This window comes from Burkholderia lata (genome assembly GCF_000012945.1).
In the GTDB taxonomy this organism is placed as follows: Bacteria; Pseudomonadota; Gammaproteobacteria; order Burkholderiales; family Burkholderiaceae; genus Burkholderia; species Burkholderia lata.
Window position 1 is genome coordinate 2722665 of sequence record NC_007510.1, and the last position, 55624, is coordinate 2778288.

52 protein-coding genes (2 of these 52 only partly in view) are annotated in these 55624 nt (G+C 67.0%); 25 read left to right on the forward strand and 27 right to left on the reverse strand.

Features of this window, described 5'->3' with window-relative positions:
• The 8 genes from purD to BCEP18194_RS38735 form a co-directional block, all read left to right on the forward strand.
• On the forward strand, positions 1–215 hold the end of the coding sequence (purD, locus tag BCEP18194_RS18265; RefSeq protein ID WP_011352742.1) for a phosphoribosylamine--glycine ligase. 1063 nt of this gene lie to the left of the window's left edge; only the last 215 of its 1278 coding nucleotides appear in the window; the start codon falls outside the window, past its left edge; it ends in the stop codon at positions 213–215.
• Between the two features lie 118 nt (positions 216–333).
• On the forward strand, positions 334–1257 hold the full coding sequence (gene hemF / locus BCEP18194_RS18270) for an oxygen-dependent coproporphyrinogen oxidase (RefSeq protein ID WP_011352743.1): 924 nt from the start codon (positions 334–336) through the stop codon (positions 1255–1257).
• Between the two features lie 3 nt (positions 1258–1260).
• A complete protein-coding gene (locus BCEP18194_RS18275; RefSeq protein ID WP_085964616.1) occupies positions 1261–1986 on the forward strand; it encodes a nicotinate-nucleotide adenylyltransferase in 726 nt (241 codons plus the stop codon).
• A gap of 4 nt (positions 1987–1990) precedes the next feature.
• Entirely contained in the window at positions 1991–2437 is a 447-nt protein-coding gene (gene rsfS / locus BCEP18194_RS18280; protein WP_011352745.1) for a ribosome silencing factor, read from the forward strand.
• Positions 2438–2462: 25 nt separating this feature from the next.
• Positions 2463–2933 (forward strand): 23S rRNA (pseudouridine(1915)-N(3))-methyltransferase RlmH, encoded by a 471-nt coding sequence (rlmH, locus tag BCEP18194_RS18285; protein ID WP_011352746.1) that lies wholly within the window; start codon positions 2463–2465, stop codon positions 2931–2933.
• Positions 2934–2984: 51 nt separating this feature from the next.
• The gene (locus tag BCEP18194_RS18290) at positions 2985–3617 is read left to right on the forward strand and encodes a Maf family protein (RefSeq protein ID WP_011352747.1); all 633 of its coding nucleotides are present in this window, start codon (positions 2985–2987) and stop codon (positions 3615–3617) included.
• An 8-nt stretch (positions 3618–3625) separates the two neighbouring features.
• A complete protein-coding gene (gene rng, locus BCEP18194_RS18295; protein WP_011352748.1) occupies positions 3626–5095 on the forward strand; it encodes a ribonuclease G in 1470 nt (489 codons plus the stop codon).
• Positions 5096–5203: 108 nt separating this feature from the next.
• Positions 5204–5701, forward strand: coding sequence for a hypothetical protein (locus BCEP18194_RS38735; RefSeq protein WP_011352749.1), 498 nt, complete (start codon positions 5204–5206; stop codon positions 5699–5701).
• Between the two features lie 15 nt (positions 5702–5716).
• Here the strand turns inward: BCEP18194_RS38735 and BCEP18194_RS18305 are convergent, their stop codons facing one another.
• From BCEP18194_RS18305 to BCEP18194_RS18315, 3 genes are all read right to left on the reverse strand, one after another.
• Positions 5717–5935 (reverse strand): hypothetical protein, encoded by a 219-nt coding sequence (locus BCEP18194_RS18305; RefSeq protein ID WP_041492907.1) that lies wholly within the window; start codon positions 5933–5935, stop codon positions 5717–5719.
• A gap of 49 nt (positions 5936–5984) precedes the next feature.
• A complete protein-coding gene (locus BCEP18194_RS18310; RefSeq protein ID WP_041493109.1) occupies positions 5985–6185 on the reverse strand; it encodes a helix-turn-helix transcriptional regulator in 201 nt (66 codons plus the stop codon).
• A gap of 125 nt (positions 6186–6310) precedes the next feature.
• Positions 6311–6565, reverse strand: coding sequence for a hypothetical protein (locus BCEP18194_RS18315; RefSeq protein ID WP_011352751.1), 255 nt, complete (start codon positions 6563–6565; stop codon positions 6311–6313).
• A 387-nt stretch (positions 6566–6952) separates the two neighbouring features.
• Here BCEP18194_RS18315 and BCEP18194_RS18320 point away from each other — a divergent pair, with 387 nt between their 5' ends.
• The gene (locus BCEP18194_RS18320) at positions 6953–7393 is read left to right on the forward strand and encodes a hypothetical protein (protein WP_157687191.1); all 441 of its coding nucleotides are present in this window, start codon (positions 6953–6955) and stop codon (positions 7391–7393) included.
• Between the two features lie 49 nt (positions 7394–7442).
• On the opposite strand, the gene BCEP18194_RS18325 is transcribed toward BCEP18194_RS18320, so the two are convergent.
• The 12 genes from BCEP18194_RS18325 to BCEP18194_RS18385 all read right to left on the reverse strand — a co-directional run bounded on the left by BCEP18194_RS18325 (position 7443) and on the right by BCEP18194_RS18385 (position 17612).
• Positions 7443–10043 carry a glycosyl hydrolase family 28-related protein gene (locus BCEP18194_RS18325; RefSeq protein WP_011352753.1) on the reverse strand — a complete coding sequence of 867 codons (2601 nt, stop codon included), beginning with the start codon at positions 10041–10043 and terminating at the stop codon, positions 7443–7445.
• A gap of 9 nt (positions 10044–10052) precedes the next feature.
• Positions 10053–10280, reverse strand: a complete 228-nt coding sequence (locus BCEP18194_RS18330) for a hypothetical protein (protein WP_011352754.1) — start codon at positions 10278–10280, stop codon at positions 10053–10055.
• Positions 10277–10936 carry a hypothetical protein gene (locus tag BCEP18194_RS18335; protein ID WP_011352755.1) on the reverse strand — a complete coding sequence of 220 codons (660 nt, stop codon included), beginning with the start codon at positions 10934–10936 and terminating at the stop codon, positions 10277–10279. Before BCEP18194_RS18335 ends, BCEP18194_RS18330 begins: the two co-directional genes overlap by 4 nt.
• Position 10937: 1 nt before the next feature.
• Positions 10938–11240: a hypothetical protein gene (locus BCEP18194_RS18340; RefSeq protein ID WP_011352756.1), complete on the reverse strand. Its 303-nt coding sequence runs from the start codon at positions 11238–11240 to the stop codon at positions 10938–10940.
• Positions 11237–11437, reverse strand: coding sequence for a hypothetical protein (locus tag BCEP18194_RS18345; RefSeq protein WP_041492909.1), 201 nt, complete (start codon positions 11435–11437; stop codon positions 11237–11239). The genes BCEP18194_RS18340 and BCEP18194_RS18345 overlap by 4 nt, the downstream gene beginning before the upstream one ends.
• The gene (locus tag BCEP18194_RS38740) at positions 11424–11717 is read right to left on the reverse strand and encodes a hypothetical protein (RefSeq protein WP_011352757.1); all 294 of its coding nucleotides are present in this window, start codon (positions 11715–11717) and stop codon (positions 11424–11426) included. The genes BCEP18194_RS18345 and BCEP18194_RS38740 overlap by 14 nt, the downstream gene beginning before the upstream one ends.
• Positions 11714–12379 carry a hypothetical protein gene (locus BCEP18194_RS18355; RefSeq protein WP_011352758.1) on the reverse strand — a complete coding sequence of 222 codons (666 nt, stop codon included), beginning with the start codon at positions 12377–12379 and terminating at the stop codon, positions 11714–11716. Before BCEP18194_RS18355 ends, BCEP18194_RS38740 begins: the two co-directional genes overlap by 4 nt.
• A 3-nt stretch (positions 12380–12382) precedes the next feature.
• Positions 12383–12637, reverse strand: a complete 255-nt coding sequence (locus BCEP18194_RS18360) for a hypothetical protein (protein WP_011352759.1) — start codon at positions 12635–12637, stop codon at positions 12383–12385.
• Positions 12638–13185: 548 nt separating this feature from the next.
• Positions 13186–15471: a VapE domain-containing protein gene (locus BCEP18194_RS38745; protein WP_011352760.1), complete on the reverse strand. Its 2286-nt coding sequence runs from the start codon at positions 15469–15471 to the stop codon at positions 13186–13188.
• The gene (locus tag BCEP18194_RS18375; protein WP_011352761.1) at positions 15472–16083 is read right to left on the reverse strand and encodes a hypothetical protein; all 612 of its coding nucleotides are present in this window, start codon (positions 16081–16083) and stop codon (positions 15472–15474) included.
• Positions 16080–16292, reverse strand: a complete 213-nt coding sequence (locus BCEP18194_RS18380) for a helix-turn-helix transcriptional regulator (RefSeq protein WP_041493114.1) — start codon at positions 16290–16292, stop codon at positions 16080–16082. The genes BCEP18194_RS18375 and BCEP18194_RS18380 overlap by 4 nt, the downstream gene beginning before the upstream one ends.
• 108 nt (positions 16293–16400) lie before the next feature.
• Positions 16401–17612 (reverse strand): tyrosine-type recombinase/integrase, encoded by a 1212-nt coding sequence (locus BCEP18194_RS18385; RefSeq protein ID WP_011352762.1) that lies wholly within the window; start codon positions 17610–17612, stop codon positions 16401–16403.
• Between the two features lie 302 nt (positions 17613–17914).
• Between BCEP18194_RS18385 and BCEP18194_RS18390 the strand changes: the two genes are divergently transcribed.
• From BCEP18194_RS18390 to BCEP18194_RS18415, 5 genes are all read left to right on the forward strand, one after another.
• The gene (locus tag BCEP18194_RS18390) at positions 17915–18250 is read left to right on the forward strand and encodes a YggL family protein (RefSeq protein ID WP_041492911.1); all 336 of its coding nucleotides are present in this window, start codon (positions 17915–17917) and stop codon (positions 18248–18250) included.
• A 484-nt stretch (positions 18251–18734) separates the two neighbouring features.
• On the forward strand, positions 18735–19961 hold the full coding sequence (locus BCEP18194_RS18395; RefSeq protein ID WP_011352764.1) for a collagen-like triple helix repeat-containing protein: 1227 nt from the start codon (positions 18735–18737) through the stop codon (positions 19959–19961).
• Between the two features lie 297 nt (positions 19962–20258).
• Complete coding sequence (locus BCEP18194_RS18405; protein WP_041492913.1) at positions 20259–21227, forward strand: PRC-barrel domain-containing protein; 969 nt, start codon at positions 20259–20261, stop codon at positions 21225–21227.
• A complete protein-coding gene (locus BCEP18194_RS18410) occupies positions 21224–22483 on the forward strand; it encodes an MFS transporter (RefSeq protein ID WP_011352766.1) in 1260 nt (419 codons plus the stop codon). The genes BCEP18194_RS18405 and BCEP18194_RS18410 overlap by 4 nt, the downstream gene beginning before the upstream one ends.
• A gap of 41 nt (positions 22484–22524) precedes the next feature.
• Complete coding sequence (locus tag BCEP18194_RS18415; protein WP_041493115.1) at positions 22525–23091, forward strand: FUSC family protein; 567 nt, start codon at positions 22525–22527, stop codon at positions 23089–23091.
• A 64-nt stretch (positions 23092–23155) separates the two neighbouring features.
• Here BCEP18194_RS18415 and BCEP18194_RS18420 read toward each other — a convergent pair whose 3' ends face one another.
• Both BCEP18194_RS18420 and msbA read right to left on the reverse strand, forming a co-directional pair.
• Positions 23156–23536, reverse strand: a complete 381-nt coding sequence (locus BCEP18194_RS18420) for an RcnB family protein (protein WP_011352768.1) — start codon at positions 23534–23536, stop codon at positions 23156–23158.
• Positions 23537–23642: 106 nt separating this feature from the next.
• Positions 23643–25394: a lipid A export permease/ATP-binding protein MsbA gene (msbA, locus tag BCEP18194_RS18425; protein ID WP_011352769.1), complete on the reverse strand. Its 1752-nt coding sequence runs from the start codon at positions 25392–25394 to the stop codon at positions 23643–23645.
• Between the two features lie 223 nt (positions 25395–25617).
• Between msbA and BCEP18194_RS18430 the strand changes: the two genes are divergently transcribed.
• From BCEP18194_RS18430 to BCEP18194_RS18440, 3 genes are all read left to right on the forward strand, one after another.
• On the forward strand, positions 25618–26370 hold the full coding sequence (locus BCEP18194_RS18430) for a glycosyltransferase family 2 protein (protein ID WP_011352770.1): 753 nt from the start codon (positions 25618–25620) through the stop codon (positions 26368–26370).
• Between the two features lie 118 nt (positions 26371–26488).
• A complete protein-coding gene (locus tag BCEP18194_RS18435; RefSeq protein ID WP_041492914.1) occupies positions 26489–27331 on the forward strand; it encodes a glycosyltransferase family 2 protein in 843 nt (280 codons plus the stop codon).
• A 135-nt stretch (positions 27332–27466) separates the two neighbouring features.
• A complete protein-coding gene (locus tag BCEP18194_RS18440; RefSeq protein WP_011352772.1) occupies positions 27467–28747 on the forward strand; it encodes an O-antigen ligase family protein in 1281 nt (426 codons plus the stop codon).
• 139 nt (positions 28748–28886) lie between these two features.
• On the opposite strand, the gene BCEP18194_RS18445 is transcribed toward BCEP18194_RS18440, so the two are convergent.
• The 3 genes from BCEP18194_RS18445 to dnaE form a co-directional block, all read right to left on the reverse strand.
• Positions 28887–30065, reverse strand: coding sequence for a glycosyltransferase family 9 protein (locus BCEP18194_RS18445; protein ID WP_041492915.1), 1179 nt, complete (start codon positions 30063–30065; stop codon positions 28887–28889).
• Between the two features lie 181 nt (positions 30066–30246).
• Positions 30247–31338: a glycosyltransferase family 9 protein gene (locus tag BCEP18194_RS18450; RefSeq protein ID WP_041493116.1), complete on the reverse strand. Its 1092-nt coding sequence runs from the start codon at positions 31336–31338 to the stop codon at positions 30247–30249.
• Positions 31339–31646: 308 nt separating this feature from the next.
• Positions 31647–35177: a DNA polymerase III subunit alpha gene (gene dnaE / locus BCEP18194_RS18455; protein WP_011352775.1), complete on the reverse strand. Its 3531-nt coding sequence runs from the start codon at positions 35175–35177 to the stop codon at positions 31647–31649.
• A gap of 216 nt (positions 35178–35393) precedes the next feature.
• On the opposite strand from dnaE, the gene BCEP18194_RS18460 reads away from it, so the two are divergent.
• Together BCEP18194_RS18460 and gluQRS are read left to right on the forward strand one after the other, a co-directional pair.
• On the forward strand, positions 35394–36248 hold the full coding sequence (locus BCEP18194_RS18460) for a sulfurtransferase (protein WP_011352776.1): 855 nt from the start codon (positions 35394–35396) through the stop codon (positions 36246–36248).
• Between the two features lie 22 nt (positions 36249–36270).
• Complete coding sequence (gluQRS, locus tag BCEP18194_RS18465; RefSeq protein WP_011352777.1) at positions 36271–37164, forward strand: tRNA glutamyl-Q(34) synthetase GluQRS; 894 nt, start codon at positions 36271–36273, stop codon at positions 37162–37164.
• Between the two features lie 207 nt (positions 37165–37371).
• Here gluQRS and BCEP18194_RS18470 read toward each other — a convergent pair whose 3' ends face one another.
• The 4 genes from BCEP18194_RS18470 to purT form a co-directional block, all read right to left on the reverse strand.
• Positions 37372–38955: a DEAD/DEAH box helicase gene (locus BCEP18194_RS18470; RefSeq protein WP_011352778.1), complete on the reverse strand. Its 1584-nt coding sequence runs from the start codon at positions 38953–38955 to the stop codon at positions 37372–37374.
• Between the two features lie 394 nt (positions 38956–39349).
• Entirely contained in the window at positions 39350–39730 is a 381-nt protein-coding gene (locus tag BCEP18194_RS18475) for an MliC family protein (protein WP_011352779.1), read from the reverse strand.
• Between the two features lie 81 nt (positions 39731–39811).
• Positions 39812–39997 carry a DUF6726 family protein gene (locus BCEP18194_RS18480; RefSeq protein ID WP_011352780.1) on the reverse strand — a complete coding sequence of 62 codons (186 nt, stop codon included), beginning with the start codon at positions 39995–39997 and terminating at the stop codon, positions 39812–39814.
• A gap of 18 nt (positions 39998–40015) precedes the next feature.
• Complete coding sequence (gene purT, locus BCEP18194_RS18485; protein WP_011352781.1) at positions 40016–41230, reverse strand: formate-dependent phosphoribosylglycinamide formyltransferase; 1215 nt, start codon at positions 41228–41230, stop codon at positions 40016–40018.
• A 213-nt stretch (positions 41231–41443) separates the two neighbouring features.
• Between purT and BCEP18194_RS18490 the strand changes: the two genes are divergently transcribed.
• Together BCEP18194_RS18490 and BCEP18194_RS42105 are read left to right on the forward strand one after the other, a co-directional pair.
• Positions 41444–41989 (forward strand): META domain-containing protein, encoded by a 546-nt coding sequence (locus BCEP18194_RS18490; RefSeq protein WP_011352782.1) that lies wholly within the window; start codon positions 41444–41446, stop codon positions 41987–41989.
• A 177-nt stretch (positions 41990–42166) separates the two neighbouring features.
• Positions 42167–47188, forward strand: a complete 5022-nt coding sequence (locus BCEP18194_RS42105) for a DNA translocase FtsK (protein ID WP_011352783.1) — start codon at positions 42167–42169, stop codon at positions 47186–47188.
• Between the two features lie 100 nt (positions 47189–47288).
• On the opposite strand, the gene BCEP18194_RS18500 is transcribed toward BCEP18194_RS42105, so the two are convergent.
• Positions 47289–48533, reverse strand: a complete 1245-nt coding sequence (locus BCEP18194_RS18500) for a lactonase family protein (RefSeq protein ID WP_011352784.1) — start codon at positions 48531–48533, stop codon at positions 47289–47291.
• Positions 48534–48699: 166 nt separating this feature from the next.
• Here BCEP18194_RS18500 and BCEP18194_RS18505 point away from each other — a divergent pair, with 166 nt between their 5' ends.
• Positions 48700–50529: a glycoside hydrolase family 15 protein gene (locus BCEP18194_RS18505; RefSeq protein WP_011352785.1), complete on the forward strand. Its 1830-nt coding sequence runs from the start codon at positions 48700–48702 to the stop codon at positions 50527–50529.
• 212 nt (positions 50530–50741) lie between these two features.
• Positions 50742–52217, forward strand: coding sequence for a polyhydroxyalkanoate depolymerase (locus BCEP18194_RS18510; protein ID WP_011352786.1), 1476 nt, complete (start codon positions 50742–50744; stop codon positions 52215–52217).
• A gap of 96 nt (positions 52218–52313) precedes the next feature.
• On the opposite strand, the gene BCEP18194_RS18515 is transcribed toward BCEP18194_RS18510, so the two are convergent.
• A complete protein-coding gene (locus BCEP18194_RS18515) occupies positions 52314–52946 on the reverse strand; it encodes a TetR family transcriptional regulator (RefSeq protein ID WP_011352787.1) in 633 nt (210 codons plus the stop codon).
• A 156-nt stretch (positions 52947–53102) separates the two neighbouring features.
• On the opposite strand from BCEP18194_RS18515, the gene rsxB reads away from it, so the two are divergent.
• Together rsxB and nth are read left to right on the forward strand one after the other, a co-directional pair.
• On the forward strand, positions 53103–54107 hold the full coding sequence (rsxB, locus tag BCEP18194_RS18520) for an electron transport complex subunit RsxB (RefSeq protein ID WP_011352788.1): 1005 nt from the start codon (positions 53103–53105) through the stop codon (positions 54105–54107).
• Positions 54104–54748, forward strand: a complete 645-nt coding sequence (gene nth / locus BCEP18194_RS18525) for an endonuclease III (RefSeq protein ID WP_011352789.1) — start codon at positions 54104–54106, stop codon at positions 54746–54748. The genes rsxB and nth overlap by 4 nt, the downstream gene beginning before the upstream one ends.
• A gap of 150 nt (positions 54749–54898) precedes the next feature.
• On the opposite strand, the gene BCEP18194_RS18530 is transcribed toward nth, so the two are convergent.
• A protein-coding gene (locus BCEP18194_RS18530) for a DMT family transporter (protein WP_011352790.1) crosses the window boundary here: on the reverse strand, positions 54899–55624 show its 3' portion. It continues 204 nt past the right edge of the window; the window shows 726 of its 930 coding nt (coding positions 205–930); its start codon lies beyond the right edge, outside the window; it ends in the stop codon at positions 54899–54901.

A 55624-nucleotide genomic window follows, 5' to 3' on the forward strand; every position in this document is an offset into this window, starting at 1 on the left:
AGACCGAGCAGACGGTCACGTTCCATGCGGGCACGACGCTCGACGGCGACAAGCTGACGACGTCCGGCGGCCGCGTGCTGTGTGTGGTCGGCCTCGCCGATTCGGTCCGCGAAGCGCAGCAGCATGCGTACGAGACGATCAACCAGATCAATTTCGAAGGCATGCAGTACCGCCGCGACATCGGCTTCCGCGCGCTCAACCGCAAGAGCGCGTGACGTTGGAATTGCCGCCCCGCCTTCGTGCGGCGGCGGCCCCTCTGCCGGGGTTCGTTAGAATGCCCGGCAGAAGCCTTTTTTACGGCCCCCGCTTCGGGCGAGGGCACCCAGTCCAGACATGACCGATTCGACCTACGACGTAGCGCGCGTGCGCACGTACCTCCAGGACCTGCAGACACGCATCGCCGACGCGCTCGGCGCGCTCGACGGCACGCCGCTCGCGACCGACGCATGGCAGCGCGGGCCGGCCGAACGCCTGCGCGGCGGCGGCTGCACGCGGATTCTCGAAGGCGGCCGCGTGTTCGAACGCGCGGGGATCGGCTTTTCCGACGTCGCGGGCGATGCGCTGCCGCCGTCGGCGAGCGCGGCGCGCCCGCAGCTTGCCGGCCGCGGCTTCGAGGCGCTCGGCGTGTCGCTGGTGCTGCACCCGCGCAATCCGTACTGCCCGACCGTGCACATGAACGTGCGGATGCTGATCGCGACGAAACCGGGCGAGGAGCCCGTGTTCTGGTTCGGCGGCGGCATGGATCTGACACCGGTTTACGGTTTCGAGGACGATGCCCGGCATTTCCACCAGACCTGCAAGGATGCGCTCGACCCGTTCGGCGTCGAGCTCTACCCGCGCTTCAAGAAATGGTGCGACGAGTATTTCTTCCTGAAGCACCGCAACGAGATGCGCGGCATCGGCGGGATCTTCTTCGACGATTTTTCGGAGCCCGGTTTCGAACGCTCGTTTGACATGATGCAAAGTGTCGGCGACGCGTTCCTGCAGGCCTACCTGCCGATCGTCGAACGCCGCGCCGAGCTGCCGTACGGCGAGCGCGAGCGCGACTTCCAGGCGTACCGCCGCGGCCGCTACGTCGAATTCAACCTCGTGTTCGACCGCGGCACGCTGTTCGGCCTGCAAAGCGGTGGCCGGACCGAGTCGATCCTGATGTCGATGCCGCCGGTCGCGAACTGGCGCTATAACTGGCAACCCGAACCGGGTTCGCCGGAAGCGCGCCTGTACAGCGACTTCATCGTGCCGCGCGACTGGATCTGACCCCTGCTTCAAGAAAAGGACGCGTTTCTGGACACCACCGCCTGCCCCACCCCGCTGCCGCGTCGTATCGGCTTGCTGGGCGGCACTTTCGACCCGATCCACGACGGCCATCTCGCGCTCGCGCGCCGGTTCGCCGAGCTGCTCGGCCTGACCGAACTCGTGCTGCTGCCCGCCGGGCAGCCGTACCAGAAGCGCGACGTGTCGGCTGCCGAGCATCGGCTCGCGATGACGCGCGCGGCCGCGGGCTCGCTGTCCATGCCGGGCGTGACCGTGACCGTCGCCACCGACGAGATCGAGCACGTCGGGCCGACCTACACGGTCGAGACGCTCGCGCGCTGGCGCGAGCGGATCGGCCCGGACGCGTCGCTGTCGCTGCTGATCGGCGCCGACCAGCTCGTGCGCCTCGACACGTGGCGCGACTGGCGCAAGCTGTTCGACTACGCGCACATCTGCGTGTCGACGCGCCCGGGGTTCGACCTCGGCGCGGCGCCGCCGGACGTCGCGCAGGAAATCACCGCGCGGCAGGCCGGCGCCGACGTGCTGAAGGCCACGTCGGCAGGCCACCTGCTGATCGATACGACCCTTTCGTTCGACATTGCCGCGACCGACATCCGCGCCCACCTGCGCGAATGCATCGCGCGCCATGCGCAAATGCCCGACGCATCGGCCGAGCATGTGCCGGCCGCCGTATGGGCCTATATTCTTCAACATCGCCTCTACCATTCCTGAATCCATGGATATTCGCAAACTGCAGCGCGTGATCGTCGACGCCCTCGAAGACGTCAAGGCGCAAGACATCAAGGTGTTCAACACCAGCCACCTGACCGAACTGTTCGACCGCGTGGTCGTCGCTTCGGGCACCTCCAACCGCCAGACCAAGGCACTCGCGTCGAGCGTGCGTGACAAGGTCAAGGAAGCCGGCGGCGACATCGTCAGCTCCGAAGGCGAAGACACCGGCGAATGGGTGCTGGTCGACTGCGGCGACGCGGTCGTGCACATCCTGCAACCGGCCCTGCGCCAGTACTACAACCTCGAGGAAATCTGGGGCGACAAGCCCGTGCGGATGAAGCTCGGCGGCGGCAAGGGCAACGGCTTCGCCCAGGCCAGCGAAGGCGACGACGAAGAAGAGGAAGCCGCGCCCGCACGCCCGGCACGCAAGACGGCCGCCCGCCGCCGTTGAGCTTCGAGTCGTTACGCATCTCCCGATGAAGCTTTTCATCCTTGCGGTCGGTCACAAGATGCCGGGCTGGATCGCATCCGGCTTCGACGAATACACGAAGCGGATGCCGCCCGAGCTGCGCATCGAGTTGCGCGAGATCAAGCCCGAACTGCGTTCGGGCGGCCGTAGCGCGGAAAGCGTGATGGCGGCCGAGCGGCAGAAGATCGAGGCCGCGTTGCCGAAGGGCGCGCGCCTCGTCGCGCTCGACGAGCGCGGCCGCGACTGGACCACGATGCAGCTCGCCCAGGCGCTGCCCGGCTGGCAGCAGGACGGTCGCGACGTCGCGTTCGTGATCGGCGGTGCCGACGGGCTCGATCCGGAACTGAAAGCGCGTGCCGACACGCTGCTGCGCATCTCGAGCATGACGTTGCCGCACGGGATGGTGCGCGTGCTGCTCGCCGAACAGCTTTACCGGGCGTGGAGCATCACGCAGAATCACCCCTACCACCGCGCATGACGTGTCGTCCTCGAGACGCGCGCCACGCGCGCACACCGAGATAACGACACCATGCCGTCCAGCACGCCCCCCGCGCTTTTCCCGACTCTTTACCTCGCTTCGCAAAGCCCGCGCCGCCAGGAGCTGCTGCAGCAGATCGGCGTACGCTTCGAGCTGCTGCTGCCGCGCCCCGACGAGGATGCCGAGGCGCTCGAGGCCGAGCTGCCCGGCGAAGCCGCCGATGCGTACGTGCGGCGCGTGACCATCGCCAAGGCGGAGGCTGCCCGGGCGCGTCTCGTCGCGAGCGGCAAGCCGGCCTCGCCGGTGCTCGTTGCCGATACGACCGTCACGATCGACGGCGCGATCCTCGGCAAGCCGGCCAACGCCGACGACGCGCTCTCGATGCTGACGCGCCTCGCGGGCCGCGAGCACGCGGTACTAACCGCCGTCGCCGTGATCGATGCCGACGGCGAACTGCTGCCGCCCGCGCTGTCGCGTTCGTCGGTGCGCTTCGCGCCCGCGTCGCGCGACGCGTACGCGCGCTATGTCGAATCGGGCGAGCCGTTCGGCAAGGCCGGCGCGTACGCGATCCAGGGGCGCGCGGCCGAATTCATCGAGCGAATCGACGGTTCCCATTCAGGTATCATGGGTCTGCCCCTTTTTGAGACTGCCGCGCTGCTACGTGCCGCGCGCGTCGCCTTCTGAACCGCACCATGAACGAAGAAATCCTGATTAACCTCACGCCGCAGGAAACGCGGGTTGCACTCGTCCAGCAAGGCGCGGTGCAGGAGCTTCACGTCGAGCGCACGCTGTCGCGCGGGCGCGTCGGCAACATCTATCTCGGCAAGGTCGTGCGCGTGCTGCCCGGCATGCAGTCGGCGTTCATCGACATCGGTCTCGAACGCGCGGCATTCCTGCACGTCGCCGACATCTGGCATCCGCGCCTCGCAGGCGAGCCGCAGTCGGGCACGCCGCACCAGCCGATCGAGAAGATCGTGTTCGAAGGCCAGACGCTGATGGTCCAGGTGATCAAGGACCCGATCGGCACGAAGGGCGCGCGCCTGTCGACGCAGGTCAGCATCGCGGGCCGCACGCTCGTCTACCTGCCGCAGGAGCCGCATATCGGCATCTCGCAGAAGATCGAGAGCGAGGCCGAACGCGAGGCCGTGCGCGCGCGCCTGACGGCCGTGATCCCGGCGGACGAGAAAGGCGGCTACATCGTGCGCACGATCGCCGAAGATGCGACCTCCGACGAACTCGCCGGCGACGTCACGTACCTGCGCAAGACGTGGGCGACGATCGTCGCCCAGGCACAGCGGCTGCCGGCGACGAGCCTGCTGTACCAGGATCTCGATCTCGCGCAGCGCGTGCTGCGCGATTTCGCGAACGACGACACGACGCGCATCCAGGTCGATTCGCGCGAGACGTACCAGCGCCTCTCGGAATTCGCGGGCGAGTTCACGCCCGCCGTGAGCCCGAAGCTGCACCACTACACGGGCGAGCGGCCGCTGTTCGACCTGTACAACATCGAGACGGAGATCCAGCGCGCGCTGTCGCGCCGCGTCGACCTGAAGTCGGGCGGTTACCTGATGATCGACCAGACCGAGGCGATGACGACGATCGACGTGAACACCGGCGGCTACGTCGGCGCACGCAACTTCGACGACACGATCTTCAAGACCAACCTCGAAGCCGCGCATACGATCGCGCGGCAGCTGCGGCTGCGCAACCTCGGCGGGATCATCATCATCGACTTCATCGACATGGAGAACGCCGAGCATCGCGACGCGGTGCTGTCCGAGCTGAAGAAGGCGCTGTCGCGCGACCGCACGCGCGTGACGGTCAACGGCTTCTCGCAGCTCGGGCTCGTCGAGATGACGCGCAAGCGCACGCGCGAATCGCTCGCGCATGTGCTGTGCGAGCCGTGCCCGACCTGCCAGGGCAAGGGCCAGGTGAAGACATCGCGCACCGTGTGCTACGACATCCTGCGCGAGATCCTGCGCGAGTCGCGGCAGTTCAACCCGCGCGAATTCCGCGTAATCGCCGCGCAACAGGTGATCGATCTGTTCCTCGACGAGGAATCGCAGCATCTCGCGATGTTGATCGACTTCATCGGCAAGCCGGTGTCGCTGCAGGTCGAGTCGAACCTGAGCCAGGAGCAGTACGATATCGTGCTGATGTAATTATTTTTTCTGTTATAAATCAGTACGTTACTCAAAAATAACCTCGTGATTCGGTAGCTGACCACCCATCTAGCTACCCAATCGGTTACCGCTAGTGAGACCGTCGAAATGGCATGCCTTGCCAACGCTTCACTGATCAGTACCGCCCCCGCGGCGTTGATCAGCGCATACGTGGCCTGGGTCGCGTACCAGCAATACCGGACGAATCGCGAGAAGCTGCGCCTCGACCTTTATGACCGCCGGTTTGGCGTCTATACAGCAGCGATCGATTTCTATCACGTCTTGCCGCGCTACGACGACAACAACCTCCCGCCGCATCAAGAGGCGCATCGGGCGTTCATCAAGGCTGTTCGTGAATCGCGATTTTTGTTTGGTCGCGACAACGAGATCGTAAGCATCTTGGAGGAAATGCACACCCGAGCTGCACGCATCATGGGCTTCCGGGAAGGCGGTCAAGCTCTACGTTTCAGTGACCCGGCCGAATTTCACAAGCTCTTCACGGTTCAACAGAATGACTACCTGTGGATTGGTGGCACAGAAGGGCTGCTACGGCTAGAGTCGGCCCTCGCGCCGTTTCTTGATTTCAAGAAGGCGAGCAGCCAGTGAAACGCGTATTGCACGTCAACCGCGCAGCCGGTTGACCGCGTCACGGGCATCCTGCCGGATCTCCCGCCGCATCTCGTCATCCTCCGCGTAGGCCGCTCGGTACTTCTCGTCGAGTTCGGCCGGTCGGGCCCTCACCTTTCGCGCGGCGACGGCTTCGAGCTGTTCCTGAGAAAGTGCGGTACAGCCCGCATCCTCGCTGCGCGCCGCGGCGGCAAACTGACGCCCTACCCGCACGGTTTGGTCCCCCGCCGCGCGTGCGTCAACAGGCCGCGATCTTCGCTGTTCAGGGCTTCCCCTCCGACGCACCGGATACGAGCGCCTCGACACTGGCGGCCGTGATGCCGCTCGAACGCTTGCCAATCTTGACGAGCGTGAGCTTGCCGTCGCGCACAAGATTGTAGACGGTCGCCCGGCAGACGCCGAGCATCTTCGACACTTCGGCGACGCGGTACAGCTTCACGGGCGCGGTTTGGGGTGCGTGCATGTCGGTGCTCCTGATCGCCACACGTGTTCCAGCGTTTGACGTCTTCGATACGTAGGGCATGCGCCCTCCTTCGATGTCGACCACCACAAACAGCGCCCCACCCTGTCCGGCGAGACGCGCCGCATTCAATCCCACCCGATAGCCTTGTTGATCGCGGCGTCGAGTTCGTCAGTCGCAGCCTCCGCTCGTTGCCAAAACCACTCGGCACCGGGGATCGTATCGAGCTGGATCTGCCGCTCGAGAGCACCACGAAGGGCAAAGATGCACGTACGGAGTTCGCCCTGCAGGGCATAGATGGTCGCGATATCGCGTGACGACACCGCCACTTGATCAGGAATACTACCGATAGGGAAAGCAAGAGATTGAACGTTGGCGTTCATGGTGGCTCCGTATGTGATCGCACCGCCCCGCTGTCAAACGGGGTGGGCGGCAACGAGCGAAGTTGACAGACCGGGGCATACGGAACCCGGCAGGCCGAAGCCTCTCCACTCGCGCCACCCATAGAAGATGCGCGTTCTCAAACGAAGAAAAACCGCCATCGCGGCGGTTGTCTGCCGCATGCATTCGGGCTGTCAAACCCGGTCAACGTTGTGTACGTCGACGGGCTCAGTATAGAGCAGACACAATCAAAAATGCAACAAAATCAATGCGTTAGGCAACCCTGTACGACGTGTACAGCGATGCTTGACACAACTGAAGCGCGCCTCGTCGACGGACCCGCCGCGCGCTAGAATGCGCCCACCCACAACAACGAAACGGGGGAACAGATGAAACGAATCGCGGGAGTGTGCGCGCTCATGTGCGCGTTGTCCGGTTGCGTGACGTTCGGCCAGATGGGCAAGGGCCTCGGCGCGCTGCGCAACCAGCCCGTGTCGACAGCCGTTCAGGTGCTCGGCTTCCCCGCTGGCGAGCGCGAAGCCGCCGGCATGAAGATCGTGCATTGGGGTCGACAGCAGACCGGCCTGATGCCGCTCACGTCGTACGGTCAGAACAGCGGGTTCGGAACGGTCGGCACAACACCGTTCAGCTACACCGGCACATCAACATCGATGCAATACGTGCCGATGAATTTCAACTGCGACATCGATCTAGCGATCGGACCGGGCGGCTTCGTTCAGGGGTATCAGTACTCGGGCAACCTCGGCGGCTGCGAGGGCTACATCAAAGCGCTCAATCGATATCGGAAGTCCATTGGGTTCGACAACTGAGCATCGCGCCGTACAGCAAGCCAGGCCGCGCAAGCGGCCGGTCGCCTCGCTACGACGCTCGCAACTTCTTCAGCTCCCGTCGCATCAACGCCGCTTCCATCGCCAGCGCTTCCTCGTAGCGGATACCCCATGCCTCCCCGGCGTCAATGGCCGGCTTGATGACATTCCCTTCGTCATCCAGAACCGCAGACTGTGCCGGCCACGAATCCCAGCACAGCAACCCGATTTTGGCTGCGTCGATCCCATGCTTCGCGAAGGCATCACGAACCCGCTGCGCGACGAACCCGACGTGCCAGCGCGCGTTATCGGCTCCTTTCTCAGCCGTAGCATCTTTGAACTTGAACGCGAAGTAGTCGACATCGGCCCACGCATCGAGCCACGCGTCCGGAATCCCTTCGATCTGTTCCTTTTGATTCTCGTCCGATGTGTTGATCACGCCTGTAGCCGCGTAAACGACCGACCAGCGAAACCCGGCAGCGCCGCACGGAAAAGCATTGTCCGTGTACGGTTGAACCGATACGGTCTGCAAAGCGCTCGGGGACGATCCGGTGCGAGTGACCTGGAACGCCAGCGACCCGGCGGCCAGATTTCCGGAATCATCGGCCGCATAAAGCGAGTAGACCGACCCCAAGGCCTGCGTGCGCCACCGGCGTGTGCCGCTTACCGAAGCCGGATCGTAGTAGTCGAAACGCACTCCGTTCCGACCCACTACCCCCACTGTCGAACCGCCCATGGTCGCGAGCGAACAGTTCTCGTTTCCGCCGATCGCGAGGTTCAGGTAGTCGTTCGCAACCGCGGTTCTATAGGGCACGTTCGGCGTGTCATTCTGCTCATACGTCGCATTGAATACCACGCGCGTTACGTTCGCCGTATTGATCAAATAGCGCGGCTGCTTGGCGGGGATATTCACGACGAAGGTTCCCCCTTCGATCGTGACCTGCGTCATATTCGAGAGATTGATCTGATCGTAAGTGTTGTCGGCCTCTTGCGAATTGTCGCGCCAGACGCAGTTACTGAAGGCGTGCGACACAACATCGCCGTAGGAGCCGATGCCGACGGTACCGTGCCGCTGATTCGTATCGAAGTAGCAGTTCGCGAATAGGCACGACGCATTGACACCGGTATCGAGAAATAGCCCCGACAGCTTGTTGACGAAGATGTTGCAATTGATCATTTCGGTTGCCCCGCCGGCGTGTTGCACGTAGCCGTTCGAGTTCTGCGAGTTTCCGAAATCGCAATCAACGATGCGCCAGTCGTAGGCGCTGTTGTACACGCAGTCGGATCCGGAGTACAGAACCCTGACATTGGCCATCCGGCCGTTGTTTCGATTCGATCCGATAAAGACACCGTATTCCATTGCGGCCCGGATGTTCAAATTCCGCAGTTCAGCGCCGCCGTGATAGTTCGTGCCGACCGGAATGGCGGAGTCAGTCAGGGAAACGCCGCGGAAGTAGCCGCCTGGCGTTTGGCCGCTGCTGTTGCAGTTCAACGACATATCCGAAATGATCGGCATGATGTTGTTGTTGTCCGCGCCGGCCAAGCTGCCGCCCATATCGGTAACAGCGACGACGCTGGCATTTGAGTCGCTCATCAGATTCAGCGTCGTTGCGTTCTGGCCGTCACCGTGCAGGTGGATGGGGTACGAGATCGTCAAGCCGCGTACGAGGTAGGTTCCAGCCGGGATGCGAACGCTCGGAACGTACGTCGACCAGTAGTCGGTCTTGAATCGCGATTGCGCAAAATCGATCGCCGCTTGGATCGCTGCAGTGTCATTCGCAACGCCGTCCCCTACGGCGCCAAAGTCCCTGACATCGATAGTCCCGGTGATACGGTTGTCGAGTTTGGAGCCCGGCGCGATCTTCGCGTCTGTCACCGATTCATCGGGCGGTGTGTAAATCGAGAGCGTCGTGCCGCCCTTCACGTAGATTTTCTGAATCCCGAATGGAATCGCGGCGGGGTTGCCGTTGTCATCGAGAAACGTGAGCGTCGCCCCGTTCAAACGGAACGTGTCTGCGCCCTGTAGAGCGGCGTCCATGCTGACGGTAAGATTGGCCTTTGTGCCATACGCGCGCGAGAGCGTGACAGACGAATCGACACCTGCAATGAAATCGACGCCGGCAACGAGAATATCGTCCCGTAGATCGCCAGCACCAACGGAAGCCGGCACGGGCAGCATTGTTACGTTGCCGGCGACGTCGAAGCCGAGGACGTTCATAGCGCGCTGCGGCGCGGATGGCAGGGTTCCGTCTCGACCGTATTCGCTGATCGGGAACCGGATGGAATTCTGCGTGGCTGCGGCGTTCTGCTGCGCAATCATCGTCAGCTTATCGAGCGCCTTTTCCGTAGTTTTCGCAGGAAACGGGTCGTTCTGTTGGTATTCGGTTTCCTGCGTGGCCGGGACGTCACGATAGATATGCAGGGTGAAGCCGCGCGCAAATACCGACAGCGCCGTCAGTGTGCCACCGTTCACAGCCCCCGCGCCGCCCACCGTAAAATCGGTGCCGTACGTGAGACGCGTCAACCCGCCGTTCGCATCGATTTTGTCGACGACGATATGCGCGTTATCAAGAAAATAAAACGGAATCTGGAAATCTGTCGTCGCCCCGTCTGTGGCGTATGAGATATCCTGAGCGGAAGACGTGACGGTCATATGTAATCCTTATCTATTAAACACCCGCGCCAGAGGGTTCGAGCGCAGCAACAGCGGCCGGCGCGGCGCGTCTTCGCGGCGCTTGCCCGTCTTTTCGCACCAGAGATCGAGGATCAGCTCGCCGCGCACGTGCGACGGCTCGCTGATCACGCCGCGCAGTTCGCGCGCCACGTCTTTCGGCATGAGGTCGAGGCGCCGCAGGTCAAACAGCACCTCGCGCCAATTGATCGCCGTCACTTCAACCGCCCCGCGACACGCTGCCGGAGCGCTTCCTGCGCGAACCTGATGACCGTCTTGCGATCGGCGCCGAGGCCCGTGTCGACGAGCACCTTCGCAACGCGGGGGTCACGCTTCGCGAGCGCGTTCGCGGCGTCCCAGGCTTTCTCCCAATCGCTGCCGAACGTCTCTTTCATACCCTGCACAGCATCCGCGAGGTGGGCCTGCTTGTCGGCCTCGGACAGCGCCGGCCAGCCCTGCGCAAACAGGCGGGCATCGGAGAGGAATTCGCGCACGTCGGTTTGATTGCCACCGTGGTCGGCGACGATCGCGGCGAACTCCTTGCGATCGATCGTGCCGCCCAGGCCGTCGTCGATCGACGCGACAGTTTCCTGCCCCCACTGACCGGAGCCGGTGAGTTCGTCGTACAGCACGCCGTGCGTCCCCTCGTCGCCGTAAAACTTGCGCTCGCGATCATTGCGAACGAGCGCCAATGCGTCCGGGTCTGCGGCCTGCTGCGGCGCGCTCTGTCCGTCGTTGAGGCGCAGATTCTCCGCGGCGTTCCATGCCTTCGGCTGCTCGACCGGCGCGCCCGGGAACTTGGTATTCGAGTAGAACGCCGCGGCGCGTTCCTCGAGCGTCTTCTCGACGGGTGCGGTTTGCTGTTCGGCATCCATATCAAACCTCCTTCTGAAATCCTTCGTACGGGAACCGCCAGCCGGTGAGGTCAACGATGTGGACGAGTGGTGGCTTCCCGTCCTTCACACCCCACACGTGCTTCACGAATCGGTCGACCTGGTCGAGCTCGACAACGAATGGCGGCAGATATCCGTGACGCTCGACGTAAGCCGAAACCTCCGCGTCGCGGTCCTCACCAGGCCTCAGCACGAGAATTTTTGCGCGTGCTGGCGGCGCAAGCAGTTCGAGCGCTTCTTCCTGCTCGCCGGCGGCCAATGCACGGACCGCGTCGAGGATTGTCACGTGAACCTCCGGATAACGACGGTCGTCTCTGGCATGCAGGCATGCTCAGCAACGTACGCGGCGACGCGTGCGCGTCGGTCCTCGCGCTCGCCGACGATCAGCATAGGCGCATCCAGTCGCGGTGCGAGAAGCTGCTCCAGTTGGCTCAGCTCGGCATCGGTCAACTGCGCGAGGCGATCTGCGTCAATCCTCACCATGTGCGCTCCCGACGCCGATCAGTTCCTTGAGCCGTTCGAGGCGCTCCTCGCGGGTCATGTCGGTGACTTCGGCCTTGATCTCCCGTGGCAGCAACTTGCTCCAGATCTTGTAAAAGGCGGCCGGATCCGCCTTGCCGAACTTCACCAGCGCGGCCACGCCCCCCAGTTTGTCGAACGCCTCGACAAGCGCATCGCGGCACGCCTGCGTCGTCTTGTTCGGCACGCCTGGCTTGCGGCCCTTCCCTGCATTCGGGGGCAACGATTGGCGGTTCGCAGTCATTGGCCGCCTTCATGCAACGCGGTATGGCTGGTCAGCTCCGCGCCCGTGGGGCTGCCGTACGGCGACCGCGACACGCTCGGCGCCGGACGATTGACGACGCTTTCGAGCACGCGCATGGTCCTCGCATGGTATCGCCGCGCCTCGTCGGCCAACGGCTGTTGTACGCGCTCCTCGTCAAACACATGCCGGATATGGCGTCGAAGCAAATCGGTAGCGATACAGCTGTTCGAAACGTTGAAGTAGTCGCTGTTGTGCGTGCCGACGTTGAGGAGCACCTTCCGCACCGATACGCTGCGCAACTCTTCCTCGACCTGCATGAACTCGCTGCGAGCGACGAGCAACGCAGCCAGCGCAACGTCGAGCGCAGCGGCGGCCTTCACAAACTGGCGTTCGAGCTTGGCCGCCTCGCGGACACCATCCCGTGCCGCTTCCGCGCGTGCGGCGAGGGCCGCCGCACTATTTGCTGCGTATGCCGCTTTCCGTACCTGGATAAGCGTCGTCTCACGCGAGCGGTGCGTTTCCACGATGGTCCGCAATTGCGCCGTTTCTTCGTCTTCGGCGCCGTTGTTCTCGAGCATGCGCTCCTCGAGCTCGCGCTGCGCCGTGGCAGCCTGCTGACGGGCTTCCACGAGCCGCGACTCGATCAGTTCGATGTCTGCCATTGATCAGTCTCCATCGATGAGTTCGACATTCCACTCAAGCACGCGTGCCGCCTCTGCCTGCTCGGCCGTCGCACGGCCCCACGCGTGATCCGCGTTCGGGCGGATCCGCCACTCGCCACCCTTCAGCAGCCCGTGGCGTTCGATGAACTCGGCCAGGGCATCCGCGACGACGCGCGCCATCGACGCGCCGCGCAGCAGCGCACAGGTCTGGAGCGCCATCCGCGTGCGCGGGGCCATGTAAATGTGGGTTGCTGCCATGTCCTTCCCCAAAGTGGTCACGCTGCCAGCATCCCATCGACGCCGCGCAGAATCGTGCGTTTATGGCCATAAACGCATGGCCATAACAAGGAAGTGGGTAGCTCAACGGGTAGCTACGCGCCGTGTTCGTATACTGCTCGGCGCGCAACGCCCGCCAGATAAGGCGTTATGCCTCCAATTGAAATCGCCGATTGGGATATCAACCGGCCGATGACGCTCCGTTGAGCGTTTTGCGGCTCGGCGGAGCCCAGTGAATGGCACGCGCTATGTGTAAGGCACACCCTATCGGGCCTCTCGTGGGTGTCTGTATTTTTCACCACTCTGCTGCCCGTACACGCTGCGTCGCGGCGGGGGACCGCTCGGCTTCGTCAGGGGCGTATCCACCTGTATCCACCGTATCCCCTGTTTCCTATAAATCCCTGTATCCCCCTTATTTATCGCGCACACGTAAATAGAAAAAGGTGGATACGGTGGATACGGTGGATACAAGCGTTACTGCATAAGGCTTCGCACGTATCCACCTGCCCCGCATCAGATGGATACGGTAGCTACGCTGGCTTCACCCAAACCTTGACCGGGCGCCCCCCGACGCGCTTTTGCTGTCTCGAATACCCCATTTCTCGCAAAATTTTCCCGATTCGCATTTCGTCGCTGCGTGTCAGGCGACCGTGGGCCATTCCAAGGGGGCCGCTTGCGATCTCATGAACCTGCAAAAAATCGCGCGTACATGGTGGCTCACCGAGATCGCACGCATAGTCGCCTCGCCCCATGAGCCAGTCGTAAACGATCGGTGACCAGGGGTCGGATAGCTTGTGCTGCGCGTGCACGTCGCGTGCCAGCGTCTCGGCCTCTCGCCAGTCGACATTCCCGGCGCGCTCGTAGGCCGCGCGGGCCTCGGCCCACAACTGCAGGCAGTCGGCCGCGATTCGGTCGACGTCGCACCGACCGACGCGTACGGGCAGCCACCGGCGCTCCCCCGTTTCGTCGGCGAGAAACTCGTCCTGGTTGGTCGTGCCGACGAACAGGAACCGGCGCGCGAACGTCACGCTGAACTCCTTGTACTTCGGCACGAAGTTCTCGTGCGTGCGGCTGATGAACGCTTTGATCGACTCGGCGTCGCGCGTGTGCAGGCCGCGGAGTTCACCGAGCTCGACCACCAGGCGGCCGCGCATCATGCGGGACGCGTTGTCGTCGCGCTCGTCGAGCTTCAGCTCGCAGTAGAACTCCTGCGCCGGCACGAGCGCCTTTACCGCCCGCGTCTTGCCGGCGCCCTGCTCGCCGATCAGCACCGGCACCATCGGTGCTTCGCACCCTGGCGACAGCACACGGCCGGCCAGCGCCGTCCAGAGATACCGCGACACCGCGCGCGCGTACGGCGTGTCCTCGACGGCCATGTAGTCGCGCAGGAACGTTTCGATGCGCGGCACGCCGTCGTGCTGCAGCCCGGCCAACCACTCGACGGCCGAATCGATACGGTTGTCGTCGGCCACGAGGCCCACACCGTCGCGCAGCGCTTCCTTGCTGAGCTTGAGGAAACCCCGGCGCTCGAGCTGGATCTGCAGGCGCGTGTAGTCCGGATCGGTGAACGCGCGCAGGCCGCGCGGGTCTGCCACGTCGGCGAGCATGACCTCGGCGCGGAAGTCGTCATATCGGATGTGCCACCCACACTCATGCGGTGCGCGTACCGCCGTCACGATGTTCTCGGCGAGCGCGAGAATCTCGCCCTTCCCGTTGCGGCGATAGCCCGGACGCGGCGGTTCCTGTTCATCGACCGGCACCACGTCGAAGTCGTCCTCGCTCGGCTCGCGCGCCGGATCCTGCCAGCCGTGGGCCGCGGCCATCGCCTTGATCGTGCCGATCGTGATCGGCGTGCCCTGATTCTTGCCGGCGTAGCCCCAATCGCGCTCCGTCTTCGCCGGATCGTACTTGCTCGATCGCGCCGAGAACTCGTGCACGAGCGCCAGCCCCTCGTCCGAACCCTGCGATGCGTGATGAACGCCGAACAGCACGTTGCGCCAGCTGTCGTAATCGAGCTCGTTCTCGCCGCCGTTCGGGATTGCATCGAGCGCAGACTTCAGCGCACCGAACTCGGCAGGCGCGACGACCGCCGGCGGCGGCACGACAATCTCACGCTCGGCGCGCGGCACCGGTGCGCTCGACGGCCAATCCATTTCGGTGACGTACGCTTTCGGCATGTCGTCGAGCTCGAACGAATCGAGCGGCACCGACTTGCCGGCCAGCGGCAGCAGGAACATGTTGCCGTACCCGTTGTGCGAAACGCTATCCTGCTTAGGGAAAATTTCTACCTGCCCGGCGGCGACACCCTTCGTCCCATCGTGCAGATCGACAGCCGCGAGGATGCTCCGCAGCGCCTGGCGGGCGCTGTACGCGTCCTGCGGCTCATCCCACAGGAAATAGATGTGGATGCCCGCCCCGCCCGATGAGCGGAAAGGGATGCCGTTGAGCCCGGCCGCTGACGCCACGGTGACGATGCGCACCGCGGTGTCCTGCATTTCGTGCCACGGAGTCTCGCCCTTGTGCGAGTCGAGATCGAGCAGCGCGATCAACGTCACGTCGCTGCCCGGTTGCATCGGGTACACGCCGTAGGCCGGCCCACCGTTCACGTGATGCGCGAGCCGCTCGTTCGTCAGCGGCCGATTGATGTTCGACGTCGCACCGTCACGCTTGATGCAGCACGTCGACGTGCGCACGCGCGAAACGATCGGCGCGAGCGCCGCGACGAGATCCGAATGTGTACAGCTTGGCTTGACAGTATCTTCTGTAGGTGTACTATTCATTGTGTTTACCGAGCTTTGAAATTTTTGGGCCCGCATTTACTGCGGGCTTTTTCTTTTCACGAACTGCATGTCGGCGAGCCGCGGCGCTACGTTCTTCAGCATCCGCCGCCCTTCGGCCGGCGTCAGTCGCTTCGATCGTCGGAAGTGCGCGCGCAGGACTTCGAACGTCGCGGCATTGGCCTGGATCTCCGAGGTCGCGAGGGCAAGCGCTCGGGCGAAATGACTCATCGGTGCATCACCCGTGAACACGTCGAGTGCGCTGCATCGGGCCGCTGCGTTTTTGACTTCGAAGAAGCTCGACAAAGGATGGGAGTGACCGGCTACGCGTTCGCCTACAAGACCCGCGAGATCCATAACCGCTTCCGCAAAGAAGATGTCCGCCGTGTTGTTGAGATCGTGCGGCCGGCCGGTCAGAGAGTGCGCGCAGATCGTTGAGCCGATCCACGCTGAATCCTGCGGTCGAATGTGGGCACCCAGAAACTTCCACCCGAACGCCATTGCGATGATCGTATGCCCGGCTTCGTGCGCGGCCGTCTGTTCGCGCGTACACGGGTCGTCACCATGAACCGCGCGGAGCCTGAGCAGGTACTCGGCGGCGGCCTGCTTCGCGGCGGGGCTGAGGTAGCGAGCGTTGTCGATGGAATTCATGCCTCCACCGCCCGTTGTTTATCGGCCTGGTTGTTGAGCCAAGTGCGCAGCTCATCCTCGAAGAAGACGGTCACATTCCGGGCAAGAGGAACGCCCTTTGGAAAGTCCTCCCGAGTCTTCGTATAGCGCCAGAAGGTCGATAGTCCAACGCCGATAAATTCGGCGGCTTTCCGCGGACGCAATCCGCACCGGCTAGCTGCAGTCACCATGATCACTCCCATCGTTTATGGCGTCTCGGCGAATCTCGCCGCGCCTCAATAATCGAGGGGAGCCCGCGCAGGATTGTGCGTATCTTCCGAGCGATCGAACCCTATTAATTAAACATCCGGGCAGCCGCGAGCGCATCGCTCAAGATGTGCCGCCCAAGTGCCGAGCGCGTGACGGCGTTCGTCCCAATACGTGTACTGATCGTAGATCCCTTCCACGCCCGGAATTTTGTGGTTCAAGCACATTTCCGAAATGTCGCGCGGCACCTTCAGCCGCCGCATATGACTCTTCATCGTGCTTCGAAGATCGTGCGGCGTGAAGCGGCGAATCGCAGGTTCGTGGTGCTCGATCCAGTAGTCGATCGCTTCCCGAATCGCATCCTTCGATACGTGCGTGTCCCCGTGGTGACGATCCAGGCGATTGCTCAGGCGGGCCGGCAGGACGTATTCGGACGTCCCGGCCAGCGCGAGCAACCGCTCGAACCACTCAATTACAATCGGCACAAGCGGAATATCCATTTCCGGCCCCGTCTTGCTTTTCGGGACATGCCAACGACCTTCACTAAGGTGAAGATCACGACGAAGTGCGGTGTACAGCTCGGAAATTCGAACACCAGTCGCAAGCGCGATACGGACAGCGTAGAGATTCACGTCGCGCATTTTTGCGTTCAGCAGGACGTAGAGCTCGTCGTCGGTCAGCATTAATCGGGGTTTCACCGGCGGGCGCTTCCCGATGATCGCGTCGAGCTGGATTCCGGCGCAGGGATTGGCGACGATGATCTTCTTGCCGGCCGCATGCTTGAACAGGCCGCGTAGTACACACCAGAGCGTGAAGATTTCGACCCATCCCAGGTCGTGACGCTCGATCTCGGCCACAATGTCTGCGGGCCCTACAGACTGCACCGACATCGCACCCATGCCGTTCTCGACGCGCTTCAAATTTCGGCCGTAGCTGCGTTGCGTGCTGGTCGCGAGCGTGCTTAGAACCTTTACGCGGTAATCGGCTATCAGCTCGCGCATCGACCAGTCGCGCCGGCTCCTCAATTTTCGCTGCTCTTCCGCCGGGTTGATTCCATCGGCCAGCTGAGCCCGCTTCCGTGCCGCCATTGCCCGCGCCGCGGACAACGTGATATCAGGATATCGACCGAGCGTCAGCTCTTGCCGTCGACCGCGATGGTAGAACCGCAGAATCCACGAGGCCGTTCCGGTTGCAGACAACGTGAAGGTAAGTCCGTTCCCGTCAGCCTTCGCTGCCGGCACACCAGCGCGCACAAGCTGCCGCAGCTGGATATCGTTCAACACGTTCGTTAGCCGCTTCCCCACTTTTCGCTCCAGCTACCTTTACAGCTACCTATTTTAATCTGGATTCGTCGAGACGCGTCGATACACGTTGAGGCGATTTTGCCTTGAAATGAAGGGGGAAATTGGATTCAGCGAGATTCAATGAGATGCGGTAAGATCAAGTCCGGGACAGTACGATATCGTGCTGATGTAACGTTCCGTCCATCCGCCGCCGGCATCGCCCGCCACGCGGCACTTCGATGCGGCACCCGGGCCGCCCGCGCATGTCGCGCCGGCACCCGCCGCCGCCCTTTCACCCTACCTTTTTCGCTTCACCACACACCATGAGCCAAGGCCACAACCGCCGCCAGCGCAAGAAACTCCACATCGGCGAATTCCAGGAACTCGCGTTCAACGCCACCGCGCATTACCGCAACGAAATGACCGACCTCGAGCGCGGCGAACTGATCGATGCGTTCATCGACTTCGTCGAAGCGAACGGGCTGCTGACGGTCGCGTCGGCGGACGAAGGGATCGGCGCTTACGTGATTTCCGGTGCACCGCGCGGCACGACGACCGACGCCGACCGCGAACTCGTGCGCGGCTGGCTGGCCGCACGGCCGGAACTGACCGACGTCAAGGTCAGCGAATTCACCGACGCGTGGTATCCGGAAGCCTGAGTTTCCGGTTTCACTTCCCTCGCGCAGCGCCCGCGCCTGCCCGCCGCCACGGCGGGTGAGGCCGGCGCCGCCCCGCTCCCTCCGCACCGCCTCCGTCTCCCCTTCCGCCGTCGCGCGACACCCGCGCCACCGGCACCAACTCACACGATTCGCGCCGCGTCGACGGTGATTACCCCGATTTCGGCAGTGAATCGGATGCTTACTTCAATTTAACGTTGATTAAAAGACGTCTCACGCCCGCGGACCTACTCTGATCGCCAGGAATCCGGTGTTTTCCGGCGCGATCGGCAAGCAAGACGAAAGAATGCAAACCGCTCGCCCGACAGGTGTCCCGGATTCCGGTACGGGCGAAAACGCGACACGGCGACAGGTCAATCAGGGAGACAACCAACGATGCGCCAGCCGCTTCCTCATCGCAGCGACACATTGACGCACGCGAAGGCCGCCTGACCCCACTCTTCAATGCAATGAATACGAGGACGACATGGATACGCCGACCACTCATCAGGCAGGACTCCGAATGATCATGATCGCGGCTGGCGTCGCAGCGCTGGTGTCGCTGTCCGCGTGCGGCGGCTCCGGCTCGCTGAGCCAGGGCACCGGCGGCACCGGATCGGGTTCGGGCGACACGACGGCTACCACCGGCGGCACCGGTAACGGCACTGGCAGTGGCGGCGGGTCGGGGAGCGGATCGACCGTCGGCGGCACCGGGAGCGGCGCCGGCGGTGCCTCGAGCGCCGGCACGTCGGCCAATGCACTCGGCCAAACGATCGATTCGTCGAGCAACGTCGTGACGGCCGCGGGCGGCACCGTATCGGGCGCCGGCGCGACGATCGCCAGCCAGTCGCTGCCCGGCACGAACGCCGCGACCACGCAGGGGCTCGGCACCGTCGTGCAGGACGCCGGCGCCGCCGTCACGACACTCGGTACCGGGCTCGGATCGGGGCTCGGCCAGCTCGGCGCATCGTCGAACCCGGTCGGCACGACGGTCGCGAGCACCGGCGGCGTGGTCACGAATCTCGGCGACGCGGTCGCGGCAACCGGCGGCGTCGTGTCGAGCCTCGGTGGCAGCGGTTCGGCGCTGGCGCCGCTCGCGCCCGTCACATCGCCCGTCGGCGGTGCGATCACGACGCTCGGCAATACGATCGCGGGCGGCGGCGCGACGCTCGGCACGCAGTTGTCGACCGGCCCGGTCGCGCAGGTCACGGGCGCCGCCAGTTCGGCGATCACGCCGATCACGACGCAGGTCGGGTCGGTCACGCAGACCGTCGCGTCGAGCACGCCGCTCGGCGCACCGCTGACGAACCTCGTGACGACGGTCGGCAACGGCGTCGCGAACGCCGGCACGACGATCTCGAAAACCGGCGGGAATCCGGTGACGACCGGCATCGGCAACGTCGTGACCGCGACCGGCAACACGGTGGCCACCGCCGGCACGACGCTGCTGGGCGGTGGTGGCGCCGCGACGAGCCCGCTCGCGCCGGTCACGGGGCTCTTGTCGACGGGCGCACTCGGCGGCGCGACGGGCGGCAGCAATCCGGCAGGTGCGCTCACGTCGGCGGTCGGCACTGTGACGGGAGCCGTGTCGGGCGCGGCCGGCGGCTCGCCCGTCGCGGGGCTGACGGGTGGCAGCGGCACCGGCGCGCTCTCGAAGACGGGCGGTGGCGTGCTCGCCCCCGTGACGACGACGCTCGGCGCGCTGGTCAAGTAAGCGGCAGGCCGGCACGGCGCCCGCATCGTCGCAGACGATCAGGCGCCTTGGCCTTGGCCTTGGCCTTGGCCTTGGCCTTAACCTTAGCCTCAACTGAAGCCGAAGCCGGCATCCAGCCGCTTCCCCCACCCCGCGATCCCTTCCTTTTCCCGACAGTCCGCCTCCAGCAAGCCATCGAAATCGGACCTGAAAGCAAGACACGTTAAAATCTCACCTCGCGTGGTGCGCCGCCCGCACCCGCCATCCATCGCCAGCCGCGTGCCCTCGGGCCGCCCCCGACCCATGGAGTGAGTGTCAATGAGCGGCGGACTTCCGTTTCCCGCATCCCGCAAGTCGTTGCCGTCCTCGACGGTATTCCTGATTCTCGCCGCCGCCGCGCTGCTGTCCGGCTGCGGGCTGCTGCCGGTCCAGAACCCGCCCGCGCCGATCAGCGAGGCGCTCGTCGAGCCCATCGAGGAAACCGCCGGCGAACCGCTGACGATGCCGCCCGTGCCCGCGCCGACGCACCCGGGGGAACCGGAAGCGCCGAAGAAGCCGCACCGCGAAGTCGCGCGGCCGAAGCCCGTGCAGCGCCCCGAATCGCCGACACCGCCGCCGCCTCCGCCGCCGCCGATCGTCGCGACGCGCCCGCTCGACCGCACCCAGATCCATGCGCTGCTCGACAGCGAAGTCGCGCGCCGCAACGGCAAGGTGATCGGCCGCGCGGTCGACATGGTGACCGACGCGAGCGGCAAGCCGCGCGAGATGATCGTCAACCTGCAGGGCTTCATGGGCGTCGGCGACCGCAAGGTCATCTTCCCGTGGAACGTGTTCCGCTTCACGCCTGGCGGCAAACAGGAGCCGATCGTGCTCGACGTGCCGTCGGGCGACCTGCCGCCGGCCGCACGGCCCAAGGCCGTGCCGCTGTCCGGTTCGGCCGCGGCCTCGCCCGCGACGCGACTGCCGATGCTCGACAGCGACGTCGAGCGCCCGAACGGCACGAAGATCGGCCGCATCGTCGACGTGCTGATCGACCGTGCGTCGCAGCCGCAGGCGGTCGTGCTCGACCTCGGCGGCCTCGTCAATACCGACCGCCGTTCGATCGCCGCGAGCTGGGGCGCACTGCGCTTCGTCACGCGCGACAAGGCGCTGCACCCGCAGCTCGACCTGAACGACGCACAGATCAAGGCATCGCCACCCTACGCGGCCGACAAGCCGATCGTCGCGGTCTTCCCGCCCGTTGCCCCGGCACCGGTGCCGGCTTCGTCTGCGAGTGCGACCCGATGACGATCAAGCATTCCGTCAGCGTACGCAGTCTCCGGTCCCTCGACTGGCTCAACTTCTTCGTTGCAAACGTTCAAACAGGGTTCGGTCCGTTCATCGCGTCCTACCTCGCGTCGCACAAGTGGACGCAGGGCGAGATCGGCATGGTGCTGTCGATCGGCACGATCAGCGCGATGGTCAGCCAGGTGCCGGGCGGCGCGGCCGTCGATGCGCTGAAGAACAAGAAAGGCGCGGCCGCGTGGGCGATCGTGGCCATCATCCTGTCCGCGGTGCTGCTCGCGTCGAGCCCGACGATCGTGCCGGTGATCGCCGCCGAGGTGTTCCACGGCTTCGCGAGCTGCATGCTCGTGCCGGCGATGGCCGCGATCTCGTTCTCGCTCGTCGGCCGCGCCGACCTCGGCGACCGGCTCGGCCGCAACGCGCGCTGGGCGTCGATCGGCAGCGCCGTCGCGGCGGGCCTGATGGGGCTCACCGGCGAATACTTCTCCGCACGCGCGGTGTTCTGGCTGACCGCCGTGCTCGCGCTGCCCGCGCTGTTCGCACTCGCGATGATCCAGCCGACCCACGAGGTGATCCCGCAGTCGTCGAAGCCCGACGACCACGACGAAGCCGGCGAACGCGAAACGCTGCTCGAGTTGCTGCGCGACCGCCGGATGCTGATCTTCGCGGCATGCGTCGTGCTGTTCCACCTGTCGAACGCGGCGATGCTGAACCTCGCGGCCGGCGAAGTCACGGCCGGGATGGGCGAGAACGTGCAGCTCGTGATCGCCGCGTGCATCATCGTGCCGCAGGCGATCGTCGCGATGCTGTCGCCGTGGGTCGGCCGCTCCGCGCAACGCTGGGGGCGCCGGCCGATCCTGCTGCTCGGGTTCTCGGCGTTGCCGGTGCGCGCGCTGCTGTTCGCCGGCGTGAGCAGTCCGTACCTGCTGGTGCCGGTGCAGATGCTCGACGGCATCAGCGCGGCCGTATTCGGCGTGATGCTGCCGCTGATCGCGGCCGACGTCGCGGGCGGCAAGGGCCGCTACAACCTGTGCATCGGGCTGTTCGGGCTCGCGGCCGGGATCGGCGCGACGCTCAGCACGGCCGCGGCCGGCTACGTCGCCGATCACTTCGGCAACGCCGTGAGCTTCTTCGGGCTCGCGGGCGCCGGTGCGCTCGCGGTGCTGCTGGTCTGGCTCGTGATGCCCGAAACGCGCGTCGAGAACGGCGACTCGGCCGCCGACGAACCGGCCGCCGCATCGCCCGAACAGGCGCGCTGACACCGGCGCGCCGCCGTTACCCGCTTCTTGGCCAACGCATGATGGATACGATCAGGACACTCAACGAAGCCCGCCAGCAGATCCAGCAGTCGATCTTCGATCTGTTCAAGGGGCTGTCATTCAGCGAACGGCTCGCGCAAGGCGGGCTGATGGCGCTGCAGGCCGTATGCGGCGCATGCCTCGCGTACGTGATCAGCCGCGCGCTGCACACCGAGCAGGCCGTGTGGGCGGCGATCACCGCGATCGCCGTCACGCAGCACAACTACTCGGACACGATGTCGCTGTCGCGCGACCAGTTCGTCGGCGCGATGGTCGGCGGCGTGCTCGGCTTCGCCGGCGCGGCGCTCGGCGGCGACCGCCTCGTCGCGTATGCGATTACCGTCGCGGTCGTGATCGTCTGCTGCTGGTGCCTGAATGTCGGCAGCGCGGCACGGCTCGGCGGCGTGACCGCGACGATCGTGCTGCTGTTTCCGGGCGACGGCCCGCTGTGGGACATTCCGCTGATGCGGCTCGGCGAGGTCACGCTCGGCACCGTGTGTGCGCTGGGCGTGTGCTGGGTGATGTCGAAAATCGAGCGCCGCTGGTTCCGCCACGCGGCGGCAAAGTGACTCGGTGAGCCGGCTGCCCGGCGCGCATCGCGGCATCGCGATCCGTGCCGGGCCGTCGGCCAGGTCAGTCGCCGATCCGCAGCACGATGCCGGAACCGATCTGCACCAGCAGGTGATCCCCGCCGACGCCGACCCATTGATAGCCGCGCGGCGGCGGGCTCAGGTGATAGCCGCGCCAGTCGTCGATCACGTACTGGCGATCGCGGAACTCGGGGGGAAGCCGGTCGCCCTTGTGCCACTCGCGGCGCGGCTGGTCGGCCCAGCGCGGCGGCACGTCTTCCTCGTGGCGCATCTGGCCCGGCGGCATGCGTTTCGGACCATGACCGTGCTGCATGCCATGGTCGCCCTGGTCGTTGCGGTTGTCGTGGTCCTGCGCCATCGCGGCCGGCGCGGCGAAACCCGCCGCGATCACCGCGGCCAGCATCATCCCGTGCATCTTCTTCATCGTGCCTTCCCTCCGTGTTGTCACGTCGAACGAAACCACTCGGACTACCCGATGAAGACTAGCACATGGTTTCGTGGGGTCGCATGACCGCGCACATGACCGTGCGTTACGCCGCCTGCTGCTGGTACTGGATCCGGTGCAGGTGCGCGTAAAGGCCACCGTGGCGCAGCAATTCGTCGTGGCTGCCCTCTTCGACGATCTTGCCGGCCTCGAGCACGAGGATGCGGTCCGCGCGCTCGATCGTCGACAGCCGGTGCGCGATCACGAGCGTCGTGCGGCCTTCCATCAGCCGTTCGAGCGCGGCCTGCACGTGGCGCTCCGATTCCGAGTCGAGCGCCGATGTCGCTTCGTCGAGGATCAGGATCGGCGCGTCCTTGTAGATCGCACGCGCGATCGCGAGCCGCTGGCGCTGGCCGCCGGACAGCCGCATCCCGTTGCCGCCGACGAGCGTGTCGAGCCCGTCGGGCATCGCAGCGACCGCATCGGCAAGGTTCGCGGCCTCGAGCGCGGCCTGCACGCGCGCGCGGTCGGGCGTCTGCCCGTACGCGACGTTCGCGGCGATCGTATCGTTGAACAGCACGACGTCCTGGCTGACCATCGCCATCTGGCTGCGCAACGCGTGGAGGTCGTAGTCGGCAACCGGCACGCCGTCGACCAGGATTGCCCCGTCGGTCGGATCGAAGAAGCGCGGCAGCAGGTTCACGAGCGTCGTCTTGCCGCTGCCGGACGGCCCCGCGAGCGCAATCATTTCACCGGGCGCGACCTTGAACGAGATGCGGTCGAGCGTCGGCCGCTCGGCCGCGCCGTAGTCGAACGTCACGTTGCGGAACTCGATGTCGCCGCGCGACTGTGCCAGCGGCCGGCCGCCGCCCTGCGGCTCGGCCGGTTCGTCGATCAGCCCGAAGATCAGCTCGGCGGCCGTCATCCCGCGCTGCAGCGGCTGGTTGACGTCGATCAGGTGCTTGAGCGGCGAGATCACCAGCAGCATCGACGTGACGAACGCGACGAAGCCGCCGACCGTCGTCTGGTCGTTCGACGACTGCACGACCGCGATCGTGATCACGACCGCGAGCGCGATCGACGCGAGGAACTGCGTAAGCGGCTGCGCGAGGCCGCCGGAGATCGTCATGCGCATCGCGTAGCCGCGCAGGCGCTTGCTCATCTGCGTGAAGCGGTCCATCTCGTACGCTTCGCCGTTGTGCACCTTGACGACCTTGTAGCCGCCGACCGTCTCCTCGACGATGTACGACAGCTCGTTGGTCAGCGTCTGGTGCTCGCGGTTCAGGCGGCGCAGGCGACGGTTGATCTTGCTGACGAGCCAGCCGATGCCCGGCAGGATCACCGCGACGATCAGCGTGAGCCGCCAGTTCAGGTAGAACAGGTAGCCGAGCAGGAAGATCACCGTCAGCGAATCGCGCACGAGCGTGACCATCACGCCGGTCAGCACCGACAGGATCTGGTTGACCTCGAACACGATCGCGTTGATCACCGTGCTCGCCGTCTCGCGCTGGAAGAACGACGCGCCCGTGTGCAGCATCCGCTGGAACATCTCGAGCCGCAGTTGCAGCAGGATGCGGTTCGACACGTAGTTGAGCAGGTAATTCGACGCGTACTGCGACACGCCGCGCACGAGCGCGAGCCCGATCACGGCCATCGGCACGTACCATTTCGCGCTGTCGCTGCCATGCGAGCCGAAGCCGTGGTCGAGCAGCGGCTTGAGCAGCGCCGGGATCCCGGCCTCGGTGGCCGCGACGACGCCCATCGTCATCACGGCGAGCACCACGATGCCGATCAGCGGCCGGATGTACGGCCACAGGCGCTTGAGGACCGTCACGGGCGAGGTGCCCGTACCGTCCATCGGTTTGCGAAGAGTGTTCTGGGTTTCCAAGGCAATCCTTCTTGAGCCGCGAAGCGGCACCCGGACGTGGCCGCCCGGGATGTCGCCCTGTCGGGCGGGTGCCGAAAAGGGCTCAACATTATAGCCGCACCGCCCCGGCCGGCACGGTCATGGCCGATGCAGGCGGCGGCCGGGCCGCGGGTATACTGCCGCTCACCGTTTTCTCCGCCTTTCCGACGATTTCATGGCTGAACCCTCCCTCGGCGTCGCCCTCATCGCCCTCAACGCGTCCGCGCGGCTTGCGCAGTGCCTTGCCGCGCTGTCGTTCGCCGACGACGTCGTCGTCATCGACGGCGGCAGCACCGACGATACCGTCGCGATCGCCCAGGCGCACGGCGCGCGCGTGATCGTCGAGCGCGACTGGCCGGGCTTCGGCCCGCAGAAGAACCGTGCGCTCGACGCGCTCGACACCGACTGGGTCCTGTCCCTCGATACCGACGAAGTCGTCACCCCGGAACTCGCGCAGTCGATCCGCGACACGATCCGCACGCCGGCCGCGCAGGTCTATGCGGTCGACCGGCTGTCGAGCTTCTGCGGCCAGTGGATCCATCACAGCGGCTGGTATCCGGACTGGATCCCGCGCCTGTTCCGGCGCGGCGCCGCGCGCTTCTCGGACGATCTCGTGCACGAGCGCCTCGTGTTCGAGGGCGCCGCGCAGCGCCTGCCCGGCAAGCTGATGCACTACTCGTACGAGGATTTCGAGACTGTGGTGCGCAAGCTCGACGCGTATTCGACGGCCGGCGCGCGCCAGCGCCGCGCGGCCGGCCAGCGCGGCGGCTTCGGCAAGGCGCTCGCGCGCGGTGCCTGGGCGTTCGTGCGCACCTATGTGCTGCGGCGCGGCTTCCTCGACGGCCGCGCCGGCTTCATGATCGCCGTGTTCAACGCGGAAACCGTGTACTACCGCTTCCTGAAGCTCGGCCACGAACGGGCGCGCTGAGCACCCGCCCGGCATGCAGCCGGCCCGGCGTTACAATGCCGGGCTGCCCGCGCCGCGTGCCTGCCCGACCGGCGGCGCCACGCGCCGCCCGCCACGACGACTACCGAATCCGACCGCCATGTTCTCCATCATCATTCCGACCTGGAACAACCTGCCGTACCTCAAGCTCGTCGTCGACAGCCTGCGCCGCCACTCCGCGTACGACCACCAGATCATCGTGCACGTGAACGACGGCTCGGACGGCACGCTCGACTGGGTGCGCAGCGAAGGCATCGAGCACACCGCGTCGCCGACCAACATCGGTATCTGCCACGCGGTGAACTGGGCCGCCGCGCGCGCGACGCGCGACTACGTCGTCTACATGAACGACGACATGTTCTGCTGCCCCGGTTGGGACACGGCGCTCGTGCGCCGCATCGAGCAGATGCCGACCGACCTCTTCATGCTGTCGGGCACGATGGTCGAGCCGGTCGACACGCGCAACCCGTGCGTGGTGGTCAGCAATTTCGGCCGCGACGCCGAAAACTTCGACGCGGCGGGACTCGTCGCGGCAGCCCCGAAGCTCGTGCGCGCGGACTGGCTCGGCTCGACCTGGCCGCCGACGCTCGTGCATCGCGACTGGTGGAACCGGATCGGCGGCTACAGCAGCGAGCTGTCGCCCGGCATGAGCAGCGACAACGACTTCTCGATGAAATTCTGGGACGCCGGCTGCCGGATCTTCGTCGGGGTCGGCGACAGCCTCGTCTACCACTTCCAGCAGAAAAGCACGGGCAAGATCGTCAAGAACGACGGTCGCCGCCAGTTCCTGAACAAATGGGGCATGACCCAGGCGACGTTCGACCGCTATTTCCTGCATCGTGGCGAACCGGCCGGCACGCGCGTCGCGCTCGACACGCCGGCAGTTGAAGGACGCCTGAAGCGCGCACTGCTGCGCTCGCGGATCAAGCGCGCGTTCAGCTGATCAAGCCCCGAAAACGACACGGAAACGCGCCCTGCTTCGCGTATACTCTGCGCCGTTCGTCCCGGATCTCCCGCCGGGGCGCGCGGCGCGCAGCACGACGTGCGCAAGCCGCATTCGTCCATTCGACAGGTTCCGATGCTTTCGTTTTCCGCTCCCGCCTCGCGGCGCCTGACCGCCGCCCGTGCATTCGCCGTTGCCGCGCTCTGCATGGTGCCGGTCTCGACCGCGCTGACCAACGTGTTCTGCGGGCTGTTCGCCGCCGCGCTCGTGATTTCCCCCGAGTTCTGGCGCGACCTGCGCTCGTTCGTCACCGACCCGGCCTCGCTCGCGGCGCTGCTGATCCTGGCCGCGCTCGCCGCCAGCGTCACTTATACGGTTGCACCGCACAACAAGGCGTGGAACTGGGTCGCCAAGTACGACAAGCTGCTGCTGCTGCCGTTCGCCGTGCTCGCCTTCCGCCATTCGAACTGGGCACCGATCGTCCGCCGTTGCTGGTTCGGCACGCTGTGCGTGATCCTGCTGTTGTCGACCACGAACTATCTCGGCCTGACCGCGATCGGGCCCGCGCACGCGACCGAACTGCCGCTGTCGCGCGCGTGGGTGTTCAAGAACCACATCGCCGCCGGCATGTTCGGCGCGCTGCTGTTCTACCAGGCGGCCGATCTCGCGCTGGCGGCCCGCACGGCGCTGTCGCGCGCCGCGTATGCAGGCGTCGCCGCGTGGTCGCTCGTCAACGTGTTCGTGATGCTGCAGGGACGCACCGGGCAGGTCATCGCGCTGCTGCTGATCCTCGTCGTCGCCGTACGTTTCGTGCTGTTGCTGCGCCGGCAATCGGCGTTGCGCGCGGCGCTCGCCGCCGGCGTGTTCGTGCTGGCCGGCATCGCGCTCGTGATCGCCGCATGCACGGTTCACAACGGCCGGCTGACGAAGGTCGTGACGGAAGTGCAGCAATACCGGCAGAGCGATGCGGCCACGTCCACCGGGCTGCGCCTCGAGTGGTACAAGAAGGGGCTCGAGCTGTTTCGCCAGCGCCCGGTGATCGGCTACGGCGCAGGCGGCCTCGAATCCGAATTCGAGAAGCTCACGGCCGGCAAGACGGCGGCCGAAGGCCAGCTCACGTCGAACCCGCACAATGAATACCTGCTGATGGCCGTACAGCTCGGCGCGGTCGGCCTGCTGCTGTTCATCAACCTGATCGTGCAGATTGCACGCGGCAGCCGCACGCTCGATCCGCGCTCGCGGCATCTGCTGCTCGCCTGGCTCGCGATCTTCGCAATCGGCAGTCTCGCGAATTCGCTGCTGCTCGATTTCGCCGAAGGGCACCTGATCGTGCTGCTGGCCGGCATCCTGCTCGGCTGCGGCGAACGCGCCGAGGCGCTGCCGCGCGAAACGTCGGCGATCCGGCGCAGCGCGTAACGCTCAGCGGCCTACGCTCCGCCGGCGGCCGGCTTCGGCCACCGCGGAGTTCTCTACCCTCGAAGGAAACGGGCTGCGCGGCTGGCTCGTCGCCAGACAAGCCGCCTGCAACCGGCAGGCAACGCGCGTTGGCCGCGCGTCAGTCGGATCCGCTGCGATGCAGTCGCGACGTATCGACGACGGCTTCGGCCGGGCCCGGCGGATTCAGCCCGAGCATCTCGGCCGCCGCGGCTTTCACGCGCTGCGCACCGAGATTCGCGAGGCAGTCGCTGCGGCTGTCGACCTTGCGCTCGCAGCCTTCGTGCCGGCACGGCACGCAATCGCCCTCCCCCTGCAGCAGCCACACGTTCCCGTGCCGCCCCGAGCCGCGCAGCGGCCACGGATTCTCGGTCGCCGGCCAGTGCTGCGGCCACGGGCCCCAGCGCACCGGGTCGGACGGGCCGAACAGCGCGATCGTGTCGGTGCCGGTCGCGGCCGCGACGTGCGTCGCGCCGGTGTCGGGCCCGATGAAAAGCCGCGCGCGCCGCACGAGTTCGGCGCTTTCGCCGAACGTCAGGCGGCCGACCAGGTTCAGCACGTCGCCGCCCGCTTCGGCCGCAACCTGCTCCGCATACTCGCGCTCGCTGTCGGCCGGGCCGCCGGACAGCGCGACCGCGAAGCCGTGCTCGCGCAGCCAGCCGATCATCTCGACCCAGCCGTCGAGCCGCCATTGCTTGTAACGGAACATCGGATACGGATGCAGGACGACCAGCGGCTTGCCGTCGCGGATCGCCGGCGATTCGGCAAGCCACGCGCCGAAGCGCGCGCGCCGCGCCGGATCGTCACCGATGCCGGGCGCGACGACCTCGGACACCGGCTCGATGCCGATCACGGGAGCGAGTGCAAGCGTGCTGACGACCGTGTGCGCGGATTCGTGGTGATTGATCGCGATCCCGTTCAGCATCATCCGCGTGAGCCAGGTCACGCGGTTCGGATCGACGAGGCCCACCCGCTTGCGGCCCGCGAACCAGCTGTAGAAGCGCGGCCGGTCGGAGCTCAGCGCCGCGCACGCGAGATCGTAACGGCGCCACATCGACAGTGCGTCGCGCAGCCGCTCGCGGATTCCCGCGCGCTGCGCGACGACGATCACGCGCCGTACGTCCGGATTGTGCTCGAGCACGCCTTCGGTGCCGCGAAACACCAGCATGTCGATCTGCGCGTCCGGCCAGCGGGCCTTCAGCGAGCGGACGAGCGGCGTCGTCAGCAGCACGTCGCCAATGCGGCGCGGCGCGGCAACGAGGATGGTTCTGGGCGGGCGGGCAGAAGAAAACAGGGCCACGGCGGGTGTGTCTGGCTGGCTGAACAAGGCTGGCAATGTACAGGATTTTGCAGCAGCCGGCGCGGCGTGGCGAATCGGCCGTGCGGCTGGCCTGATGCGGCCCCGCTCGCGGGGTGCGGCGAGGCCGGCGCACCGCGCGCCGGTGCGGGTGCCGTACGCGGTGCTTGCAATGCCTGTGGCGCTACGAAGCGACAGTCATGACCGCCGGCGCCGCAGCGGCGGCAGCCGGCCGCGCGTATCCCGCATCGGCCAACGGTTCGTCGCGACGGATGGCCTGCGGCAGCAGGTGATTCACCGCCCGCTCGACTTCGTCGACGCCGATCGCGTCGACGGTCGCGCCGGCGCGCAGGATCACGTGCGGCACACCGAGCGGATGCCAGCGCAGGTATTTCTCGGGACGGTCCTCGAACAGCGCGGCGACAGGCACGCCGAGCGCCGACGCAAGATGCACGGGGGCGCTGTCGGCCGAGACGATCGCATCGAGCAGGCTCGTCGCGGCCACCAGCTCGGCGACCGACGACGGCGCGACATGGCGCGCGCACACGTCGCGCCACGAATCGTCCTCGGGCGCATGGCCGACTGCCGGGTCGCGGAACACGATCACATCGGCGTACGGCGCAAGCCGCTCGGCGAGGTCGCGCCAGCGATCCGCCGGCCAGCGGCGCTCGGCCGCCTTGTTCGTCACGAACAGCCCGACCCGCGGCTTCGTGCGTGCGCCGAGCAGCCGATACCACGCGTCCTGCAGCGCGCGGTCGGGATGAACCGACAACGCGAGGCGGTCGAGATCGGCGCGGCCGAGTTCGGGTACGAGCCGGAAACCCGACAGCGCTTCGTGACACATCGGCCGCTGCGCGACGTGATCGGGCTTGCGATCGTCGAATTCGGTCTCGGCATCGTGCCAGCGGCAATCCTTCGCGCCGATCTGACGCGCGAACTGCATGCTGCTGCGATGCATGCCGCCGTTCGGCACGACCACGAGGTCGAACCGCAAGCGACGCAGGCGACGCACGAGCCGCAGCCGGTCGAAGAATGCGCGCATCCGTCCGGGGCGGTCGTTACGCTCGCATTGACGGCTATAGACGTAGGTGTGGATCGTGTCGACGTCCGGGTTTCCGGCCAGCGCGGCCGCGTTGTAGCGGTTCGCGACCACATGGAGTTCGGCGCCGGGCCAGCGCTCCTTCAGCGCGCGGAGAAACGCCGTCGTGCACAGCATGTCGCCCAGAAAATCGATCCGGATCACGAGGATCCGCTGCGTCGGGTTCACATTGGCCATGGTCATGTGGAGGCTGTCAGTTCTTTGTCGTCGCGACGGGCCATTCCACGGCATCCGCTTCCGGGGCGGCCTGGTCGCATGTCACCGCTCGCCGCACGGATCCGCCCCCGTATATGTGCGCGATACTGGCGCCACCTGCCGGACGAGCGGCGGTCGACGCCGCGTTCGTGCGGCTAGCGCGCGATTGTATAGCGTCCGGATGGCCAACCCAAGACCCGTTTGTGTGCGCATGCAAAAACGGCCCGCCGCACCGCACGATGGCGATGCGACGGGCCGCATGGTGCGACAGCCGTCCGACGGACCCGCGGTCAGTACGTGATTTCGACGACGCTGCCGTCGAACGTCGCACGCAGCTCCGCGAGCAGCACGTCGCTCGGCTTCACGCGCCATGCGTCGCCGAGGCGCATTTCACCCTGTGCCCGCGCGTTGCTGTAGTGGACCTGGACCGCGAGCCCGTTCGGCAACGGCGCCTGCGGGCGACGACCGCCATCGCGCCCGCCGCCGCGCGGCGCCGGCGCTTCGACCACGTTCGCCGCCGGATCGTCCTTCGACACGTGCGGCTCGAGCACGCGGCGCAGTGCGGCCGCGTCGGCGTTGCCGTTCATCGTCAGCCGCACGGCCTGCGCATAGCGGCTGCGTGCGCGCTCGAGATCCATCACGGTATCGGTCGTGAAGCGGATGCCGCCCGTGAACGCATCGTTGCGCGCCTGCCCCTGCACGATCAGCAGCTCGTCTTCCTTGAACAGCGCCTTGTTCGCCTCGAACTGCTCGTTGAAGATCGTGATCTCGCACTGGCCCGAGCCATCGTCGAGCAGCGCGATCAGCATCTTGCCGCGCTGGGTCATCTGCGTGCGCAGCGACGCGATGATGCCGGCCACGAGCTTGTCGCGCCCTTCCTTCAGATCGCCGACCTTCTGCCGCACGAAGCGGCGCACCTCGTCGCGATACGCGTCGAACAGGTGGCCGGACAGGTAGAAACCGAGCGCGCCCTTCTCTTCCTGCAGGCGGCGCTTGTCGTCCCACGCGGGCTCGTCGACGAGCGCATGTGCGTGCGGCGACTCGGCGCCCATGTCGAACAGGCCGGCCTGCATCGCGTTCGCCTCGGCCTGGTCGGCCGCTTCCATCGCCAGCGGCACCGACGCGATCAGCTGCGCACGGTTCGTGTTCAGCGAATCGAACGCGCCGGCGCGGATCAGCGCCTCGACCGTGCGGCGGTTGACGACGCGCCGGTCGATCCGCTCGCAGAAGTCGAACAGGTCGGTGAACGCCTTTTCCTCGCGGGCGCGCAGGATTTCCTCGATCGCGTTCTGGCCGCTGCCCTTCACCGCGCCGAGACCGTAGCGGATCGTGCGCGAACGCTTGCCGTCGGCTTCGGCGACCGGCTCGAAGCGGTAATGCGACTGGTTGATGTCCGGCGGCAGCACGGCGAGGTTGTTCACGACGCAATCGTCGAACAGGATCTTCACCTTGTCGGTGTCGTCCATCGCGAGCGTCATGTTGGCCGCCATGAATTCGGCCGGATGGTGTGCCTTCAGCCACGCGGTGTAGTACGCGAGCAGCGCATAGGCGGCCGCGTGCGACTTGTTGAAGCCGTAGCCCGCGAACTTCTCCATCAAGTCGAAGATCTCGTCGGACTTCTCGCGCGTGAGACCGTTCGTCGCCGCGCCCTCCGCGAAGATCTCGCGGTGCTTGGCCATCTCCTCGGGCTTCTTCTTGCCCATCGCGCGACGCAGCAAGTCGGCGCCGCCGAGCGAGTAGCCGCCGATGATCTGCGCCATCTGCATCACCTGCTCCTGATAGACCATGATGCCGTAGGTCTCTTTCAGGACGGGTTCGACGCGCGGATCCGGATACTCGACCTTCTCGCGGCCGTGCTTCCGTGCGCAGAAGCTCGGGATCAGGTCCATCGGGCCCGGACGGTACAACGACACGAGCGCGATGATGTCCTCGAAGCGGTCGGGCTGCGCATCCTTCAGCATGCCCTGCATCCCGCGGCTTTCCAGCTGGAACACCGCGACCGTGTTGGCCTTCTTCAGGATCTGGAACGAGGCGGGATCGTCGAGCGGCACCTGCGCGAGCGCCCAGTCGGCCTTCGACGGATCGAGGCGGCGGATGTAGCGCTCGGCCCAGTCGAGGATCGTCAGCGTCGTGAGACCCAGAAAGTCGAACTTCACGAGGCCGACGGCTTCGACGTCGTCCTTGTCGTACTGGCTGACCACGCCGCCGTCGTCGCCCTGCGTGTACAGCGGGCAGAAATCGGTCAGCTTGCCGGGCGCGATCAGCACGCCGCCCGCGTGCATCCCGACGTTACGCGTGAGGCCCTCGACGCGCTGCGCGAGATCGAGCAGCTGGTGCACCTCGTCCTCGTGGTCGTAGCGCTCCTGCAGCTGCGGCTCTTCCTTCATCGCGTCGGCGATCGTCACGTGCTTGCCCGGCTTGAACGGGATCAGCTTCGCGATGCCATCGGTGAACATGTAGCCGAGGTCGAGCACGCGGCCGATGTCGCGCACGGCCGCCTTCGCGGCCATCGTGCCGAAGGTGGCGATCTGCGACACGGCGTCCGCGCCGTACTTTTCCTTCACGTACTGGATCACGCGATCGCGGCCGTGCTGGCAGAAGTCGATGTCGAAGTCGGGCATCGACACGCGTTCCGGGTTCAGGAAACGCTCGAACAGCAGGTTGTAGCGCAGCGGGTCGAGGTCGGTAATGCCGAGCGCGTACGCGACCAGCGAACCGGCGCCCGAGCCGCGGCCCGGGCCGACCGGCACGCCGTTGTTCTTCGCCCAGTTGATGAAGTCCGCAACGATCAGGAAGTAGCCCGGGAAACCCATCTTCGTGATGGTCCCGCACTCGAATTCGAGTCGCTTGTAGTACGTGTCGCGCTGCGCATCGCGTTCGGCTTCGGCCGGATACAGCTGCGCGAGACGGGTCTCGAGCCCTTCCTTCGACAGCTGGACCAGGTAGTCGTCGAGCGACATGCCGTCCGGTGTCGGGAACAGCGGCAGTTTCGGCTTGCCGAGCTCGAGCTTCAGGTTGCAGCGCTTCGCGACTTCGACCGTGTTCGCGATCGCCGACGGCAGGTCGGCGAACAGCGCGGCCATGTCGTCCTGCGTGCGGAAATACTGGTCGGTCGTGAACCGCTTCTGGCGCCGCGGGTTCGCGAGGATGTCGCCTTCCGAGATACACACGCGCGCCTCGTGCGCGGTGAAATCGTCGTCGGTCATGAACTGCGTCGGGTGCGTCGCGACGACCGGCAGCTTCAGCGCCGCCGCGAGCGTCGCGGCCTGCTGGATGTACGCCTCGGCGCCCGGCTGGCCGTAACGCTGCAGCTCGATGTAGAAGCCGCCCGGGAACACCTTCGCCCAGCGCTCGGCGTGACGGCGCGCGGCTTCTTCGTTGCCCGCGGCAAGCGCAAGCCCGATGTCGCCCTGTTGCGCGCCCGACAGCGCGAGCAGCCCCTGCGAAAGCTCGCCGTCGAGCCAGCTCGCGTCGAGCTCCGCACGGCCGCGGTACTGGTTCGTGAGCCACGCCTTCGACAGCAGCTCGCAGAGATTCAGGTAGCCGACCTTGTCCTTGACGAGCAGCAGCAGCCGCGACGGCTTGTCGCGGTCGTCCGGATTGGCGATCCAGACGTCGCAGCCGGCGATCGGCTTGATGCCCTTGCCGCGGGCTTCCTGGTAGAAACGGACGAGACCGAATGCGTTGCCGAGATCGGTGAGCGCGAGCGCGCCCTGACCGTCTGCGGCCGCCGCCTTGACGATGTCGTCAATGCGCACGATGCCGTCGGCAATCGAGAATTCGGAGTGAACGCGGAGATGGACGAAGCGGGGATCTGACATGGGCGCTATTGTAGCCGCCTCGCCGCGCAGGCTGCCCAAAAAATCCCCGCCCTGGCCGTTCGGCCGAAGCACGCGACCGCACGTCGCGCGGCTGGCCAAACGGCAGGATGCCGGCCTGAGCGCGGTTTGCGGGATAATACGGTTTTTCGAATCAACGCCCCGGCTTCGCACCCTTTTTTGCGGGCCGCCGTGCGGCCGTTTTCCCGTCGGACCATCATGACCATCGTCAACCTCGCCGCCTACCATTTCGTGTCGCTCGACACGAACGAGCAATGGCGCCCGCTCGTCACCGCCCGCTGCAACGAACTCGGCCTGCGCGGCACGATCCTGCTCGCGCCGGAAGGCATCAACCTGTTCATCGCCGGCACGCGCGAAGCCGCCGACGCGTTCATCGCGTACCTCCGCCACGATCCGCTGTTCGAAGGCAAGTTCGCGACGCTGCAGTTCAAGGAAAGCCTGTCCGACTCGCAGCCGTTCCGCCGCATGCTCGTGCGCCTGAAGCGCGAAATCATCACGATGAAGAAGCCGGCGATCAAGCCGGAACTCGGCCGCGCGCCGTTCGTCGACGCGCAGACGCTGAAGACGTGGCTCGACCGCGGCCATGACGACACGGGCCGCCCGGTCGTGATGCTCGACACGCGCAACGCGTTCGAAGTCGACGTCGGCACGTTCGACGACGCGCTCGACTACCGGATCGACAAGTTCAGCGAATTCCCCGAGGTGATCGACGCGAACCGCGCCGACCTCGAAGGCAAGACGGTCGTGTCGTTCTGCACGGGCGGCATCCGCTGCGAGAAAGCCGCGATCCACATGAAGGAAATCGGCATCGAGAACGTGTACCAGCTCGAAGGCGGGATCCTGAAATACTTCGAGGAAGTCGGCGGCGCGCACTATCACGGCGACTGCTTCGTGTTCGACTACCGCACCGCGCTGAACCCGCAACTCCAGCCCACCGAGAACGTCACGTGCTTCGCGTGCCGCGCGGTCGTCACGCCGGAAGCGCAACAGTCGCCGAGCTTCGTGCCCGGCCAGTCGTGCCCGGCCTGCGCACCGGCAGCCAGCGCCGCGTAAGCGCGCACTGCCCCGCGCCCCGATGACCGGCTATCGCGGCCGCTTCGCGCCGTCGCCCACCGGCCCGCTGCATTTCGGCTCGCTGGTCGGCGCACTCGCGAGCTGGCTCGACGCGCGCGCGCACGGCGGCGCATGGCTCGTGCGCATCGAGGATCTCGACGGCCCGCGCACGGTGCCCGGCGCCGCCGACGACATCCTCGCGACGCTCGCGCATTTCGGCATGACGCCCGACGAGCCGCCCGTCTGGCAGAGCACGCGCGATGCGGCCTATACGGCTGCGCTCGAACGGCTCGTCGCGGCGGGGCGCGTTTATCCGTGCGGCTGCACGCGCAAGGAAATCGCCGATTCACTGCGCGCCGCGCACGAGCGCCACACGACGCTCGCGTACCCGGGCACCTGCCGCACCGGCCTGCACGGCAAGCCCGCGCGCGCGTGGCGGCTACGCGTGCCGGATGGCGACGACGCGATCGTCACGTTCGACGATCGCTGGCAGCACACCCAATCGCAGAACCTCGCGACCGAAGTCGGCGATTTCGTGCTGAAGCGCGCGGACGGCCAATGGGCCTATCAACTCGCGGTCGTCGTCGACGATGCCAATGCGCACATCACGCACGTCGTGCGCGGCGCCGACCTGCTCGACTCGACCGCGCGCCAGATCCACCTGCAGCACTGCCTCGGCGTGCCGACGCCGCAGTACCTGCACGTGCCCGTCGTCGTCGATGAGAACGGCGAAAAGCTCAGCAAGCAGACGGGCGCAACCGCGCTCGAACGCGACGACCCGCTGCCGGCGCTGCAGGCCGCGGCCGCTCATCTAGGCCTCGCGCCCGACGGTGCGCTCGCGGGCACGACGCTCGATTCGTTCTACGCCGCCGCCACGGCCGCGTGGGCAATGCGCTTCGGGCCGCAGGCCGGCTGACGCGCGCAGCGCGCCGGTTTCGCGGCGATCCGGCGTAAGCCGGGGGCAACTGAATCGTTCGCCGCCGGCGCCTCGCGCCCGCTCCCACTTCCGCTTCCGCTTCCGCTTCCCATCAAACCACAGCCCCAATGAAAAACGGGCACATGCTCATCGCATGCACCCGTTTCTCCCGCAGCGCTCGCGCGCCGCACCGTCACTCCGCCCGGATTACGCCGACGGCTTGCGCGGCATGCCGAACCCGCCGAGCAGTGCGGCGACCTGACGCTTCGGCCCCTTCTTCTCGGGCTGCTGCGCAGGCTGCGCGTCGTCCTGCTGCTTCGCCGGCGCCGACGGCTCGTACGGCTTCAGGAAGAAATCGTCGACCGGCGCTTCGTGGCGACGGTGATGACCGCGCTCCGAACCGCCCGGCCGGCGCCCCGCCGACGCACCGCGATGCTCGTCGCGATCGCGACGGCCACCTCGTTCGCCGCCTCGCTCGCCGCCCCGTTCACCACCGCGCTCGCTGTTGCGATCGCCGCCGCGGTCGTTGCCGCGCTCGTCGTGACGATGGCGCGCCGGCTTGTCGAGCGCGAGCGTCTGCATTTCGAGCGGACGCTTGATCAGCTTCTCGATATCGGCGAGCTGCTTGCGCTCGTTCGGGCTGCACAGCGACAGCGCGTCGCCCGTCGCACCCGCGCGGCCGGTACGGCCGATCCGGTGCACGTAGTCTTCCGCGCTGAACGGCAGGTCGAAGTTGATCACGGCCGGCAGCTCGGCGATGTCGAGGCCGCGCGCGGCCACGTCGGTCGCGACCAGCGCCTCGATCTCGCCGCGCTTGAACGCGTCGAGTGCCTGCATCCGCTCGATCTGCGTCTTGTCGCCGTGGATCGCCGACGCGACCACGCCGTCGCGCTCGAGATTGCGCGCAAGCCGGCTCGCGCCGATCTTGCTGTTGCAGAACACGATCACCTGCTTGAGGCCGCGGTCGCGCAGCAATTGCACGACGGCCGCCTGCTTGTCGCCTTCGGCGACGTCGTAGACGATCTGCGTGACGTTCGCGTTCGTCGAGTTGCTGCGCGCGACTTCGATCGTCTGCGGGTTGCGCAGGTAGGTCGACGCGAGCTTCTTGATTTCGCCCGAGAAGGTGGCCGAGAACAGCAGCGTCTGGCGCTCCTTCGGCAGCAGGTTCAGGATGCGCTGCAGGTCGGGCAGGAAGCCCATGTCGAGCATCCGGTCGGCTTCGTCGAGCACAAGGATCTGCACCTGGCCGAGATTCGCCGTCTTCTGCTGCACGTGGTCGAGCAGGCGGCCCGGCGTCGCGATCAGGACCTCGACGCCGCGGCGCAGCTCGGCCATCTGCGGGTTCATGTCGACGCCGCCGAACACGACCGCGCTGCGCAGCGGCGTGTGCTTCGCATACGCGTGCACGTTCGCGGCGACCTGGTCGGCGAGTTCGCGGGTCGGCGTGAGGATCAGCGCACGCACCGGGTGGCGCGCCGGAGACGCGCTCGTGTTGGCCTGCGGCAGCAAGCGCTGGATGATCGGCAGCGAGAAGCTCGCGGTCTTGCCGGTACCCGTTTGCGCGGCGCCCATGACGTCGCGGCCGGCGAGCACGACCGGAATGGCCTGCGCCTGGATCGGCGTTGGCGTCGTATAGCCCTGCTCCGCAATGGCTTTCAGGATATCGGCGGCAAGGCCGAATTGATCGAAGGTTGCGTCGACGGGCTTGGCGACAGAATCGGACATGGTGGCGTTTCGCTCAAAAGGCGCGGCGGGGACATCGTGCGTCAGGCCAGCCGGGCCTGCGCTCATCACAATTCGGAAATAGACGGAGCCGCGGCGCGCCGCGCGGCGCCGCTCTGGCGCTTGGGACCGGTTCAATGCGAACGCTGGACGCCAGGCCGTGCGGACTCCGTTCGGCGCGAATGCCGGCGGAAAGGGGCGTATTGTAGCACTGCACGGCCATCTGTCCGTGACAACGCCGCGAACCGCTGCAACGGCAGTTCGCGCGGCGGGCTCGGGCAGGCCTGTGTGGCAGTCGGATGGCCCGGTCGGACTATCCCGATCGGCCGGTGGGCAATTTCAGGGGCCTGATCCCGGATCGACTTGCCCGATCGCCCGCCGCCAGCCCGCGTGCCGGGCCGTCAGGCCCGGGAGCCGGCCGCCGGCGGGCACCGGCAGCACCATCCACGTTCCCGCCCGGCGCTCAGCCCTTCTTCTTTTTCTTCTCGACCTGTACGCAGTCGCCCAGCAGCGGCGGCGAGCTCTGGTCGGCGATCTCGTCGCGCAGCGTCGCTTCCTTGCCCTTCGTCCACCACGTATAGCGGCCGGCCTGGTAGCGTGCGCCCGACGCCGACACGGTGTCGACGAACAGCATCTGCTTCCCGTTGACCGGCACGAGCGCGAAGCTCTGGCCGTTGCCGGCGAGCCAGTACGACACGCGCACCGGCTGCTTCTGGTTCGCGCACTGGTAGACGGTGAACTGGCGCGAATCGGCGTCGATCTCTTCGACGGTCAGTTGCGCGGCATGCGCGACGGAAACGGCCGTGCCGGCAAGCGCGAGCGCGGCGAGGGTTTGGCGAATCATGCAGGTCCTCTCACGAGACGGGTGAAAACGCGCCCTCGCGGGGCGCGCGATTATTGTTGGCGATCGGGACGGGTATCGTGATCAGGGATCGATGACACCGGCACACGCGTCGGTCGGCGCGGCCGCGACATGGCCGACGAGCGGCACGATCTTGAGCCCGGCCGAGGCGACCCGGCACGGGGCGGCCGCGAGGCCGCAACCCGCGAGGTTCACTGCAAGCGCCAGCGCGGCGGCCAGCTTTCCGATACGCAGCCACTTCGGCGTCATCGTCCTCTCCTGTATACGTCAGCGTGCCGACACGGGCCGCACAGCCGCGGCCGCGCGCTTCGCGCGTTCGCGGGCTTCGTCGACGGTCGCGCCGGTCGCCAGCGCGACACCCATGCGCCGCTTCGCAAAACTTTCCGGCTTGCCGAACAGGCGCAGGTCGGCGCCCGGCACCGCGAGCGCTTCACGCACGCCTTCGAACGCGATCCCGCGCTCGTCGAGCCCGCCGTAGATCACGGCCGACGCGGCCGGCGTACCGAGCGCCGGATCGACCGGCAGCCCGAGAATCGCACGCGCGTGCAGCTCGAATTCCGACTGGCGCTGCGACGCGAGCGTGACGAGGCCCGTATCGTGCGGCCGCGGGCTCACCTCGGAGAACCACACGTCGTCGCCGTTCACGAACAGCTCGACGCCGAACATCCCGCGCCCGCCGAGCGCCTCGGTGACCTTGTGCGCGATCTCGCGCGACTTCTCGAGCGCCACTGCGCTCATCGGCTGCGGCTGCCACGACTCGACGTAGTCGCCCGCGACCTGCACGTGGCCGACCGGCTCGCAGAAGTAGGTACGCGTGGCGTCCGTCGCCGGATCGATCGCGCGCACGGTGAGCTGCGTGATCTCGTAGTCGAAATCGATGAAGCCCTCGACGATCACGCGGCCGTGGTTCACACGTCCGCCCGCCATCGCGTAGTCCCACGCCGGCTTCACGTCGGCTTCGGTCTTCACGACCGACTGCCCCTTGCCTGACGACGACATCACGGGCTTCACGACGCACGGCATGCCGATCTTCGCGATCGCCGCGCTGAACGCCTCGAACGAATCCGCGAACGCATACGGCGAGGTCGGCAGGCCGAGCTCCTCGGCCGCGAGCCGGCGGATCCCTTCGCGGTTCATCGTGAGCTGCGTCGCGCGCGCGGTCGGGATCACCTCGGCGAGGCCGGCCGCCTCGATCGCCGCGAGCGCGTCGGTCGCGATCGCCTCGATCTCGGGCACGATCAGGTGCGGGCGTTCGGCTTCGACGATCGCCCGCAGCGCGGCGGCGTCCGTCATGTCGATCACGTGCGCGCGATGCGCGACCTGGTGGCCCGGTGCGTCCGGATAGCGATCGACCGCGACGACTTCGACGCCGAGCCGCTGCAACGCGATGATGACTTCCTTGCCGAGTTCGCCGGCGCCGAGCAGCATGACGCGCGTGGCCGAGGGTGAGAGCGGCGTACCGAGCCGCTGACCGATCTGCATGTGATTACCCGCTTCTGATGGAGGACGAAAACGGCTCCGATGTTAACACGCGCCACGACACCGGTTTTGCGCGTTTCGCCGCGCCGGCAACCGGCCACGGGCCGCTCGCAAGCAGGCTGCGAACGTTTTCACGCGTGAAGTGTCGGCTCGCCTGCCGCGGGGCGGGTGCGTTACTCTTACGCCTTGATCAGAATCCGATGAGGAACGAGGCTCATGTCCCACCTGTCCGCCGCCGCACGCGCACGCACCGGCCTGCTTCGCCCGTTGCGCGCGCCGCTCTGCGCGTTGACGCTTGCCACGCTTCTCGCCGCCTGCGCGATGCCGACCCACCCCGATTCCACCGCCCCCGCGCCCGACCCGTACAACCCGGCCGCCGTCCAGCTGCTCGACGACACGAGCTGGGAACTCACCAGCTGGGTGAATGCCGACGGCACGCAGCGCGCGATCCCGCACGGCGACAACGGCGAGCCGATCAAGCTCGCGCTGTCGACCGACTCGGGCATCCGGCGCGCCAGCGGGTTCTCGGGCTGCAATCGTTATATGGGCACCTACGCGATCAAGAACGGCCTGCTGAGCTTCGGGCCGCTCGCCGGCACGCGGATGGCCTGCCCGAATACGCTCGGCGGCCAGCTCGAAACCGCGTACCTCGACGCACTCGCGCACGTCGACAAGACCGGCGTGCAGATGCGCGAGCCGCGGCAATTGCAGCTCGTGACCAATTCCGGCGCAACACTGACCTTCACGCACCGGAGCCCCTGATGCACGGCGCGCGCGAAGGCCGACCGATCGCCTTCGCGTGGCGCGCCACGCGCGTGTGCCGGGCACACGCGTCGCGCGGCGTGAATCGGATGCACGCCGCGTTAGAGTCTTGTTCGCCGGCCGGTTAAACTCGGCGGGTCGCGCCCCGCGCGCCCCTCCCCACTCCTGTTTCAAAGCATGCACACGGTTGTCTTCGGCTGGTTCGGCATCTCCGCCGTCTGGTTCCTCCTTCTCTTCTGGCGTCTCGTGCAGGCGATGCTGCCTGGCGGTGTCGGGCTTGCCGGCCGCGGCTCGATCCGTCTGTGGCTCGGCTTCGCCGCGGTGTTCGTGGCGAGCTGCACGCTGACGAGCCCGCTGTCGGGCCCCGACACGAACGCGCTCGGCCATGCGTTCTCGGCAGGCTTCGCCCACGTGCTCGGCCCGATCGGCACGCCGGTCGCGATGGTCGTGCTGTTCTTCGCCGGGTTGCCCTGGCTGACCGGCATCGGCTGGCGGCAGTTCGCCGCGTGGGTCGACACGTCGTTCGGCGTCAAGCTGGCGCGCGACGGCGGTGACGACGAAGCGCGCGGCATCGCCGACCTGCCGCGTAGCGCGTTGCATCGCGACGACGATGTCGTCCAGCCGACCACCGCGCATACCGTCAATTCGATGGCGCCGCGCCAGAACGGCCGGTACTCGCGCCCGACGCTGTGGAAACCCGACCCGCAGGCGCGACCGAAGCCGCGCAGCAGCACGCCGCCGCGTCCGCACGTGGAACCCGTCGCGCCATCGGGCTGGTTGAAGCCGACCGCGCCCCAGCGCAGCGTGCCGACACCGCCCGCGCCGATCACTCCCGCCAGCGCGATGCCGCCGCCCACGACCGGCAGCACCGCCAGCCTCGCGCGCGCAGCAGCCAACTCGCAAGTCCCGCGCCCCGATCCGGCCCCGCTTCCTGCCGGATTCGAACCCGTCCGTCCGCGGCCGACAGCCGCGCGACCGGCCACCGCCGCGTTGAAGCCGACCCCGCCGCGTACCACGGTCACGCCGCGGCCGGCCGCCGCGCAGCCGCAGCGCCCGCCGGTACGCCCCGCCGCAGGAGCCGGTTCGAGCGGCCTGCCGTCGGATGCGGCACGACGCCGCCCGGCGCAGCCAACGCCGGCGCGTGCACCGCTCTATGCGTGGACGGAAAAACCCGCCGCACCGATTACGCCGGCGCCGAGCGTGCACGACACGCTGCGCTCGATCGAGGCCAGCACCGCGCAATGGGCGACGCTGAGCGGTGCACAAGACGATGCCGGGCACGCGGCGGCGGCAGCGGCAACTGTGGCCGGCGTGGCCGCGGCAGCAGCCGGCATTGCAGCGCCGGCAGCAGCGGCCGTGCCGACCGGGATCGCCTCCGCGGCCCACGGCCTCGCGGCGCATGACGCCAGTGCGCCGCTCGCATACGATGCAGCGCCCGCGTACGACGAAAACGCACCGATCGTGCTCGACGCGTTCATGCCGGCAGTGCCCGCTGTCCATGCGCCGGTTGCCGATGCGGGCGCCGTGGCGTTCAGCGCCGCCGCACCACACGCGCTGTCGCATACCGGCATCGACGATGCCGCGTTCTCGCATCACGCCGATGACGAGATCCTGCACGCCGACGATGCCCCCGCCGCGCTGGCATCGGGAATCTCGCCCGCGCCGTCGTTCGACGCGCCCATCGACCTCGCGCCGTGGGAAGACCTCTCCAGCCAGCCGGTTTCCGCGTTCGACGCATCCGCCTGGAACCCGGTCGCCGAATCGTCGACGGACGCGACAGGATCGGAACCGGCCCATGCCGCCTTCGCACAACCGAACACCGCGGCGGTTCACGACATCGCCGCGGGCAACCCGCCGGCATCGTTCGACACTGACGACCAGTCCACGGCGGCGCAACCTGCTGCCGCAATCGATCGCACGGCATCGGCCCGCGTGCCGCAGGGCATCGCCGATGCGCACGCCGACGCGAAGCCCGCCGGGAATATCGCGCCGTTCGCGGCCCTCCCCGCTTCGCCGATTGCCGACACGACATCGCGCACAAGCGCCGAAACCAGGCCGTTTGCGGCAGCGTCGGCACCGGCCGCAGCAAATGCCGCACCGGCAGCGGCGGCATGGACGTGGACGCCTTCGACGGCGCAACCGGCCACGACGAATCCGCCCGTCACCGCGGAATTGCCGAAATCGCCGGTTGCGGATCAACCGTTTGCCGCCGCGCAAACGGCGTCGGCTAGCGCTACGTCGCCGAGCGTCGGCACCGTCCACGGTTCGACCGCGCAAGCGCCTGCGTCCGTATCGGGCATTGCGCCTGTCACCGTTCCCGCTTCGTCGGATGGTGTGATCGGCACGGCATCCAGTTCGCTTGCTCAACCGGCTGCGTCGATCTCGGCCGTTGCCTCCGTCGCGCCGGCATCCCCGATCGGCGTGACTGGCACTGCCTCGGCTCCGCTTTCGCAACCGGCCGCTTCGGCATCGAACGCTGCATCCGTCGCACCCGCATCCCCGATCGGCGTGACCGGCACTGCCTCGGCTCCGCTTTCGCAACCGGCCGCTTCGGCATCGACCGTTGCAGCCGTCGTACCAGCATCCCCGATCGGCGTGACTGGCACTGCCTCGGCTCCGCTTTTGCAGCCCGCCACTTCGGCATCGAACGCTGCATCCGTCGCACCCGCATCCCCGATCGGCGTGACCGGCACTGCTTCGGCTCCGCTTTCGCAGCCGGCCGCCTCGGCATCGACCGTTGCAGCCGTCGTATCAGCATCCCCGATCGGCGTGACTGGCACTGCCTCGGCTCCGCTTTCGCAGCCGGCCGCTTCGGCATCGAACGCTGCATCCGTCACACCCGCATCCCCGATCGGCGTGACCGGCACTGCGTCGACCTCGCTTTCGCAACCGGCCACTTCGGCATCGACCGTTGCATCCGTCGCGTCGGCCGCACCGGTTGGCGTTGCGGGCACGATTTACGGTTCGTTCCCTCGCGCATCGGTGCCCGCGTCGTCCATTGCGCCCGCCGTGACGCCGTCGACGGTGGGCACGTCGGCTTCGACTTCCGGTTCAACCGCGCCGGCACCGGCACCGACCGCCACGCCGGCGATCGCTGCCGTAGCGCCCGCGAATACCGTGTCCGGCTCGATCACCGCACCGTCGTCCGCGCCCGCCGCGACGCTTCAGGCCAACCCGGCAACTTCGTCGACGGGTACGACATTCGGCACATTCGGTACCTCCAGCGCAGTCGCACCGCAGCCGGCCGCCAGCCTGCCCGTACCACCCGCCGCTTCCGACACGGCTACCACGCCGATCGCCACGGCGGCAGCAACTCCAGCGCAACCGATCGCCAACTCGCCCGTCACGCCGACCGGTTCACTGACGTCCTTCGGCGCAACCACCGCGACGCTGGCTCCATCGATCGTTTCCGCACCGGCAGCCATCGAAGCCACGACGTTCGCCACCCCGACCGCCTCGGCCTCGTCGCCGGCAAGCTGGTCCGTGTCGAATGTCTCCGCAGCACCGGCAGCCCCGTCGGCCACGGCTCAGCAACCCGCAGTGACAATCCCCGGCGCGAGCCTGTCCGCACCGGCGATCCCCACTGCCCCGCCGGCCGAAGCAATCACGACCACGGCAACCGAACCGGCCGCGCCAGCCGCAGCCGGCTCCCCAGCCCCCGACACCCCCGCGCGCCCACCGCGCCCGAACGCGTTCGAATTCCACGCCCCCGCGTCGTTCAGCGTCGAACTGCCGACGCTCGACCTGCTCGAGCCGCCATCCGGCGACGTCGAAACGATCACCGACGAACACCTCGCACAAACGGCACAGGTGATCGAACAGCGGCTGCAGGAATTCAAGGTGCCGGTGACGGTGGTCGGCGCGTCGGCCGGCCCCGTGATCACGCGCTTCGAGATCGAACCCGCGCTCGGCGTGCGCGGCAGCCAGATCGTCGGGCTGATGAAGGACCTGTCGCGCGGCCTCGGCCTCACGTCGATCCGCGTCGTCGAGACGATTCCCGGCAAGACCTGCATGGGCCTCGAACTACCGAACGCAAAGCGCCAGATGATCCGCCTGTCGGAAATTCTCGAGTCGCGCCAGTACCAGCACTCGGCCTCGCAGCTGACGATCGCGATGGGCAAGGACATCACCGGCCACCCGGTCGTCACCGATCTCGCGAAGGCGCCCCACATGCTCGTCGCGGGCACGACGGGCTCGGGCAAGTCGGTCGCGATCAACGCGATGATCCTGTCGCTGCTGTACAAGGCGACGCCCGAGGACGTGCGGCTCATCATGATCGACCCGAAGATGCTGGAGCTGTCGGTCTACGAAGGCATCCCGCACCTGCTCGCACCGGTCGTCACCGACATGAAGCTCGCGGCGAACGCGCTGAACTGGTGCGTCGGCGAGATGGAAAAGCGCTACCGGCTGATGTCGGCCGTCGGCGTGCGAAACCTCGCGGGCTTCAACCAGAAGATCCGCGATGCGGAAGCGAAGGAAAAGAAGATCGGCAACCCGTTCTCGCTGACACCGGAGGATCCGGAGCCGCTGTCGACGCTGCCGCTGATCGTCGTCGTGATCGACGAGCTGGCCGACCTGATGATGGTCGCCGGCAAGAAGATCGAAGAGCTGATCGCGCGCCTCGCGCAGAAGGCGCGCGCCGCCGGCATCCACCTGATCCTCGCGACGCAGCGTCCGTCAGTCGACGTGATCACGGGCCTGATCAAGGCAAACATCCCGACGCGCGTCGCGTTCCAGGTGTCGTCGAAGATCGACTCGCGCACGATTCTCGACCAGATGGGCGCCGAATCGCTGCTCGGGATGGGCGACATGCTGTTCTTGCCGCCGGGCACCGGTTATCCGCAGCGGGTACACGGCGCGTTCGTCGCCGACGAGGAAGTGCACCGGGTCGTCGAGTACCTGAAGCAGTTCGGCGAGCCGCAATACGAGGAAGGGATCCTCGACGGCCCTGCCGCCGACGGCGCGACGCAGGACCTGTTCGGCGATGCGCCGGACGCGGAAGCCGATCCGCTGTACGACGAAGCCGTCGCGTTCGTCGTGCGCACGCGGCGTGCGTCGATCTCGTCGGTGCAGCGGCAGTTGCGCATCGGCTACAACCGCGCCGCACGCCTCGTCGAGCAGATGGAGGCGGCCGGGCTCGTGTCGCCGATGGGCATCAACGGCAGCCGCGAGGTGCTCGTGCCGGCCGCGGCCGACTGAGCGCGGCGGCCGGTCGGCCGCCGGCAACCGACACGGGCGCACCGGGAAACCGGCGGCCCCGAAAAACAAAGGGCGCTGCATCGGCAGCGCCCTTTTTCATTTACTGCACCGGCACCAGCTTGAAGTCGACCGGCTTGCCGACCGCCACCTTCTGCGGATTCGGGCCGAGCTGCCCCGTTTCGGCATTGCGGCTGAACACGTAGAACGTATCGCTGTCCTGGTTGCCGACGATCAGCCACTTGCCGGTCGGATCGATCAGGAACTCGCGCGGCGTCTTGCCGAGGCTCGACTGGCGGCCGACCTGCTTCAACCGGCCGTCGCCCTGGTTCACCGCGTAGATCACCAGGTCGTTCGCGTCACCGCGGTTGCTCACGTACAGGAAGCGGCCGTCCGGCGACAGGTGGATCGCGCCGCCGCCGACCTTGCCCTTGAAGCCCGGCGCGGTCATCGATACGGTCTCGACCGGCGTCAGCTTGCCGTCGTGGTAGCCGAACACCTCGACCGACGCGTTGAGCTCGCTCGTCACGTACGCGTACCGGCCGTCGGCACTGAACACCATGTGACGCGGGCCCGAGCCCGCCTTCACCGGCGTGTAGCGCGTCTCGGTCGGGCTGATCAGCCCGCGGCTGCCGTCCACCGTGTAGCGGTAGCCGTAGATCTTGTCCGCGCCGAGATCCTGCACGAACAGGTAACGGCCGTCGGGCGAAAACACTGTCGAATGCACGTGCGCGCCGTCCTGGCGCCCCTTCACGGGCCCCGTGCCTTCATGGTGCACGGTCAGCGCGGCCTGGCCGACCGCGCCGTCGTCGCGCAGCGGAAACACCGCGAAGCTGCCGCCCGGATCCTTCGCGACCGAGTAATTGGCGGTCACGAGGTACTTGCCGTCCGGCGACAGCGCGAGATAGCAAGGATCGTTCCCTTCCGACGACACGCGGTCGATGAAACTCAGCGCGCCCGTCTTCGCGTCGAAGCGGAATGCGCTGACGCCGCCGCGCGTCGTTGCCGGCCCGTCGTCGCCGGGCAGTTCGTTGACCGCGTAGACGGTGCGACCGTCGCGGCTCGGCAACAGGTACGACGGATTCACGGTCTTCGCCGACGACACGGGCGCAACGCTGCCGGTTTTCGTATCGAAGCGGTAAACATAGATGCCGTCGCTGCCGCCCCCCGTATAGGTGCCGACGAGCAGGTTGTAGACGCCGTCGGCCGGGGCGGTCGATTGCTGCGCAAATGCGTGGGTCGCGGAAAGGGAGAGCACGATCGCGAAACCTTTCATCCAGTGAGCGAGCCTAAGCGGGAACCCTCGTGTCGAAGCGCGTGCGTCACGCTCGCGTAAACGGTTGGGCATTGAATCCTCCTTGCGTCGAGTCGCTTCAAGTGTTGAGATAGGACGAAACGCCGGCCGTTCATGCGCTCCGCCGCCCGGCCGAGTATACGGGGCGCGGCGCCAGCGCGTGAAGCCTTGGCCGCCGCCGTCCGCATTGTGAACTCGAATACCCAAGGATCGCCTGCCCATGCCTGCCCTGATCGAAGACTACGCCCTCGTCGGCGACGGCCACACCGCCGCGCTGATCGCTAAAGACGGCTCCGTCGACTGGCTGTGCTGGCCCCGCTTCGATTCGGGCGCCTGCTTCGCGGCGCTACTCGGCACCCCCGAGCACGGCCGCTGGCTGCTCGCGCCGGCCGCCGACGCCGCGATCACGCACACGACGCGCCGCTATCGCGGCGACACGCTGATTCTCGAAACCGACTACGAAAGCGCCGACGGCGCCGTCACCGTGGTCGACTTCATGCCGCCCGGCAACGGCTGGTCCGAGCTGGTGCGGATCGTCGTCGGCCGCCACGGCACGATGAAGATGCGGATGGAGCTGGTGTTGCGCTTCGACTACGGCTTCTCGATCCCGTGGGTCACGCAGCTGACCCGCGAGGACGGCATGAAGGCAATCGCGGGCCCCGACACCGTCGTGCTGCGCACGCCGGTGCCGCTCACCGGCGAAAACCTTCATACGCTCGCGGAATTCACGGTGAGCGCGGACGAGCGCGTGCCGTTCTCGCTCAGCTATGCGGCATCGCACCTGCGACTGCCGCCCGCGCGCGATCCGCTGTCGATGCTCGCGCGCACCGAGAACTACTGGCTCGAATGGTCGGGCCGCTGCCAGGTGCAGGGCCGCTACGCGGCCGCGGTACGCCGTTCGCTGATCACGCTGAAAGCGCTCGCGTACGAGCCGACCGGCGGGATCGTCGCGGCGCCGACCACGTCGCTGCCCGAGAAGATCGGCGGCAACCGCAACTGGGACTACCGCTACTGCTGGCTGCGCGACGCGACGATCACGCTGCTCGCGTTGATGCGCGGCGGCTACTACGACGAGGCGCGCGCGTGGCGCACGTGGCTGGGCCGCGTGATGGCCGGCTCGCCCGAACAGATCCAGATCATGTACGGGATCGCCGGCGAGCGCCGGCTGCCGGAAATGGAGCTCGACTGGCTGCCCGGCTACCAGGACTCGAAGCCGGTGCGCGTCGGCAACGGCGCCGCGAACCAGCTCCAGCTCGACGTGTTCGGCGAGGTGATGGCCGCGCTGCACCTCGCACGGGTGGGCGGCCTGCAGGCCGACGACACGGTCTGGTCGGTGCAGTGCGCGCTACTCGACCATCTCGAGAAGATCTGGCAGGAACCCGACGAAGGCATCTGGGAAACGCGCGGCGGCCGCCGCCACTTCACGTTTTCGAAGGTGATGGCGTGGGTCGCGTTCGACCGCGCGATCAAGTCGGCAGAGATGTTCCGGCTGCCGGGCACGCTCGACCGCTGGCGCGCGCTGCGCGACCAGATCCACGCCGACGTATGCGCCAACGCGTGGCATGAAAGCAAACGGGCGTTTGCACAGAGCTACGGCAGCGACGAGCTCGACGCCAGCGTGCTGCTGATGCCGCTGCTCGGTTTCCTGCCGCCGGAAGATCCGCGCATCGTCGGCACGGTCGAGGCGATCGAGCGGGAATTGCTGCACGACGGGCTCGTGATGCGCTACCGCACGACCGACTACGACGACGGCCTGCCGCCCGGCGAAGGCACGTTTCTCGCATGCAGCTTCTGGCTGGTCGACAACTATGCGCTGCTGGGCCGGATCGACGACGCGCACCGGCTGTTCAGCCGGCTGCTCGCGCTGTCGAACGACCTCGGGCTGCTCGCGGAGGAGTACGACCCGGTGGCCGGCCGGCTCGTCGGCAACTTCCCGCAGGCGTTCTCGCACGTTGCGCTCGTGCATACCGCGATGAACCTGATGCACCACGAGGACGCGATGGCGCGCGCAGCCGGCCAGCCCGCGCCGGCCGTGGCAACGGGTCGCTGAACGGGGGCGCGAGCGGCTTGGTCAGAGAACGTCAAATCGCAAAACTTTGATGAAAAATCGGGGAAATGTTGCATTGCACCACCCATCGTTGTCCGATATGATCGACGCGATTGTCCGGCTGCAGTGCAACATGGCCGGTCGCTGACCCACACGGCACGCCGCGACGCCCCACGCCGCCCTTGCGCACCGTCCCCCACGCGGGAGTAGTCTGCATGCTTTACCAACTGCACGAATTCCAGCGCGCCATGCTGAGCCCGCTGACGGCCTGGGCCCAGGCCGCGTCCAAATCGTTCGCCAATCCGTCCAGCCCGTTCTCGCTGATGCCGGGCGCGACGCGGATGGCCGCCGCGTACGAACTGATGTACCGGCTCGGCAAGGATTACGAGAAGCCCGAGTTCAACATTCATCAGATCGTCAAGGACGGTCACAACATCCCGATCGTCGAGCAGACGATCGTCGAGAAGCCGTTCTGCCGGCTGCTGCGTTTCAAGCGCTATTCGGACGACGCCGAAGCCGTCACCCAACTGAAAGATGAACCGGTCGTGCTGGTCTGCGCGCCGCTGTCGGGCCACCACTCGACGCTGCTGCGCGACACGGTGCGCACGCTACTGCAGGATCACAAGGTCTACATCACCGACTGGATCGACGCGCGGATGGTGCCGATCGAGACCGGCGCGTTCCACCTGCACGACTACATCGCGTACATCCAGGAGTTCATCCGTCACATCGGCGCGCGCAACCTGCACGTGATCTCGGTGTGCCAGCCGACGGTGCCGGTGCTCGCGGCGATCTCGCTGATGGCGAGCCGCGGCGAAGACACGCCGCTCACGATGACGATGATGGGCGGCCCGATCGATGCGCGCCGCAGCCCGACGTCGGTGAATTCGCTCGCCACGCAGCACTCGACCGCGTGGTTCGAGAACAACGTGATCCACACGGTGCCCGCGAACTACCCGGGCGAAGGTCGCCAGGTGTATCCGGGCTTCCTGCAGCACACGGGCTTCGTCGCGATGAACCCGGAGCGGCACGCGCAATCGCACTGGGATTTCTACCAGAGCCTGCTGCGCGGCGACGAAGACGACGCCGAAGCACACCGCCGCTTCTACGACGAATACAACGCGGTGCTCGACATGGCCGCCGAGTATTACCTCGAGACGATCCGCGTCGTGTTCCAGGAATTCCGCCTGGCCGAAGGCACGTGGGATGTCGAAGGCGAGCGCGTGCGTCCGCAGGACATCCAGCACACCGCGCTGATGACGATCGAGGGTGAACTCGACGACATCTCCGGCAGCGGCCAGACCCACGTCGCGCACGAGCTGTGCACGGGCATCCCGCAGGACCAGCGTCGCAGCCTGACCGCCGAGAAGTGCGGTCACTACGGGATTTTCTCGGGCCGCCGCTGGCGCACGATCATCTATCCGCAACTGCGCGACTTCATCCGCGAGCACGCACCGGAGCCGAAGCACGGCGCGACGAAGGATGTCCCGGAAGCACCGGCGGCCACGACGCTCGCAGCCGTGCCGGCCGGCGACGCGCCGGCCGAAGCGACGCGCGCCGCCGCGGCGAAGCGCACGCGCGCAAAGGCGCCGGCGAAGGCCGCCGCCCCCGCCAAGGCCGCACCGGCCGCGAAACGCGCCGCTGCCGGCAGCCCGCGCGCCAAGGCCGTACGCACGCGCAAGGCCGCCTGACGCACCGCGTTCCGACGAAAAAACGCCGCCGTTGCCTGCGCACGGCGGCGTTTTTACATCTGGCGGCCGCTTCGGCGCGGTCGGCGCATCAACGCATCAGCGCCGCAGCAGATACGCGAGCAGCACTTCGGTGTTCATCCGGACCATCTCCGCGCGCTCGTCGGAGTCGGTGAAGTCACGGCCGAGCGTCGCGGCGAGCGTGAAGCGGTTCGACACGATGTAGTAGCCGAGCCCCGACAGTGTCACGTAGAAGCGCAGCGGATCGACGTCGGTGCGGAACAGCCCGGCCTTCTGGCCGCGCGTCAGCACGTTGCCGAGCTTCGCGACGATCGGCGACATCATCTCGCGGATCCGCGTCGACTTGTGCAGGTAGCGTGCTTCGTGCAGGTTCTCGTTGTTGATGAGCCTGAGCAGTTCCGGATGGTCGCGGTAGTAGTCCCAAACGAAATGCGCGAGCCGCGTGACGGCTTCGACCGGCGCGACGCCGTCGAGATCGAGCTCGCGCTCGGCCTCGGTCAACGCGGAGAACGCGTGTTCGAGCACGGCCGTGAACAACTGCTCCTTGCTGCCGAAGTAGTAATAGAGCATGCGCTCGTTGGTTTCGGCCCGGCGCGCGATCTGGTCGACGCGTGCGCCGAACAGCCCTCCACTCGCGAACTCTTCGGCTGCCGCCATCAGGATGCGGCGGCGCGTACCTTCAGGATCTCTTTTGATTTTTGGCTGATTCATGGTGGCGTTTTGCTATGTGAGCCGCTTGATCCGGACCGGCACCCCCACCGCCTTGGCGCCGGCCGCCCTGGAACGGGCGCGCCGCGGGCGGCCGCCCTCCTGCTGAGCCCCTGCAAAAAAGCGGTTCGATTATGCGCACAGACGGCGTCCAGCGCAATGCGGGAAATCGGCGATAATCGAGCTTTGGCAAACCTTTCCGACCGCGTCCGACGCGGCCGAGAGCCATTCGGCGCCGCTGCGCCCGTTGTCACCGTGACCGATTCCAAAACACTCGCAGATCGCATCGAAGATCTGCTTCCCCAGACGCAATGCACGAAGTGCGGCTATAACGGCTGCCGCCCGTACGCCGAGGCAATCGCCGCCGGCGACGCGAACTACAACCAGTGCCCGCCCGGCGGCGCCGAAGGCATCGCGCGCCTGTCGAGCCTGCTCGGCAAACCGGTGATTCCGCTGAACCCCGTCAACGGCAGCGAGCATCCGCGCGCGGTCGCCTTCATCGACGAAAGCCTGTGCATCGGCTGCACGCTGTGCATGCAGGCGTGCCCGGTCGACGCGATCGTCGGCGCGCCGAAGCAGATGCACACGATCATCGAATCGCTGTGCACCGGTTGCGACCTGTGCGTGCCGCCCTGCCCGGTCGACTGCATCGCGATGCTGCCGGTGACCGGCGAACGCACCGGCTGGGACGCGTGGTCGCAGGAACAGGCCGATGCCGCGCGCGAACGCCACGACCTGCGGCTCGCGCGCCAGCGCCGCGAACGCGAGGCCGCCGAAGCGCGCGCGGCCGCACGCCGCGCGGCCAGTGCCGCGAAGCCGGCTGCGGCCCAGGCGGAAACGCAATCCGCCGCGCCGGCCGCCGCACCGGCCGCAGACGACGCCGAAGCGAAGAAGCGCGCGATCATCGCCGCCGCGCTCGAGCGGGCGCGCAAGAAGAAGGAAGAGCTGTCCGGGCAAGACGCCGGGCCGAAGAACACCGAAGGCGTGAGCGCAGCCGTCCAGGCGCAGATCGATGCGGCCGAGGCGCGCCGCAAACGGCTCGCCGAACAGCAGGCCCAACGCGACGCCGAAGCGGCGGCCGCGAACGGCAATGACAAAGAGAACGACGCAGGCAACGACGGCCCCGGTGGCCCGTCCGCACCGCCCGACCAGAACGCTCCATGAACGCCAGCAAACGACGCGCGATCTACGAAACGCTGCAGAGCCTCAATCCGCATCCGACCACCGAGCTCGAATACTCGACGCCGTTCGAGTTGCTGATCGCCGTGATGCTGTCCGCGCAGGCGACCGATGTATCGGTCAACAAGGCGATGCGGAAGATGTTTCCGGTCGCGAATACCCCGCGACAAATCGTCGCACTCGGCGAAGAAGGCGTCACCGAGTACATCAAGACGATCGGCCTGTACCGGACCAAGGCGAAGAACGTGGTCGCGACGTGCCGGATCCTGCTGGACCGCTACGACGGCGAGGTGCCGGCCGATCGCGAAGCGCTCGAAGGGCTGCCGGGCGTCGGCCGCAAGACCGCGAACGTCGTGCTGAACACCGCGTTCGGCCAGCCGACGATCGCGGTCGACACGCACATCTTCCGCGTCGCGAACCGCACCGGGCTCGCGCCGGGCAAGGACGTGCGCGCCGTCGAGGCCGCGCTCGAGAAGTTCACGCCGAAAGAATTCCTGCAGGACGCGCATCACTGGCTGATCCTGCACGGGCGCTACGTTTGCAAGGCCCGCAAGCCCGAATGCTGGCACTGCGTGATCGAGCCGCTGTGCGAATTCAGGCCGAAGACGCCGCCGCCCAACGAGTGACGCGCAACCGCGGCTGACGTGCCGCAGACCGGCCGGCGCGATGCAGCCGGATGCCGGATGCCCGCCGCGTCGGTCGTTGCCCGGCCGGCAAACCGCAACCGCGATAGCGCGTAGCCACTCGCGCCATCGCCGCCGCTTTCCCCTTCCTCACTACGCGTTGGACGTCGCCGTCGCATCGTCAGCCGCCGCGCCACCTGCGCGCACCAGCGCCAGCACGGCAGCCAGAATCGCGACGCCGCCCGCCCACTGCAGCGGCGACAGCGCTTCGCCGAACAGCAGCGCCGCGAGCGCGACCGTCACGACCGGTTCGAGCGTCGACAGCATCGACGTGCGCGCGGCCCCGAGCCGCTCGAGCCCGGCAAAGAACGCGAGCATCGCCGCAACCGTCGACACGAGCGCGATCGCGAGCATCGACGCCCAGCCACCGGCCGTCGCGGGCCAGCGCGGCGGCGCACCGAACGCGGCAGTCCGCACGACGGCGATCGCCACGAGCGTCGCAGTCGCCGACAGGCAGATGATCGCGGTGGTCGCGAGCGGATCGACGCCGCGCGTCGCCTTCGTGCCGCCGACGATGTACAGCGAGTAGATCACCGCGGCGGCCAGTGCGAGCGCGATCCCGAGCGGCTCGCCATGCCCGCCGCCGACCATCAGCGCCGAACCCGCGACGCACAGCACGAGCGCGACGGCCTTCGCGCGCGTGAGGCGCTCGCCGAGCCACCACGCGGCCAGCAGCGTGACGAAAGCCGGATACAGGTACAGCAGCAGCGCGACGAGGCTCGCCTGCGCGTGCTGCAGCGCGCTGAAATAGCAGAACGACTGCCCGACGTAGCCGAGCGCGCCCATCGCCACCAGCGGCGCGAGCGCGCGCCCGCGCGG

What these genes read in the sequence shown, in the direction of transcription:
- BCEP18194_RS18515 (WP_011352787.1), bottom strand. Translation starts at nt 52,946, where the DNA reads ATGAATCAGCCAAAAATCAAAAGAGATCCTGAAGGTACGCGCCGCCGC.
- BCEP18194_RS18420 (WP_011352768.1), bottom strand. Translation starts at nt 23,536, where the DNA reads ATGAAGAAGATGCACGGGATGATGCTGGCCGCGGTGATCGCGGCGGGT.
- BCEP18194_RS18415 (WP_041493115.1), top strand. Translation starts at nt 22,525, where the DNA reads ATGGATACGATCAGGACACTCAACGAAGCCCGCCAGCAGATCCAGCAG.
- BCEP18194_RS18380 (WP_041493114.1), bottom strand. Translation starts at nt 16,292, where the DNA reads ATGGTGACTGCAGCTAGCCGGTGCGGATTGCGTCCGCGGAAAGCCGCC.
- gluQRS (WP_011352777.1), top strand. Translation starts at nt 36,271, where the DNA reads ATGACCGGCTATCGCGGCCGCTTCGCGCCGTCGCCCACCGGCCCGCTG.
- BCEP18194_RS18470 (WP_011352778.1), bottom strand. Translation starts at nt 38,955, where the DNA reads ATGAGCGCAGGCCCGGCTGGCCTGACGCACGATGTCCCCGCCGCGCCT.
- hemF (WP_011352743.1), top strand. Translation starts at nt 334, where the DNA reads ATGACCGATTCGACCTACGACGTAGCGCGCGTGCGCACGTACCTCCAG.
- BCEP18194_RS18505 (WP_011352785.1), top strand. Translation starts at nt 48,700, where the DNA reads ATGCCTGCCCTGATCGAAGACTACGCCCTCGTCGGCGACGGCCACACC.
- rlmH (WP_011352746.1), top strand. Translation starts at nt 2,463, where the DNA reads ATGAAGCTTTTCATCCTTGCGGTCGGTCACAAGATGCCGGGCTGGATC.
- BCEP18194_RS18395 (WP_011352764.1), top strand. Translation starts at nt 18,735, where the DNA reads ATGGATACGCCGACCACTCATCAGGCAGGACTCCGAATGATCATGATC.
- BCEP18194_RS18335 (WP_011352755.1), bottom strand. Translation starts at nt 10,936, where the DNA reads ATGGATGCCGAACAGCAAACCGCACCCGTCGAGAAGACGCTCGAGGAA.
- rsfS (WP_011352745.1), top strand. Translation starts at nt 1,991, where the DNA reads ATGGATATTCGCAAACTGCAGCGCGTGATCGTCGACGCCCTCGAAGAC.
- BCEP18194_RS18405 (WP_041492913.1), top strand. Translation starts at nt 20,259, where the DNA reads ATGAGCGGCGGACTTCCGTTTCCCGCATCCCGCAAGTCGTTGCCGTCC.
- BCEP18194_RS18460 (WP_011352776.1), top strand. Translation starts at nt 35,394, where the DNA reads ATGACCATCGTCAACCTCGCCGCCTACCATTTCGTGTCGCTCGACACG.
- BCEP18194_RS18490 (WP_011352782.1), top strand. Translation starts at nt 41,444, where the DNA reads ATGTCCCACCTGTCCGCCGCCGCACGCGCACGCACCGGCCTGCTTCGC.
- dnaE (WP_011352775.1), bottom strand. Translation starts at nt 35,177, where the DNA reads ATGTCAGATCCCCGCTTCGTCCATCTCCGCGTTCACTCCGAATTCTCG.
- BCEP18194_RS18430 (WP_011352770.1), top strand. Translation starts at nt 25,618, where the DNA reads ATGGCTGAACCCTCCCTCGGCGTCGCCCTCATCGCCCTCAACGCGTCC.
- BCEP18194_RS38735 (WP_011352749.1), top strand. Translation starts at nt 5,204, where the DNA reads ATGGCATGCCTTGCCAACGCTTCACTGATCAGTACCGCCCCCGCGGCG.
- BCEP18194_RS38740 (WP_011352757.1), bottom strand. Translation starts at nt 11,717, where the DNA reads ATGACTGCGAACCGCCAATCGTTGCCCCCGAATGCAGGGAAGGGCCGC.
- BCEP18194_RS18310 (WP_041493109.1), bottom strand. Translation starts at nt 6,185, where the DNA reads ATGCACGCACCCCAAACCGCGCCCGTGAAGCTGTACCGCGTCGCCGAA.
- BCEP18194_RS18475 (WP_011352779.1), bottom strand. Translation starts at nt 39,730, where the DNA reads ATGATTCGCCAAACCCTCGCCGCGCTCGCGCTTGCCGGCACGGCCGTT.
- BCEP18194_RS18390 (WP_041492911.1), top strand. Translation starts at nt 17,915, where the DNA reads ATGAGCCAAGGCCACAACCGCCGCCAGCGCAAGAAACTCCACATCGGC.
- BCEP18194_RS18500 (WP_011352784.1), bottom strand. Translation starts at nt 48,533, where the DNA reads ATGCCCAACCGTTTACGCGAGCGTGACGCACGCGCTTCGACACGAGGG.
- rng (WP_011352748.1), top strand. Translation starts at nt 3,626, where the DNA reads ATGAACGAAGAAATCCTGATTAACCTCACGCCGCAGGAAACGCGGGTT.
- BCEP18194_RS18450 (WP_041493116.1), bottom strand. Translation starts at nt 31,338, where the DNA reads ATGGCCAATGTGAACCCGACGCAGCGGATCCTCGTGATCCGGATCGAT.
- BCEP18194_RS18480 (WP_011352780.1), bottom strand. Translation starts at nt 39,997, where the DNA reads ATGACGCCGAAGTGGCTGCGTATCGGAAAGCTGGCCGCCGCGCTGGCG.
- BCEP18194_RS18435 (WP_041492914.1), top strand. Translation starts at nt 26,489, where the DNA reads ATGTTCTCCATCATCATTCCGACCTGGAACAACCTGCCGTACCTCAAG.
- BCEP18194_RS18290 (WP_011352747.1), top strand. Translation starts at nt 2,985, where the DNA reads ATGCCGTCCAGCACGCCCCCCGCGCTTTTCCCGACTCTTTACCTCGCT.
- msbA (WP_011352769.1), bottom strand. Translation starts at nt 25,394, where the DNA reads ATGGACGGTACGGGCACCTCGCCCGTGACGGTCCTCAAGCGCCTGTGG.
- BCEP18194_RS18375 (WP_011352761.1), bottom strand. Translation starts at nt 16,083, where the DNA reads ATGAATTCCATCGACAACGCTCGCTACCTCAGCCCCGCCGCGAAGCAG.
- BCEP18194_RS18325 (WP_011352753.1), bottom strand. Translation starts at nt 10,043, where the DNA reads ATGACCGTCACGTCTTCCGCTCAGGATATCTCATACGCCACAGACGGG.
- BCEP18194_RS18510 (WP_011352786.1), top strand. Translation starts at nt 50,742, where the DNA reads ATGCTTTACCAACTGCACGAATTCCAGCGCGCCATGCTGAGCCCGCTG.
- BCEP18194_RS18440 (WP_011352772.1), top strand. Translation starts at nt 27,467, where the DNA reads ATGCTTTCGTTTTCCGCTCCCGCCTCGCGGCGCCTGACCGCCGCCCGT.
- purT (WP_011352781.1), bottom strand. Translation starts at nt 41,230, where the DNA reads ATGCAGATCGGTCAGCGGCTCGGTACGCCGCTCTCACCCTCGGCCACG.
- BCEP18194_RS18355 (WP_011352758.1), bottom strand. Translation starts at nt 12,379, where the DNA reads ATGGCAGACATCGAACTGATCGAGTCGCGGCTCGTGGAAGCCCGTCAG.
- BCEP18194_RS18345 (WP_041492909.1), bottom strand. Translation starts at nt 11,437, where the DNA reads ATGGTGAGGATTGACGCAGATCGCCTCGCGCAGTTGACCGATGCCGAG.
- rsxB (WP_011352788.1), top strand. Translation starts at nt 53,103, where the DNA reads ATGCGGGAAATCGGCGATAATCGAGCTTTGGCAAACCTTTCCGACCGC.
- BCEP18194_RS38745 (WP_011352760.1), bottom strand. Translation starts at nt 15,471, where the DNA reads ATGCGGGCCCAAAAATTTCAAAGCTCGGTAAACACAATGAATAGTACA.
- BCEP18194_RS18320 (WP_157687191.1), top strand. Translation starts at nt 6,953, where the DNA reads ATGAAACGAATCGCGGGAGTGTGCGCGCTCATGTGCGCGTTGTCCGGT.
- nth (WP_011352789.1), top strand. Translation starts at nt 54,104, where the DNA reads ATGAACGCCAGCAAACGACGCGCGATCTACGAAACGCTGCAGAGCCTC.
- BCEP18194_RS18315 (WP_011352751.1), bottom strand. Translation starts at nt 6,565, where the DNA reads ATGAACGCCAACGTTCAATCTCTTGCTTTCCCTATCGGTAGTATTCCT.
- BCEP18194_RS18360 (WP_011352759.1), bottom strand. Translation starts at nt 12,637, where the DNA reads ATGGCAGCAACCCACATTTACATGGCCCCGCGCACGCGGATGGCGCTC.
- BCEP18194_RS42105 (WP_011352783.1), top strand. Translation starts at nt 42,167, where the DNA reads ATGCACACGGTTGTCTTCGGCTGGTTCGGCATCTCCGCCGTCTGGTTC.
- BCEP18194_RS18410 (WP_011352766.1), top strand. Translation starts at nt 21,224, where the DNA reads ATGACGATCAAGCATTCCGTCAGCGTACGCAGTCTCCGGTCCCTCGAC.